This is a genomic window from Caldivirga sp. MU80 (assembly GCF_001663375.1).
GTDB lineage: Archaea > Thermoproteota > Thermoprotei > Thermoproteales > Thermocladiaceae > Caldivirga.
In genome coordinates this window covers 1-44,829 of record NZ_LCTF01000021.1, presented here as the reverse complement: position 1 = coordinate 44,829, position 44,829 = coordinate 1, and the positions used below count along the sequence as shown (strand labels likewise).

42 protein-coding genes and 1 pseudogene are annotated in these 44,829 nt (G+C 47.5%); 21 read left to right on the top strand and 22 right to left on the bottom strand.

From position 1 onward, the window contains the following. Nucleotides 1–737 (top strand): annotated as a pseudogene (locus AAX04_RS12160) (hypothetical protein); the annotation flags it as partial. 64 nt (nt 738–801) lie between these two features. On the opposite strand, the gene AAX04_RS07240 reads toward AAX04_RS12160, so the two are convergent. After that, nucleotides 802–1,086 carry a MoaD/ThiS family protein gene (locus AAX04_RS07240; protein WP_066796205.1) on the bottom strand — a complete coding sequence of 95 codons (285 nt, stop codon included), beginning with the start codon at nt 1,084–1,086 and terminating at the stop codon, nt 802–804. A gap of 130 nt (nt 1,087–1,216) precedes the next feature. On the opposite strand from AAX04_RS07240, the gene AAX04_RS07235 reads away from it, so the two are divergent. After that, entirely contained in the window at nt 1,217–2,377 is a 1,161-nt protein-coding gene (locus AAX04_RS07235; protein ID WP_066796202.1) for an alkaline phosphatase family protein, read from the top strand. A gap of 22 nt (nt 2,378–2,399) precedes the next feature. Here AAX04_RS07235 and AAX04_RS07230 read toward each other — a convergent pair whose 3' ends face one another. Continuing rightward, complete coding sequence (locus AAX04_RS07230; protein ID WP_066796213.1) at nt 2,400–2,825, bottom strand: metal-sulfur cluster assembly factor; 426 nt, start codon at nt 2,823–2,825, stop codon at nt 2,400–2,402. A 373-nt stretch (nt 2,826–3,198) separates the two neighbouring features. Between AAX04_RS07230 and AAX04_RS07225 the strand changes: the two genes are divergently transcribed. Beyond that, a complete protein-coding gene (locus AAX04_RS07225; RefSeq protein ID WP_066796199.1) occupies nt 3,199–4,656 on the top strand; it encodes a dihydrolipoyl dehydrogenase in 1,458 nt (485 codons plus the stop codon). Nucleotides 4,657–4,999: 343 nt separating this feature from the next. On the opposite strand, the gene AAX04_RS07215 is transcribed toward AAX04_RS07225, so the two are convergent. Then, nucleotides 5,000–5,848: an ARMT1-like domain-containing protein gene (locus AAX04_RS07215; RefSeq protein ID WP_066796194.1), complete on the bottom strand. Its 849-nt coding sequence runs from the start codon at nt 5,846–5,848 to the stop codon at nt 5,000–5,002. A 51-nt stretch (nt 5,849–5,899) separates the two neighbouring features. On the opposite strand from AAX04_RS07215, the gene AAX04_RS07210 reads away from it, so the two are divergent. Beyond that, complete coding sequence (locus AAX04_RS07210; RefSeq protein WP_066796188.1) at nt 5,900–7,333, top strand: cobyric acid synthase; 1,434 nt, start codon at nt 5,900–5,902, stop codon at nt 7,331–7,333. Nucleotides 7,334–7,565: 232 nt separating this feature from the next. On the opposite strand, the gene AAX04_RS07205 is transcribed toward AAX04_RS07210, so the two are convergent. Next, nucleotides 7,566–7,766, bottom strand: coding sequence for a hypothetical protein (locus tag AAX04_RS07205; RefSeq protein ID WP_084761259.1), 201 nt, complete (start codon nt 7,764–7,766; stop codon nt 7,566–7,568). A 106-nt stretch (nt 7,767–7,872) separates the two neighbouring features. Continuing rightward, nucleotides 7,873–8,055 (bottom strand): hypothetical protein, encoded by a 183-nt coding sequence (locus tag AAX04_RS07200; protein ID WP_066796185.1) that lies wholly within the window; start codon nt 8,053–8,055, stop codon nt 7,873–7,875. 147 nt (nt 8,056–8,202) lie between these two features. On the opposite strand from AAX04_RS07200, the gene AAX04_RS07195 reads away from it, so the two are divergent. From AAX04_RS07195 to acs, 4 genes are all read left to right on the top strand, one after another. Then, entirely contained in the window at nt 8,203–9,486 is a 1,284-nt protein-coding gene (locus AAX04_RS07195; RefSeq protein ID WP_066796182.1) for an amidohydrolase, read from the top strand. A 42-nt stretch (nt 9,487–9,528) separates the two neighbouring features. After that, a complete protein-coding gene (locus AAX04_RS07190) occupies nt 9,529–10,275 on the top strand; it encodes a DUF1614 domain-containing protein (RefSeq protein ID WP_066796180.1) in 747 nt (248 codons plus the stop codon). 22 nt (nt 10,276–10,297) lie between these two features. Continuing rightward, nucleotides 10,298–11,449: an N-acetylglucosamine-6-phosphate deacetylase gene (gene nagA, locus AAX04_RS07185; RefSeq protein WP_066796179.1), complete on the top strand. Its 1,152-nt coding sequence runs from the start codon at nt 10,298–10,300 to the stop codon at nt 11,447–11,449. A 129-nt stretch (nt 11,450–11,578) separates the two neighbouring features. Further along, nucleotides 11,579–13,579 carry an acetate--CoA ligase gene (gene acs / locus AAX04_RS07180; RefSeq protein ID WP_066796176.1) on the top strand — a complete coding sequence of 667 codons (2,001 nt, stop codon included), beginning with the start codon at nt 11,579–11,581 and terminating at the stop codon, nt 13,577–13,579. A gap of 1 nt (nt 13,580) precedes the next feature. Here acs and AAX04_RS07175 read toward each other — a convergent pair whose 3' ends face one another. Together AAX04_RS07175 and AAX04_RS07170 are read right to left on the bottom strand one after the other, a co-directional pair. Then, nucleotides 13,581–14,120, bottom strand: a complete 540-nt coding sequence (locus AAX04_RS07175; protein WP_066796173.1) for an inosine/xanthosine triphosphatase — start codon at nt 14,118–14,120, stop codon at nt 13,581–13,583. Between the two features lie 2 nt (nt 14,121–14,122). Next, nucleotides 14,123–14,824 (bottom strand): HAD family hydrolase, encoded by a 702-nt coding sequence (locus AAX04_RS07170; protein ID WP_066796170.1) that lies wholly within the window; start codon nt 14,822–14,824, stop codon nt 14,123–14,125. A gap of 132 nt (nt 14,825–14,956) precedes the next feature. On the opposite strand from AAX04_RS07170, the gene AAX04_RS07165 reads away from it, so the two are divergent. Further along, nucleotides 14,957–15,340 carry a PIN domain-containing protein gene (locus tag AAX04_RS07165; RefSeq protein WP_066796167.1) on the top strand — a complete coding sequence of 128 codons (384 nt, stop codon included), beginning with the start codon at nt 14,957–14,959 and terminating at the stop codon, nt 15,338–15,340. 55 nt (nt 15,341–15,395) lie between these two features. Here AAX04_RS07165 and AAX04_RS07160 read toward each other — a convergent pair whose 3' ends face one another. Then, complete coding sequence (locus AAX04_RS07160; protein WP_066796164.1) at nt 15,396–16,271, bottom strand: fumarylacetoacetate hydrolase family protein; 876 nt, start codon at nt 16,269–16,271, stop codon at nt 15,396–15,398. Between the two features lie 116 nt (nt 16,272–16,387). On the opposite strand from AAX04_RS07160, the gene AAX04_RS07155 reads away from it, so the two are divergent. Further along, on the top strand, nt 16,388–18,169 hold the full coding sequence (locus AAX04_RS07155; protein ID WP_066796162.1) for an aldehyde ferredoxin oxidoreductase family protein: 1,782 nt from the start codon (nt 16,388–16,390) through the stop codon (nt 18,167–18,169). Here AAX04_RS07155 and AAX04_RS07150 read toward each other — a convergent pair. Together AAX04_RS07150 and AAX04_RS07145 are read right to left on the bottom strand one after the other, a co-directional pair. After that, nucleotides 18,156–19,082, bottom strand: coding sequence for a homoserine kinase (locus AAX04_RS07150; protein WP_066796158.1), 927 nt, complete (start codon nt 19,080–19,082; stop codon nt 18,156–18,158). The two genes, AAX04_RS07155 and AAX04_RS07150, sit on opposite strands and share 14 nt — an antisense overlap. Continuing rightward, the gene (locus AAX04_RS07145) at nt 19,064–19,846 is read right to left on the bottom strand and encodes a thioredoxin family protein (RefSeq protein ID WP_066796156.1); all 783 of its coding nucleotides are present in this window, start codon (nt 19,844–19,846) and stop codon (nt 19,064–19,066) included. The genes AAX04_RS07150 and AAX04_RS07145 overlap by 19 nt, the downstream gene beginning before the upstream one ends. A 175-nt stretch (nt 19,847–20,021) precedes the next feature. Between AAX04_RS07145 and AAX04_RS07140 the strand changes: the two genes are divergently transcribed. Beyond that, a complete protein-coding gene (locus AAX04_RS07140; RefSeq protein ID WP_066796155.1) occupies nt 20,022–21,902 on the top strand; it encodes an aldehyde ferredoxin oxidoreductase N-terminal domain-containing protein in 1,881 nt (626 codons plus the stop codon). Nucleotides 21,903–21,937: 35 nt separating this feature from the next. On the opposite strand, the gene prf1 is transcribed toward AAX04_RS07140, so the two are convergent. Continuing rightward, entirely contained in the window at nt 21,938–23,074 is a 1,137-nt protein-coding gene (gene prf1, locus AAX04_RS07135) for a peptide chain release factor aRF-1 (RefSeq protein ID WP_066796210.1), read from the bottom strand. A gap of 152 nt (nt 23,075–23,226) precedes the next feature. Here prf1 and AAX04_RS07130 point away from each other — a divergent pair, with 152 nt between their 5' ends. Beyond that, entirely contained in the window at nt 23,227–24,399 is a 1,173-nt protein-coding gene (locus tag AAX04_RS07130; protein WP_066796153.1) for a DUF763 domain-containing protein, read from the top strand. An 8-nt stretch (nt 24,400–24,407) separates the two neighbouring features. Here the strand turns inward: AAX04_RS07130 and AAX04_RS07125 are convergent, their stop codons facing one another. The 5 genes from AAX04_RS07125 to AAX04_RS07105 all read right to left on the bottom strand — a co-directional run bounded on the left by AAX04_RS07125 (nt 24,408) and on the right by AAX04_RS07105 (nt 29,368). After that, nucleotides 24,408–24,614: a hypothetical protein gene (locus AAX04_RS07125; RefSeq protein ID WP_066796151.1), complete on the bottom strand. Its 207-nt coding sequence runs from the start codon at nt 24,612–24,614 to the stop codon at nt 24,408–24,410. Between the two features lie 140 nt (nt 24,615–24,754). Next, the gene (locus tag AAX04_RS07120) at nt 24,755–25,939 is read right to left on the bottom strand and encodes a fucose isomerase (RefSeq protein WP_066796149.1); all 1,185 of its coding nucleotides are present in this window, start codon (nt 25,937–25,939) and stop codon (nt 24,755–24,757) included. Between the two features lie 37 nt (nt 25,940–25,976). After that, nucleotides 25,977–27,113 carry a GMP synthase gene (locus tag AAX04_RS07115; protein WP_066796147.1) on the bottom strand — a complete coding sequence of 379 codons (1,137 nt, stop codon included), beginning with the start codon at nt 27,111–27,113 and terminating at the stop codon, nt 25,977–25,979. Nucleotides 27,114–27,209: 96 nt separating this feature from the next. Then, the gene (locus tag AAX04_RS07110) at nt 27,210–27,776 is read right to left on the bottom strand and encodes a GMP synthase subunit A (protein ID WP_066796144.1); all 567 of its coding nucleotides are present in this window, start codon (nt 27,774–27,776) and stop codon (nt 27,210–27,212) included. 35 nt (nt 27,777–27,811) lie between these two features. Continuing rightward, on the bottom strand, nt 27,812–29,368 hold the full coding sequence (locus tag AAX04_RS07105; protein ID WP_066796142.1) for a type II/IV secretion system ATPase subunit: 1,557 nt from the start codon (nt 29,366–29,368) through the stop codon (nt 27,812–27,814). 203 nt (nt 29,369–29,571) lie between these two features. On the opposite strand from AAX04_RS07105, the gene AAX04_RS07100 reads away from it, so the two are divergent. The 4 genes from AAX04_RS07100 (at nt 29,572) to AAX04_RS07085 (ending at nt 33,859) form a co-directional block, all read left to right on the top strand. Further along, nucleotides 29,572–31,116: a hypothetical protein gene (locus AAX04_RS07100; protein ID WP_066796140.1), complete on the top strand. Its 1,545-nt coding sequence runs from the start codon at nt 29,572–29,574 to the stop codon at nt 31,114–31,116. A gap of 176 nt (nt 31,117–31,292) precedes the next feature. After that, complete coding sequence (locus AAX04_RS07095; protein WP_066796138.1) at nt 31,293–31,877, top strand: TATA-box-binding protein; 585 nt, start codon at nt 31,293–31,295, stop codon at nt 31,875–31,877. Further along, nucleotides 31,878–32,528, top strand: coding sequence for a hypothetical protein (locus AAX04_RS07090; RefSeq protein WP_066796136.1), 651 nt, complete (start codon nt 31,878–31,880; stop codon nt 32,526–32,528). A 77-nt stretch (nt 32,529–32,605) separates the two neighbouring features. Next, nucleotides 32,606–33,859: an NRAMP family divalent metal transporter gene (locus AAX04_RS07085; protein ID WP_066796133.1), complete on the top strand. Its 1,254-nt coding sequence runs from the start codon at nt 32,606–32,608 to the stop codon at nt 33,857–33,859. Here AAX04_RS07085 and AAX04_RS07080 read toward each other — a convergent pair. Then, complete coding sequence (locus AAX04_RS07080; protein ID WP_066796130.1) at nt 33,856–34,629, bottom strand: nicotinamide mononucleotide deamidase-related protein; 774 nt, start codon at nt 34,627–34,629, stop codon at nt 33,856–33,858. The genes AAX04_RS07085 and AAX04_RS07080 overlap by 4 nt on opposite strands. 196 nt (nt 34,630–34,825) lie before the next feature. On the opposite strand from AAX04_RS07080, the gene AAX04_RS07075 reads away from it, so the two are divergent. Both AAX04_RS07075 and AAX04_RS07070 read left to right on the top strand, forming a co-directional pair. After that, nucleotides 34,826–35,683: an ABC transporter ATP-binding protein gene (locus AAX04_RS07075; protein WP_369818415.1), complete on the top strand. Its 858-nt coding sequence runs from the start codon at nt 34,826–34,828 to the stop codon at nt 35,681–35,683. Then, complete coding sequence (locus AAX04_RS07070) at nt 35,649–36,407, top strand: ABC transporter permease (RefSeq protein WP_156519742.1); 759 nt, start codon at nt 35,649–35,651, stop codon at nt 36,405–36,407. The genes AAX04_RS07075 and AAX04_RS07070 overlap by 35 nt, the downstream gene beginning before the upstream one ends. Nucleotides 36,408–36,437: 30 nt before the next feature. Here the strand turns inward: AAX04_RS07070 and AAX04_RS07065 are convergent, their stop codons facing one another. The 4 genes from AAX04_RS07065 to rpl18a all read right to left on the bottom strand — a co-directional run bounded on the left by AAX04_RS07065 (nt 36,438) and on the right by rpl18a (nt 38,541). Beyond that, on the bottom strand, nt 36,438–36,806 hold the full coding sequence (locus tag AAX04_RS07065; RefSeq protein WP_066796126.1) for a hypothetical protein: 369 nt from the start codon (nt 36,804–36,806) through the stop codon (nt 36,438–36,440). An 87-nt stretch (nt 36,807–36,893) separates the two neighbouring features. Beyond that, nucleotides 36,894–37,811, bottom strand: coding sequence for a signal recognition particle-docking protein FtsY (gene ftsY / locus AAX04_RS07060; RefSeq protein ID WP_066796124.1), 918 nt, complete (start codon nt 37,809–37,811; stop codon nt 36,894–36,896). 2 nt (nt 37,812–37,813) lie between these two features. Further along, complete coding sequence (gene pfdA / locus AAX04_RS07055) at nt 37,814–38,284, bottom strand: prefoldin subunit alpha (RefSeq protein WP_156519741.1); 471 nt, start codon at nt 38,282–38,284, stop codon at nt 37,814–37,816. Nucleotides 38,285–38,286: 2 nt separating this feature from the next. Continuing rightward, nucleotides 38,287–38,541, bottom strand: a complete 255-nt coding sequence (rpl18a, locus tag AAX04_RS07050) for a 50S ribosomal protein L18Ae (protein WP_066796119.1) — start codon at nt 38,539–38,541, stop codon at nt 38,287–38,289. A gap of 178 nt (nt 38,542–38,719) precedes the next feature. On the opposite strand from rpl18a, the gene AAX04_RS07045 reads away from it, so the two are divergent. Both AAX04_RS07045 and AAX04_RS07040 read left to right on the top strand, forming a co-directional pair. Next, the gene (locus AAX04_RS07045) at nt 38,720–40,024 is read left to right on the top strand and encodes a heat-shock protein Hsp70 (RefSeq protein WP_066796117.1); all 1,305 of its coding nucleotides are present in this window, start codon (nt 38,720–38,722) and stop codon (nt 40,022–40,024) included. Nucleotides 40,025–40,324: 300 nt separating this feature from the next. Next, nucleotides 40,325–42,715, top strand: coding sequence for an ABC transporter substrate-binding protein (locus AAX04_RS07040; RefSeq protein WP_066796105.1), 2,391 nt, complete (start codon nt 40,325–40,327; stop codon nt 42,713–42,715). Nucleotides 42,716–42,904: 189 nt separating this feature from the next. Here the strand turns inward: AAX04_RS07040 and AAX04_RS07035 are convergent, their stop codons facing one another. Then, the gene (locus AAX04_RS07035) at nt 42,905–44,272 is read right to left on the bottom strand and encodes a hypothetical protein (protein ID WP_066796103.1); all 1,368 of its coding nucleotides are present in this window, start codon (nt 44,270–44,272) and stop codon (nt 42,905–42,907) included. 301 nt (nt 44,273–44,573) lie between these two features. Between AAX04_RS07035 and AAX04_RS07030 the strand changes: the two genes are divergently transcribed. Beyond that, nucleotides 44,574–44,829: hypothetical protein (locus AAX04_RS07030; RefSeq protein WP_156519740.1), on the top strand; the 256-nt coding region annotated here is incomplete at its 3' end.

Sequence of the window (44,829 nt, the reverse complement as noted above, 5' to 3'; positions counted from 1 at the left end):
CTGTTAGGTTTAATGGGTCGATTAGTAGGGTTGTTATAAAGCCCACTGTGTCGAGGAGTTACAGGGAATTGCTCAATGCTGTTCTTTTTGAACGTGTCAAGTACATGGGTAGGGTTGTGGTTAGGGATTACGGTGTTAGGGGTAGTCAACTGTGGGTTCATGGTGAGATTCAAGTGACAGTGCCAATGGATGTTTATTATGAGCACATGACTAGGCATAAGAAAAACAGTGGCAAGCTCATTGGTGGTGTTGACGTTAACTCGGATAGAATCAACCTAGCAATCATTGATGAGGAGGGTGAGCTTAGGGACACCCACACCTTCTGGTTCAGTGAGGTGACTGCACGAGGCTTCCCCAAGCACAGTGCGTGGAGCATAATCGGCGTGAGGATTCATGAAATGCTCAACTACGCCTACCACCATGGTGTTAGGATTTTGTTCCTAGAAAACCCAGAGGTTCTCGGTAGGCTGAAGCTAATGTGGGTTTGGAATGGTGATAGGAAGCATGAGAACTACAACCACAAGGTCATGACCTTCAGAAGCACAATCATTGAGAAAATAGCCATGAAGGCACCACTATACAGCATAGAAACCAAATACGTGAACCCAAGGGGAACAACAAACTCAACAAAATACGACGAACTAATGAAGAAACACGGACTAGACAGACACACAACATCAGCCTACTTAATAGCCCTAAGAGGCTTAGGCATTAATAAATATGTACACTACAAATAATCAAGAAAACCGAAACAGCTCAGTGAGTACAGAATCCTTGCCATTCACGATGGAGACCACTAGCTTAACCACCGCCTATGGGTGGTAAGAGGACTACTTCATCACCATTATTTAGGATGGTGTCAAGGCCCTTAATGTAGTCCAGGGATTTACCATTAACCAGAATATTATATCCTTCCCTTAACCCACTATCATCATTAAGCAACGTTTTAGATATGTTTGGGTTAACCCTCTCATCGATGATCTTAAGCAATTCCCTTACCGTTATTCCATCAGGTACCTCAATCTCCATCCTAAGTGTCTTAGCCATCTCATAGAATATTGCAAGGAACTTGACCGTAACCTTCATGCATTGAGTCGCCATCAAGGGTCTAATAAATCTTTTCCTGTAGTGCAAAGAGGCAAGACCACTTAGGTTGTTCAATAGGGCTAATGCATCTAATGTAATGGTTAAAAAACGCTGAGACACGCCCTAAGACGTGGACCTGGTTAAACCTGATTATGCCGGGGGAAGTATACTTAATCTATCAGTCTCAATAGGTAGTTTCCTAGGTGTTAAAAGCCAATACGCAGGGTTAAGGGATGACCTAGATAGGATTCAGGGTAGGAGAATCCTACTAATGCTAATTGATGGCTTAGGTTACGTTCACCTTAAACAGTACTGTGGTGAATGTGAGGAGGCTAAGTGGCTTGGGGAAGTTCACGAATTAACCACAGTCTTCCCATCAGTTACTTCAACGGTATTAACAACACTATCCATGGGCGTGCCGCCTGGTGTCCATAGCGTGCTCGGTACGGTCATGTACGTTAAGGAGACCGGTGGCCTAGTCAACACGTTAACGATGGGGCCTATGCCGGAGGGTAAGAGGAATGGGTTGAAGGATGCAGGCTACGACCCAAGAGTCATATTCTATGGTGGCTCAACTATATTTGAGGAGGCTAAGGCTAACGGTTACCAATCAGTAGTCATACTGCCAAAGGGCTTAAGTGGCGGGCTATCAGACCTGATTTACAGGGGTGCTGAGATTAAGGAGTACATCAGCGTTTATGACGCCCTAGTGTTGGCTTCAAGGGCCGTTGAGGGTAATTCACTGGTCTACGTCTACATACCACTTCTGGACTCTGTTCAGCATGAATATGGGCCAGGCTCCATGGAGTACAGGGTGGCGTTGGTTGAACTACTTAACTCATTGGGCAGGTTAATTAGGCACTTACCCCAATCAACAACTGTAGTGATAACCGCTGACCATGGGCAAGTCCAAGTAATGCAGGGGGATGTGGTTAACCTAAGGATAATTACTAGGCTCATGGATTCACTATCCATAGCCCCCTACGGTGAACCCAGAGCCCTTCAGTTAAAGCTAGGTGACAGATCCCTTGAGGGTGAAGTTAGGGAAGTTTTGTCTGCAATAGGCAAGCCACTACTAATATACAATGCAAGTGAAATTAATGAACTACTGGGTGGTGTCACTGGCAATACTGCGTCAAGAATGGGCGACGTATGGGCCATACCAACTGATTCAACTGTGTTGATCTACCTCTATAAGCTTAATGATGACAAGGTGATGAAGTTTAAGGGTCATCACGCCGGCCTACTGGCCGATGAAATGAAGATCCCATTATCAATAATAAACCTGTGAAGACCGTGAAGTCAAGGGGTTGCTATTGCTGCCCAGTTTGGGTCTCCTGGGCCTGAGCCTGTTGGGCCTGCCACTGCTCCACTATGTCGTAGCCGTATATTGCCTTAAACATCTCCCTGCCTAGGTTAGTCATCCTTAACGGTGTCCATGGTGGATCGAAGACTACATCTATGTCTATGTCTGATGCTTCAGGTAAAGCCGCCTGCAATGCCTCACCAACCCTGTAGCCTAGGTCCTGTGAAAGTGGGCAACCCACTGCCGTTAGGGTCATTTTAACCTTAAGCTTTTTATCCTCAAGCCTAATATCATATATTAAGCCTAGGTCATACACGTTAATCGGTATTTCAGGGTCATAAACATCCCTAAGCGCCTCAACCACCCTCTTAACCTTATCTGGTGGTAAATTAGACGTGAAGTTAACCTCCTCATTAACCTCATTACTACTCATGACACTCACCTATCAATTACCATCAGTGTCACGTGTTTAAAAACCTTTCACACTTACACTTATAAATAACACTAACCATTTAGCATCATCCCTTAACCTTAAGCACCTGAATTTAAATGCTAGATCATGAACATTAATGCCTAGCCTAAAAACGAATTCACGCCAAGTAAACCCCTAATTCCACAGGGTATAAAGAAGTAGCAACTGTCTGCATGCATTATTGGGCAAACCCGAGTTCAATGGGTTTAAAAAGCGTCTTCGCAATGAACGTCTAATCATTGCTTAAAGTCAAAGATGAGAAAATTCATGAATTTAGGCATCAATTTTTTGACTCACCAGGCTTTATAATTTAATGCGAAATGTGGGTTTCCATATGTCGATTGGCAAATACGACGTTTACCCACCGACAGATGCATCATTTGAGGATCCACCAAGGATGGACAAGTACGATGTCATTGTAATTGGTGGTGGGGGTGGGGGTTATCACGGCGCCTTTGAGTTAAGTAAAGGTAACTACAGTGTTCTGTTAATAGACGATAAGGGTAATTTAGGTGGTAATTGCCTATATGAAGGCTGCATACCATCAAAGTCAGTATCAATAGCTCTTTACCTACTTGAGAAGTTGAGGGGTATATTAAAGTCCGTGGGTAATAATGACGTTGATAAGGTTAGGTTGCTCTGGGAAAATCTAATTGACCATAAGGATAATGTCCAATATATTAGGTATCTTCAACACATAAGGGAGATTAAGGAGCATGGTAATGTGGACTTTGTTAAGGGTATCGCAAGGGTGGTGGATAACCATAGGGTGGTGGTTGAGGCGGATGATGGATCATGGCGCAGGGAAGTTGAGGGGAAGTACCTAATTGTAGCAACAGGCTCACTGCCAATTAAAATCCCTGTACCAGGCTCTGAACTTGCCATAGGCAGCCAAGAGCTGTTTGGCTATAAGACAAAGTATAGGAAGATACCCAGTGACGTGGTCATCATAGGTGGAGGCTACATAGGCGTTGAGGTGGCCTCCGTGCTTAGTGGGCTGGGGGTTAAGGTTACCATAGTTGAGATGTTGCCTAGGATACTGAGTGGGTGGGATTCATCAATAGTCTCCATGATTGAGGATAAGCTTAGGAATAGGGAAGTTACCATATTGACGAACTCTAGGGTAACCGGGATTAGGGAAGAGGGTGGGCAGAAGATAGTCGAGTATGCTAAACCGGACGGGAGTAAAGGCTACGTGGCCGGCTCGGAGGTCATAATGGCAGTGGGTAGAAGGGCTAATGTTGAGGGCCTTAACCAATTGGGCATTGTAGATAAGAACCACGTTGACGTTAATGACGCCATGGCTACAAAGGTACCCAACGTTTATGCCGCTGGCGATGTAATAGGTAGGTATATGCTTTACCACGCGGCTGTGAAGGAGTCCGTTGTAGCCTCCTGGAACATAATGATGGGTAGGCCCATCTTTGAGGTTAACTTCAACGCGGTACCCATGACCATATTCACCGAGCCCGAGGCCGCCATGGTTGGGTTAAGTGAGGATGCAGCTAAGGCTAAGGGCATAGGCTACGAGGTTGTGCAATATCCACTGGAGGATGATTCATACGCCCAAATAATCGGGGTTAGGGATGGCTGGGTTAAGCTAATTATTGAAAAGGGTACGCAGAGAATCATAGGTGGGGTTATTTACGGCGAGGCGGCGTCAATGATAATAAACGAGGTGGCCCTAGCCATAGCCGTCAACGCTAGGGTCAAGGACCTGGCGCTACTAGCCCACGCACACCCGACGATATTTGAATCAATAGATAGGGCTGCAATTAGATACAGCGTTTAATAAAAAGAGTCATCACCAATGACCCCCTTCCCGCTCTTTTGGGTGGGTTTTTCGTTGTTGGGGTTTTGTGTGTTGTTGGTTTTGTTCTTGGGTTGGTGGTGAATGGTGGGGTGTTGCCCCATCGGCTCATCTGACGGAGGGAAGCAAACCCCCTTCCCGGAGGCACCAACCCAAGCACCAAACACCCATGCAAAAACTAAGTTTCACAAACCCACCGCTATAATCTCCACGTAGTAGCGCAACCCCACCCTAAAGAGCAAGACTTGACCATTATGTCAAGGGTTGTGGTTATGCGGCATTTTCCATGGTGGTTACCCACACGGCAAATTAAAAACCAAGCGACCTACAACTGGTTTAAGTAGCTTGAATGCAGTATCACAGGTTTATTAAACTCCACGTTAAGCATCCTCCTAAGTGGGTTACACTTAACCCTAAATAGGAATAGGGCGTTGGGGTGTCTTCTGCCTGTTTCGAGGTAAGCCTCGAAGTTACCCACACCCTTGGATATTACTAGGTCTGAGCCGTTAATGTACTTGTCGTAAACCTCATTGCTTAGGAAGGCTGGGTAACGGTTGCCTGTAGTGACTACGTTAACCCCATTAACCTTAAGCACATCCCTAACGTAACCATATGTCACATCTGTCTCATAGGGCTTAAGCCTAGCCACCACGGTAACCCTTGAGTGCGTGGCTAGCTTACCTATTAGCAAGCTGTCTATGGCGAACTCGCCGGCGTTATCAACTATGTAGGTCACGTTACTAGCACTATTAATTACATCAGCTAACCTGGGTTCATCAATACCCAGCCACACGGGCTCCTCATTAATGCCGTGTATCAGCATCTCCTCGTTAAAGACGTAGTTAAACATAGCCACGTCAACGGAGTTCGCGGCAGCCGCAACCTTAACCAACTCAACCTCACTCATGCCGATGAGTCTCGGAACCAGCATGCCTCTAGCAATCCCCTCATAACGAGCCTTCTCGTCGGAGTATGGGTCCTCGGAACCCACTATGCTTGCAAGCTCCTCAAAGGAGTTAACGAACATGATGGACCTACCCTTAGGTAGGTCACTGGTTACCCTAACAAGGATCCTCCTGACCGATTCCTCACTATCCCTATTAAACTTCTTAAGCTCACTAAGCCTTGACGTTAAGGCGCATAGGGTGCACTCCGCGTAGTCTATATACCGCACGCGGGGGTTAATGGGTAACCCAAATAAAGCTTACCGCCACCCTCATGGCTAGTGAAGCGTAGTATATATGTGCTGGCCACCCAGTCCAACAGTGGGAAGACCATATTAGTCACGGCCCTACTTAGGCTAGTAAATAGGAAAAATAGGGTAGCCGTACCCTTCAAGGCCCAGAACATGAGTCTAAATAGTTACCCAGCCTTCAACGGAGGTGAGGTAGCCCTAGCCCAGGCGATGCAGGCCTACGCCGCAGGTGTTAAGCCAATTGTGGAGATGAATCCAATACTGCTAAAGCCAGTTAATGAAGCAGCGAGCGAAGTAATCGTGCTAGGCAAGCCCATAGGGCTGATGGAGTACCGTGAGTATAGTAGGAACCCCATAGATAAGTGGAGGATTGTTAGGGACTCGTTGCTTAAACTAAGATCCCTCGGGTTAATAATCGGCGAGGGAGCTGGGAGCGCCTACGAACCAAACATAACAAGCGACGTAGCTAACTTTAGGCCCGCCGACTACCTTAACGCGGATGTCTACATTGTACTGGATATAAGTAGGGGTGGAGCCTTCACAAGTGCCTTAGGCCTATACAACGCTATACCAAGTAGGTGGAGGGATTTGATTAAGGGCTTCATAATAAACAGGTTTAGGGGTGATCCAAGGATACTTGACGACGCAGTAAAGTGGCTTGAGGAGAAGACCGGTAGGAGGGTTTACGGGATCATACCTGAGGTTAACGAGGCACGCTACCTATGGCCAGAGGACTCCGAGGCCATGGTGGACTTCGGTAATGGATCAGTGGACGTGGCAGTAATCTCCTACCCAGGTATATCGAACTTCCATGAGTTCAGCGTTTTAACCATGGAGGATGTCCACGTTAGGTTTGTTAAGTGGCCGGACTCCCTCGGGGAACCAGACCTACTGATCCTACCTGGCGCCAAGAACACTGCACTGGCCATGGAGTGGCTCAGGAGGAGTGGCTTAGATGAGAAGGTGAGGAGGATGGCAGGTTCAACGCCGATACTAGCCATATGCGGGGGCTTCCAACTCATAACGGAGATTATGAGTGACCCAACTGGTATCGAGTTCGGCAACCCAGGTCACATTAAAGGGCTGGGGCTCGTGAAGGCTCAGGTGACGTACCATAGTGATAAGATTGTTGCACATAGTAGAGCCATCATGAATGATAAGTTGGTTACCGGCTACGAGATACGTAGGGGTAGGGTAAGGTATACTGGTGATGAACCGGGCATGGTGATTGTGGAGAGGAATGGAAACCCAGTTAATGAACCAGACGGCTATTTCAATGAGGATAGGAAAATCTTCGCAACGAGCCTACATGACATACTAAGTAACCCACACATTAGGGAGCTAGTGCTTAGGATGGCTAAGGGCAGTGTTAAGGTTAACTCATACTCATCCATAGAAGTCCTCATGCATTGGATCGACGAAGTAGCCCGCGTCGTTAACAACAACATAACCATGGACCTTTAGTGATGGGGCATGGATTACCTAATTAGCAAGTTATCTCAGTATTTCACTAAGCATGGCCCACGCCTACGTGATAATTCACCATACATTTCAAACTTAACCACCCTGAGATGCGCAGCCGCCAACTACTAACCCATGGCTGTTAATGCTAGTAGTGATTCTGACTTCTTCAGTTGTTTGGTTATTGGATCCACTTCCAGTGCCAGTGATTCAAGTGCAACAACACCCATTACCTTCACATCATCCTTTTCAGCAAAACAACAATACTGGTTGCCCTTTCCCCTAGGCATTCGATTACTGCCTCACCTACCTCCCTCCCCACTGTCTTACCCCCAATAGTCCTAAACCTCCTAACCCCACTAGGCTTCACGCCAATAGCCTCCAACCTCTCCCTCCTTATCCACGTATACGTACTCCCAGTATGACCCCTCCCCACCTTTTGGGTGGGTTTTCGTTGTGGGGGTCTCGTCCGTTACTCCCTCTACGGGGTTAATGGTTTCGTTCTTGGGGTGGTGGAAACAGTGGGGTATCGCCCCACCGGCTCATCTAACGTAGGGAAACCCCCTCTCGGGGGCACCACCCCAAGCACCAAACACCCATGCAAAGCTAGTCTTTAATAAAACTATCTCCATGAATCCCCATGTATCAACAATCAACTCAGCCTCAAAACACTTAGATCCATCCCACGGATTACAAACCCTAACCACAGCAACCGTATGCCTCATTGCAGCCACCTCTTAGCTTTAAAACTTAACAGGCGGGAGGTTAATAAACCCTGTAACAATGAAGTTGAACTTAGCCTTTAGGGTAAGGTTGCTGTTGATGAGGGAAATAGCTTTAGCTTGGTTAAGGGATCGCATAGGTGGGTTTAGATGCTGCTACTTAGGGATTGCAGGTACGTGGTGACGCCCACTGAGGATGGTGACGTTAAGGTTCTTGAGGGGGTTAGCATACTGATCAGTGATGACGGTGTCATTCAGCAGGTGGGTGATGTTGACGTTAATGGGGCTGAGGTCGTTAAATGTGACGGTGTAGCTATACCGGGCCTATTTAATGCACATACCCATCTGGCAATGACCATGTTTAGGGGGCTTGTTAGTGACCATGAACTTGAGGATTGGTTAAACGTCATATGGGGGATGGAGAAAAGGCTCACAAGTGACGTGATACTTAAGGGCTTTGAGCTTGGGTTAATAGAATCAATCATGAATGGCACATCCGCGGTGCTAGACATGTACTTCAACCCCGATGTTGTTGACCTGGTTGAGAGGTACGGTATAAGGGTCTTCGAGGGGCCGACCTTCATCGACAATTTAAGAGACCCTAAGTTAACAGAGAACGAGCTAAGGAACCTAGTGTCTAGGGTCAGGGATTCTAAGCTCATTAAACCCATCCTAAACCTTCACAGCGTCTACGCCAACAGCGAGGACACCTTAATGAGGGTTCGTGAACTTAAGGAGGAGCTTAACCTAAGGCTACATACGCATGTAAGCGAAACCAGGCGGGAGGTTTACACGGTTAGGGGTAGGTATGGCCTATACCCGGTGGAGGTTTTAAGCAAATTTGGGTTACTGGACTCATCAACAATACTAGTCCACCTTGGCTGGGTGACTAACTGGGAGCTGGAGCTTATAGTGAGGACCCAGGCCACAGCGGTGCATTGCCCATCATCAAACATGAAGCTGGCCACGGCGGGCTTCTTCCCAATTAAGGAACTGCTTAAGGGGACTAACGTCGCCCTCGGCACTGATGGACCGGGCACTGGGGATTCGCTGGATATGTTTAAGGAGATGAGGATGGCTGTACTGCTCCAGAGGAATAACTATTGGGACGCCAAGGCACTTACGGCTAAGGAGGCTTTGCTAATGGCCACGGTTAATGGTTACAGGTCGGTTGGGTTAAGGGGTGGTTTGATAGCGCCAGGTTACCTAGGTGACGTAACTGTGCTTGACGTTAAGGACCCAAGGATCAACCCCCTGAATAAATTAAACGTAGCCAATAACATAGTTTACTCATCTAACGGTGGCATGGTTAAGTACCTCGTGGTTAATGGTAAGGTTGTGTATGGGTCGCATAATAGGGAGGAGCTTATCGAGAGGGCACTGGTCATCAGCAGAGAGCTTAACGAGTACCTACGGGGCATGTTGAACGGCTAATTAAAGCTTAAATCCCCATTACAGGTTGATTAGTTGAGTAGTGTGAGGATACTGGTTTACTGGCCCTTCACTAGGACTAGGGGCATTGTGTACCTGCTATTATCAATCATAGTGCTGCCGGCCTACATGCTAAACCTAGCCACTGCCCTATCACTGATAGGCCTATCCTCATACTACTCAGCCCTAGTGGGGTTCCTGATAACCATCATTAGCCTAGTCATGAGTTCAATTCACGTGGTGATTTACGAAGTCAACACAACGGTCTATACCCCGGCGGTAACATCAATAACACTCTTCGGCATGACATTTAAAATACCCACTTTCCTGACCCAAGCCAGGAGGACAGCAATATCAATTAACGCCGGGGGAGCATTAATACCCGTAGCCGTCTCGGCGTTTTTAACATACATGCTTTACGTAAGGTACCCAGGCCTAGCGGTGCCAATAGTGGTGTCAGTGCTGGTTACCGCGCTCATAGTTAATAGAATCTCTAGGGTTGTGCCGGCTGTGGGGGTTGTGACACCAGCCATAGTACCACCCATATTGGCAGCTCTCATGTCATACATGGCAATAGCCTTAACCTCAAATGTATACATATTCGTAACCCCGGTGGTAGCCTACGTAACGGGTGTGCTGGGTACCCTAATAGGGGCTGATTTACTCAACATAAGCAAGGTCATAGAGGCGGCACCGATTATCGCAGATATTGGAGGCGCCGGTACCTTCGATGGCATATTCTTCACCGGTATACTGGCCGTCTTCTACGCATCCTTAATATCAACACTTTAAAGCAGCCTTCTAAAACCCACGTATGGTTCAGCGTAGGTTTAGGTTTGACGAAGTGTATACGCCAATCCACACAATTCACGACGCCACCCTGGTCATCGACAACGGCAGGATAATAGATATTGAGGAGGGTGGGCCCTTCGACGTGGATTACAGGGGTTACTTAGCGGCGCCGGGTCTCATAGATACGCATACACATGGTTGCGGTGGTATTGAGGTTACATCTATGAAGTCGATTAGTGAGCTCAGCAACCTAGCTAGGTGCTACGCCAGCTTCGGCGTGACCGCATTCCTACCAACCACCGTATCCGCACCGCACGAAGCATTAATGAGGGTGGCCGGCATTGTTAGGCAATACGTTAAGCAGGGCGATGGGACTGTGGGTAATGGGGCTAGGGTGCTTGGACTTAACCTGGAGGGGCCCTATATAAACATCAGGAGGAAGGGTGCCCAAAACCCCTCAGCAATAAGGCCACCTAGGATTGAGGAGTTTGATCAATACTACGAGGAGTCTGGTGGTTTAGTGAGGGTAATGACGATTGCGCCTGAGGTTGAGGGGGCCATGAGTCTCATTAAACACATGTCCAGCATAGGCGTAATACCAAGCATAGGGCATACCGATGCCGACTATGGGACAGTCATGAGGGCAATAGCCATGGGTGCCTCAAGGGCAACCCACCTTTTCGACGCCATGACTGGGATTCACCATAGGGAACTGGGTGCCGCCATGGCCCTCCTTGACTCTGAAGACGTATACCTAGAGCTCATAACAGACCTAGTTCACCTAAGGCCTGAGACTATACTATTCACCATAAGGCAAGCTGGGTTACACAGGGTGCTGGCAGTAACGGACTCCATGCCAGCCGCTGGCCTTGGGGAGGGTGAGTATGAGCTGGGTAGTTTAAGGGTCATTGTTAAGAATGGTAGAGCAACATTACCTGACGGAACACTAGCTGGGAGCGTGTTAACCATGGATAATGCCCTAAGGAACTTGGTTAAGTTGGGGTTAAGGTTAAGTGATGCCCTAAGGCTCACCTCAATGAACCCAGCCCTATCGATAGGTGAACACAGCATGGGTTGTCTTAAGCCAGGTTGCCTAGCCGACTTCATAGTCATTGATGACAAGTTAAGGCTGATGGCAACCTACGTTGGCGGCACCATGGTTTATGGTAAGTAAAGCGAGTGATTAATGATTAATGTATGGCCATATTACTTTTATAAAAATTGCATCATTAATCTATAGGTTAATATACAATTAATCGCATCGAGGAAATATTTAAAAGCAAATTGTGAAATACTCTGCTTCATGTCAATTAGTGAGGAGAATCTACCCTACAAAGAGAGAATAGTGTTGAATTCCTGGCCAAACACCACTAGTATAGATTCCTACAAGGCCATGCATAGCAAGAGCATAAGCAATATTGAGGACTTCTGGGCTAACGTGGCTAAAGAGCTTGAATGGTTTAAGCCCTGGGACAAGGTGCTGGTCGCGGACCCACAGCCCCCATTCTATAAGTGGTTTGTGGGTGGTAGGCTGAATGCCTCATACCTAGCTGTTGATAGGCATATTAACACGTGGCGTAAGAATAAACTAGCCATAATATGGGAGGGGGAGCCGGTTGACCCATCAGGCAACCCAATTGAGGTGAGGAAGCTAACCTACTATGACCTGTATAGGGAGGTTAATAGGCTAGCCTTCGCAATTAGGGATAAGTTGGGTTTAAGGAAGGGGGACACGGTGACCATATACCTACCAATGATCCCTGAATTACCCATACTAATGCTGGCCCTGGCTAGGTTAGGTGTAATATTCTCAGTGGTCTTCTCAGGGTTCAGCGCCCAAGCCCTAGCTGATAGGGTAATTGACGCCAAGTCTAGGGTTGTGTTCACGGCTGATGCCTTCTGGAGGAGGGGGAGGGTTATTAGGCTTAAGGATGTTGTTGATGAGGCGTTGAGGAATGCACAATTCGTCGAGAGGGTTGTGGTGTACAGGAGGATGAACCTCAAGGACACTCCAATGAAGCCTGGTAGGGATATTTGGTGGGATGAGCTATTAAGCGGTGTACCAGCCAACGCATACGTGAAACCTGAGGAGGTGGAGAGCGAACACCCACTGTACATACTATACACCTCTGGGACTACGGGTAAGCCTAAGGGCATTGTGCACGATACAGGGGGCTACATGACACTCCTCCACGCAACCATGAAGTGGGTCTTTGATGTTAAGGACACTGACGTGTACTGGTGCACAGCCGACATAGGCTGGGTGACTGGGCACAGTTACATAGTGTTTGGCCCACTCATGGAGGGCGTCACCGAGGTTATGTATGAGGGTGCTCCAGACTACCCAGCACCGGATAGGTGGTGGAGGATTGTGGAGAGGTATGGTGTGACAATACTCTACACATCACCAACAGCCATAAGGACCTTCATGAGGTATGGCGATGATTGGGTTAAGGGGCATGACTTCTCCACAATAAGGATAATTAACAGTGTCGGCGAGCCGATAAACCCTGAAGCTTGGAGATGGGCTTGGAGATGGCTAGGTAGGGAGAGTGTGCCCTTCGGTTCAACGTGGTGGATGACGGAGACTGGTGGCATATTAATAAGCCATGCACCTGGGCTAGCCCTAATACCAATGAAACCAGGCACCAATGGCCTCCCACTACTTGGAGTGGATGCAGACGTGGTTGATGATGAGGGTAGGCCTGTCCAGGGTAAGAGGGGCTACTTGGTGATTAAGAAGCCATGGCCAGGCATGATGCTTACCATTTGGGGTGACCCTAATAGGTATATTCAGGTTTACTGGAGCAGGTTCCCTGACATGTTCTATGCAGGTGATTGGGCTATTAAGGATGAGGATGGGTACATATGGGTCCTAGGGAGGGCTGACGAGGTCATAAAGGTGTCTGGCCATAGGTTAGGCACCTATGAGATAGAATCAGCCCTAGTATCCCATAAGGCAGTTGCCGAATCAGCAGTGGTGGGCATGCCAGACCTGGTTAAGGGTGAGGTCCCGGTGGCCTTCGTCGTGCTTAGGGCTGGTTTCTCACCAAGCAAGGAGTTGAAGGCTGAGTTAAGGAATTGGGTTAGGGAGGTAATAGGCCCCATAGCTGAGCCAGCGGAGATACTATTCGTAACCAAGCTACCAAAGACCAGGAGCGGTAAGATAATGAGGAGATTGCTTAAGCAGGTCTTAATAGGTCAACCACTAGGCGACACCACCGCACTTGAAGATGAGACTAGTATTGATGAGGCTAGGAAGGCCTACGAGGAGTTAAGTAGGGAATTAATGGGCCAGCGTTAAGCTAGCCGCCGTAAAGCCCTCTATTCCAGGGTAACCTGGGTATTAATGCCATTAAAACCGACCAAGTGTTGGCATCAAGCCGGGTAACCAGGCCCCTGGTTAAAATACCCACAAGCCCCATTGACTCACCGGCATTAGCATAGCCATACCGCATTTCCACTGCCTTCTCAAGCTCCATACCCAACTCCACGTTTCTAATTAAACTGGTGGGTATTGCAAAACCAGGCCCAATACCTATGGTCAGGTAACCGTCCCTACTCATGATTGCAGCCACAGGTATGTTTAGGTAAGTTAAATCACCTACCTTTACCAACCCAGTCTCAATACCAACAGCCTCTTCGGCTTCATTAACGGCTTCTAATGCCAGCCTAGCCCTCAACACTGCCCCATTGGTGGTTTCACTAAGGCCCAGCGGCTGCTGTGTCGGTGTCTGAACCTTAACGGGCCTTACATCCACGGTTATGCCGAACATTGAGTATGCCTTAGCTACGGCGTTAATCTTAGTTGAGTTGAGTGAACCAACGGCTATTACCCTACCCATGCCTAGGGACCCCTGGCCTCATCTATACACCTAGCCACGTCACCCCGGCAGTTGAGTATGATGTTTATTAGCTCCACTACCCCTTGGCCATCCTCACCCCTGGTTACGTACCTTGCAATACCCTTAACCTCAGGTAGCGCATTCCCCACGGCCACAGGTATGTCAGCTGCCCTAAGCATTGGTATGTCATTCTCGGCATCGCCGATTGATATAACTAGGCTTGGTTTAATTAGCCTCCTCAAAACGTTAATGGCATACCCCTTATCCACACCCTTAGGCATTATTGAAAGCATGTTTCTGTTAACCTCAAGCTTAACGTCAAATGAACTCAAAGCATCAATAACAGCCTTACTGTTCTCAGTGAACAAAGATACCTCACCCTCACTGAACCTAACGCCTAACACCGATAAATGAGCCTTAACCTCATCCCTAAGCCGCCACCATTGGGCTGGTGCATTAATAATCCTCTCACCACTAGGCTTAACCACTATTAATCCATTCTCAAGGGCCAGGTAGACCTTACCCATTAACGCACTAAGCCCCTTAACATGACGGGTTGCCCCGCTGGTTACCACTGCAAATGAATTGCCCAGGTTAATGAAGTTCGTTATGGCGTTTAAAACGTCCGCATTAACCGTGAACTCGCCATTCCTTTCATTCGCTAATGTCCAGTGGTAGTCGGCGGCAAGTAGTAGTCCACCCATAGTTACCTACATGTTGCGTTGATTTTAAAATATTCTTTCACGGCGATAGTAATCATGGATGAGTTAATTAGGCTAATCATTGAATTTACCACGTTACACATTGTTAATAAGCCCTGAGACAGAGGGGTAAGTGTGGATATTAAGGTTGTGGTGTTCGACACGAGCGCACTGCTATTAGCCATTGATGAGAGGATTGATGTGATTAGTAATGTTAAGGAGGCCGTGGAGGGCTTAATACTGCCTGTCGTGACGGCTAGCGTTGTTAGGGAATTGTGGCTCCTATCTAAGAAGGGTGGGAGGAGGGGTAAGGCAGCTGCGCTGGTGCTCAACAGGTTAATACCAGTGTACTTCTCAATAGCGTCATTGGATGGTAAGGCTGATGATGATGTGCTAAAATTGGCTAAGGAAACAGGTGGATTCCTAGTGACCTGTGACTCGGAACTTAGGAGGAGGGCTGAGAAGAGTGGTGTAACTGTCATATATTATAGGAGGGCCCTAAGGAGATTCACCACTTAGCTTGTTTTAACCTTCAACTCCTTTAAGGGGCGCCCTTTATTAGATGATTTAACATTCACTTAAGCTTAATAACCGGGGTAATTAATGTCCCTATTTCGCTTATGCTTATCTCGACTACATCACCCTCCCTGAGGGCTGAATCCTTACCTGGCAGTATACCTGTCCCAGTCATCAGTATTGTACCGTCAGGTACGGTATTATTCCTTATCAAGTACTTTACCTGCTCATCAATTCTCCTCCTCATTTGCCTAGTACTCACCTCACCCTCATAAATAACCTCACCACCCCTAATTATCCTAAGCCTTATTTGGAGTGAATAGGGGTCCTTAATCTCATCCGGGGTCACTATGAATGGTCCGAAGGCGCAGCAGCCATCGTATATCTTGGATTGGGGTAGGTACAGTGGATTCTCAGCCTCAATATCCCTAGCCGAGACGTCATCTATTATTGTGTAACCGAGCACCTTACCATCCCTAGATATTACAACACCCAATTCAGGCTCCGGTAAGGTCCAATTTGAGTCACCTCTAATGGCTATTGGCTCCCCATGCCCAACGCACCTATTCGCCGTGGCCTTGAAGAATATTTCAGGTCTCTCCGCGTCATAAACCCTCTCATATATGGTTTTACCACCTATCTTAGCCACATCACCCTCCTCAGAGTACCTCCTCCTAGAAACCTCATAACTTATCCCACTCCCCCAGACCTCAGGTGGGTCGTAGGGTTTAGTGAACCTTAAACCACTAACCCTATAATCCCTCTTAAAAACCTCGTCAATGTTAATCAACACCTCGCTACCTAGACTTACACTTAAACCCTTTGCATGGTTAATCAGGGCTAGGACTGGATCCATACCTAGTTCAAAGACCTTACCGTTGATCATGACGTACGTGAAGTTGCTGATACCGTTAGTTAACCTGAAAATTCTCATGAATGTAACCACGTAATTCCACTTTATAAGTATTATCAATCATAACGATGAGTTAAGGGCGAGAGTTATTGATTTTACTTAGGAAAAATATTTAAGCATTAAGGAGGGGGCCATTTATGCATGGCTACGCCAATAGGATAATATTCTTCGATTTAAGTAAGGGTACGCTTAGGGTTAATGGGGTTAAGGAGCAGTGGGCTAGGATGTTCATAGGTGGTAGGGGCCTTGGATTAAGGCTAATAATGGATATGAACCTTAAACTTCAGGATGTAAACCCATACGGCCCAGAGAACCCCCTCATAATAGCCACGGGGCCATTGGGTGGTACCCGGATCCCCCTAGCCACTAGGGCCATTGCGCTATTCAAGTCCCCACTTAACGATAGGTGGAACTACTCAACAGTTGGGGGGACGCTTGGGGCTTACTTGAAGTACGCAGGCCTCGATGCCATGGTCATCACGGGCAGTTCGCAAAAGCCTGTATACCTAGTGGTTTCTGACGGCAAAGTGGAGGTTAGGGATGCCAGGGACTTATGGGGGCTTGATACCGTTGAGACAGAGAGAGCCCTTAAACGTGAGTTCAAAAACTCAGCAGTATTAACCATAGGTCCAGCCGGCGAGAATAAGGTGCCGTTCGCCGCGATTAACCATGAGGAGTGGAGGCAGTTTGGTAGAACAGGTGGTGGGGCTGTCATGGGCTCTAAGATGATTAAGGCGATTGTTTTCATACCAACCTCAAGGGATGTTGATGTGGCCGACGCAAAGACATACAATGACTTGGTTAAGAACCTTGGAAAATTATCTGTGACTAACCCAGGCGAGGCGGCTTTAAGGGCCGGTGGTACCGTTAGGCTCATTGATGTTGGTAACAACATGGGCTTCTTCCCAAGCATATACTGGACCAAGGTAGTTATGCCTGGTTGGGAGAGGATATCCTGGGAGAAGGTACTTAAGGTTGATTACTTCATTAAGAATGGTGCATGCCTATACTGCCCTGTTGCATGCCATAAGGTTGTTAAGTCGAGTAGAGGTGAGTACGATTTGGAGTATGAGACATCCATGGCGTTAGGGGGGTTAACAGGCGTTAACGATCCAGAGAATCTAATTGAACTAAGTGAATTAGCCGATAGGCTTGGCTTTGACTCAATAAGCCTAGGTAACACCATAGCATTCCTAATTTACCTAGGTGAGAAGGGGCTTATCAGTAATGCACCTAAGTGGGGTGACTATGAGGGCATCAAGAAGCTGATATACGACACAGCCTACAGGAGGGGGTTAGGTGAATTGACTGCACTTGGCGTTAGGGGATTAGCCAAGAGACTTAACGCTGAGGACTTGGCTATTCACGTTAAGGGGCTTGAACCAGCTGGCTACGATCCAAGGACCCTTAAGGGCATGGCATTAAACTACTCCGTATCGGAGAGGGGGGCTGACCACCTGTGGACGATGGCATACGCGCTTGATATTGCTGGGCAGGGTGGTGGTAGGTTCGCCACAGGTGATGAGAAGGTCATGGCCGTTATGGATTATGAGGAGAGAAGCACCCTCTATGATTCAATGCTCCTCTGCAAATTCGGTAGGTACATCTACGACTGGGAGACCATGAAGAACACCCTTAATGCGGTGACCGGCTTTAACTACACCGTTAGTGAGCTCAAGGAGACTGCCCAGAGGATTATAGTCATGCACAGGTTCCTTAATGGCACAACCATTGAGCAGGATAGGCTACCACCAAGGTGGCTTAGGGAGCCCGTGGAGTATGAGGGTAAGAAGTATGTGGTTACTGAGGAGGAATGGCAGGGCATGGTTAAGAGGTACTACCAGTTGAGGGGTTATGATGAAAATGGTGTGCCTAAGCAGGAGACACTGGTTAAGCTAGGCATAATCAATAGTAATTAACCTCACGGACACCCTCATTAGAGGGCCTAGTTAACATTACCCTAGGCCTTAAACCTAATTTACGAAGCTCCCCCTCAATCTCCACCACATTGGGTTCATCCTTAAAGAAACCGACAATTGAAGGCCCAGCCCCACTTAGTATCACGCCAAGGGCACCATGCCTAATGAGCGTATCCTTAACGATCCCCCAATGGCCATACGCCTTAATCCTGTACGGCATGGCAACTCTATCATTCTCAATAACCCTTGAGAACAGTGATAAATCACCTTTAAACACTGAGGCAACCAGCTGGGCCACGCTAGCTATATTGGTAACTACGTCATCCAGCGTATAACTCTTGGGGAGTATACTCCTCATGTAGCCCGTGTTAGGCTTAGAACCCTCAATGACTATTAGCACGTATATGCCTGGGAAGTCGAGCCTAGTCACCTGCCTCACAGTTGAGTTAACTATCACCAATCCCCCAAATAGTGAAGCCGCCACGTTATCCATGTGCCTAACCCCAGCTGAAGCCAACTCACCATAGGAGGCAAGCTCCACTAACCCCCATTGGTCAAGGTCAAGGTTAAGTAACTTGTTCATCGCATAAGCCACAGCTGCAGACGTGGCGCCACTACTACCTAGCCCGCTAGCTGGCTTAATACCTTTGATCACCGTCACCTCAATCCTAGCCTTAACGCCGGCTAGCTCAAGTGCCCTATTAGCGACCAGGTAGGCTGAGTTATCGCTGGGCTCGTTAGGTAGCTCTGAGGCGTACTCACCATCATTCCTAATTACGACCCCCTCACCACCACTAACCCTAACCCTGACCACATCCTGTGGTGGTTTTATGGCTAGGGCCAGTGAGTCAAAACCTGGCCCGAGGTTTGCTATTGATGCTGGTGAGGAGACTATTAACTCCTCAGTACCCAATCTACATCACCCTTAAGCTCCTCCTGCTCAGTAGACACCTTCACTATTAACTCATCAAAATGCTCACTTAGATACCTCCACAGCTTCTCAATCTTACCCCTGAAAACTGGGTCACTTAGGCTATGTGGTATTAAGCCAACCCTACTAACACTCCCCCTAACCATAGCCCAGTGGGCCAATGACTGAATACTATAGCCATCCTTAACGTCACTCCACGTGACCTTCCCACTAAGCCAGTAAACTTCCCTGGCAAAGTTAGTAGCTATAACCCTTAGGAACCTCTCCTCATTACCCCGAATAATACTCATACATCTATCCCTATTGTTAAGTATATTCACCAGCCTAGCTAAGTTAACCCTGCTGAACAGTGTTAGGTTTGTTATTGCACCTAGGTACCTCTCATCCGATGCAAAAGCCTCACACCTCTCATTAATGTACAGCCACAGTGCCGTGGCTATTGAATCAAGAACCCCCCTCAGGAATCTCTCAACCAACTCCTCATCGCTTAATTCCCCATCCCCCATATTTACTAACCCAGCACTTAACATTTCCTTAAGCTTACCGTAATCCACAATACCTGCAAATACTAACTCGCCATTAATGAATATGCTTGGTACAGACCTAACACCCCTTTCAAGGGCTAAGTGAGGGTCAATTGACGTGTCGTAAACCTTAACGTGCTGTAAGTAACCCCACTGCTTCAGTAGCCTAATCAACGTGTGGCATGTTGAGCATGTTGGATGCACAAACACCTCAACGTCCATGGCTGGGATTGATTAAACTCTATATGGTTAATAAGTTTTACTCCAGTTTTACCAGGGCTATACTACATTGAGTATTTTGTGGTAAATAATTTATATAGATAAATGTATTAAGTGAAATTGAGTGTACAGGTAATAATATAAAGATTTATAGGGTATGTGATAGTTAATTAGATTCATGAAGGTACTTAGCGTTAACCTGAATACTGGGGATGTGAAGGTTGATACTGTTGAGGCGCAGGGCCCAATAACACTAGGTGTTAGGGTGCTTAGTGATCAGAGAACCTGGGATAAGGATCCACTTGACCCAAGTGTACCATTCATAGTGGGCATAGGGCCCTTTGTTGGTGGTAAATTACCGGGTGTCCATAGGGTTATAGCAGTCTTTAAGAGCCCAATGACTAGGACTATTCATGTTGCTGCAATTGGTGGTGTTGCCTATAAGTTCATGGGGTCAGGCATAGATGCCGTGGTGGTGACCGGCCGTGCCAGGGAGCCAACGGCACTATTCATATCAAGTGATGGCGTTAAGCTGGAGAATGTTAACCCAGTGTACTCCTACGGTGGTTATAGTGGAGTCTACGCCTTCACCAAGTACCTCATGGACAAGTACAACGATTTCTTCGTTAAGTACAACGCGAGGGCTATAGTTGTCGGTGAGGCTGCCTTAAGGACATACAATGGCGCGTTGTTCTCAATAGATGTTGACCCAAGGAAGTCCGCCTTCAAACCCGGTGCCGAGGATACAGCAGCTAGGGGTGGCCCAGGTACCGTGATGGCTAGGGGGCATAACTTGGTCGCCATAGTGGCTGGTGGATCAGTTAAGGCTAGGTATGTTAAAGTCACAGACATGAACCTAATAAACAAGCTAAGTATGGATGCCTTCAAGAAGCCGTTTATCCAGGTTATGAATGAGAAGACCGTTAAGTACAGGTTCGACCCAACCATGGGGACGGGCGGCACCTTCGGCGTGAATTACCCCCACTACAGGGAGCTTTTGCCACTCTTCGGCTATAAGTCAATATACATGCCTAGGGAGCTTAGGGCCAGGCACGTTGAGGAGATAATTAGGCTATTCTGGAAGCCCTTCAACGATGAGGTGTTCGTCAAGAGTAAGTCCTGGTACAACTGCGGCGACTTCGGGTGTTCGGTAGTTTGTAAGAAGGTTTGGAGGGGCAAGAAGGTTGACTATGAGCCATTCCACGCCGCAGGTCCATTCATAGGCAACTACATATTTGAGGAAGCCGTTAAGCTAGTCGACCTAATAGACCAATACGGCTTCGATGCCATTGAGATGGGGCACGTGGTGGCATGGGTCTTCGACTCAATTGAGAATAGACTACTCAAGCCTGAGGAGGTTGGGTTAAGCGACGAACCGGTCTTTGACCCACTCGAATTCAACCCTGAAAAGGACTCGCCTAAGAACGCTAAGCTGGCCAGTGAATTAATCAATAACCTGATTAACAAGTCAACGCAAGTCCTATCGATAATAGCTGATAACGGCATTAGGGTTGCTGCTAAGAGACTCAACGAGATGTTCAGGGATAGGGTCAACTCAACCGGTAAGTCGTTCAACGACCTAGTGGTTTACGTCGCATACGGTGAATCAGGCTACATAACCCCGAACTTCTACTGGACGCCCGGCATGGTTGCGCCAATGTATGTCCTTGGTAGGTATTGGACTAACTACGCCAACACATTCATGAAGCCCGAGGACTATGCCAAGTCAGCCCTGGAGAGAGCCATCAACGAGGCCTTAATCGACGACGCAGGTATATGCAGATTCCACAGGGGGTGGGCTGAACCAATACTGGATAAGATGTACGGCGAATTCACGGGCATGAAGCCCAACAGGGATATTTACAGGCAGATAGCCGAGTACTCCATTAAGGCGAATGCCCAACCGGTGCTTTGGGAGAGCAGGAGGGCTGCCGACGTGGTGTCTGCATTAGCAAGGGAGATTGGATCCAAGGAGTGGGAGTTTAAGGGGTGGAATGATTACGTTGAGTGGTGGAATAGGTATAAGGCCACCTTAGATAGGATGCTTAACGTTGCGTGACGCTGTGTTTAAAATTATGAAAGTCAATCATCGGGTTATTGATTATTGAACTCGGAATTAGCCTCCTCCCACTCATTAATTATCCATGATGGTGTAGCCAAGATGGCTACGTAGCCACCGAAGGTCTTACTTAACGTTAGGCTTTCCTCAACACTACTCGGTATCACAACTAGCTCTATCTTCCTGCCCCTCAACATTGTGGTTAATTTAAATATCTCATCCTCCCCTACATCCTCGCTTATCAGCACCACCTTAGCTATACCCTTCTCGATGGCGCTCATCACGTTATCTCTACCGTAAACTATGTAGTCAGGTTTCTTAACGGCTATATACATCACCTCCTCCATAAGCTTCTTAGCCCTAACGTACTCCGTCTCCTTGAGCTTATCCTCAGCACCCCTAATGGCCTCAAGGACACCACTGATGTCGGCGCAGCATGCAGGTACTATGGCTATTACCTTATCCATGAGCCTACTGTCTAACCCACCCTCCTTAAGGAAATCCTCCTTTGTCGGACCTGGACCAGCTACAACTATCCCCTTGAGGTTCGGTATCTGTAGGAGTATCTTGTTGGCATCCTCGGCCACGAGCTTATAGAATGTCTCAGCCAAGTGCTCGGTTTGCCTCTTAAACCTCAGTGCTGATTGGCCACCTGCATGATGCTTGTTGGGTACAAAGAACTCAACCTTATCGACAATCTCCCAGTAACTACCCTTAAGCAGGGCGATAACAGCCTCACCCCTCTCAATAACTATTATGCCGAAGGTTGAGGATGATGCAGATATCATGTCCTCCAGTAGCTCAGTGTGGAAGTGAGTGTCGCACACGTACTTGTAGGTGTTGATTTTATATGGGGGAATTACAGCATACATAACCCACTTGTAGCTGCCAGGCTTCTCCATGTGGAAGCCCCCAAACACCGCAAGGCCGTTGGGAGGGGCCTTAGCGGTGCCCTTCAGTGCATTTATTATCCTCTCCAACGCGTCTTGAACATGAGTCCTCGTGGTCTTATCCTTAATGTTACTTGCGACAGACCACTCACTCCTAAGCATGTTGAGTACATCGGGTATTGGCCTATCGCCATTAATGTAAAGTGAGATCAACGTTGTTGCGTATCCCCTATACCTCTTCAGCAACTGGATTATCACCTTTAACTCTTCTCCATCGGTTATTCCAGCGCGTCCACCTAAGACACCATCACCACCATCATTAATGGGTTTATAAACCTTTCCCAGCACGATCTCCACGTTTTAGGCTATAGGCCACGCAGATTTGAGGTAATTAAAGAAATGGTTTATTAAGGTAAGAAACCCTTAACAACAGTATGGGGTTAACCGGGGTAGCTGACTTACCACTACACGAGGGGCATGTACCACCCTGGCTATTCAGCAGAATGACTAAGTTATCTTCATTAATAATTAACCTAATGATTGATGAATATGGGGTTAGAGGGACGATTAAAATGTTCAGCAATCCCATATTCTTCCAGTCATTTAACAATATAATAGGCATGGATTGGGATTCATCAGGGAGCACGACCATAACCACCGCAGCCCTTAAGGTGGCCTTAAAATCGGTTGACGTTGGGATCAAGGTTGTTGGGGGTAAGGGGGAGCATGCGTTAAAGGTTCCTGATGAGATAAGGAGCCTTGAGGGTAAGTTCAATATAAACCCGGATGAATTAATAACGGCGTCAAGGCTTGTGGCTAAGGTTGATAACGTCGCCCTACAGGATGGGCATAGGCTGTACCACCATGCCATGATCATTGGTGAGGATGGTACATGGGCGATTGTTCAGCAGGGGTTAAACCCAGAAACCAAGTATGCTAGGAGGTATCATTGGTGGATGGAGACGAACTTCATCAACAACCCACATGAGGGTATTGTGGGGGTGAAGGGCGACGGCGCCCTTAATATGGTGAGTAGCGTTAGTGAAAAGGCACGTTCAACAATCATCGACATCGTTAGCCAAGATTTAAACAAGGTGAGTAGGGATCTAGCTACGGTTAAAGCCATCATCAAGAGTCGTGGTAATAGATCGATACTAAGCTACATAAATGACGAGGGTAAAGACTGGGAACAGACTTACTATAATCCAAGGCTAAACGTAATCATTAACAGAGAGTTAAACATTAATGAAGATGCCCTAAGGAGGGCTAGGGGAACCTACAACTTCAGGGACCTACTGCTCACCAATGGCCTAGGCCCAAGTACAATGCTGGCCCTAGCCCTAATAGCACAGTTAATCTATGAAGCCCCAGTTGACTGGAACGATCCAGCTAACCTTGATCCGAGGAGGTTCACCTTCGCCCTGGGTGGTAAGGATGGGTCACCATACCCGATTAACAGGGAAGTTTACGACGCAGTCATAGATATATTAAGTAGGCTGGTAGATAGCATTAAGAGGGATGGGGGCCTAAAGCCATACCTAAGGCACCTAGCTAGGGTTGCTAAAAAGCTTAACCTACCTGTTGACCTGGTTAAACCAACTTATTAGTTTTTAAATCACGCAACCTTATACGTCCTATCCTTCTCATCGTAAAATAGCACTATTGGAGATGGGTTAAACAGCGGTATTACTATGGTTTCCCTCGTTTCGCTTAGTGCCGATGCTTCATCTACCTTAGTGCTGATGCTGCTTCCGCCATTTAACTGACTCCCCATGGCCCCTAGTTTACCACTTATGGTTTTTATTGACCCCCTTATGCTCATTCTTCTCACCTCAGGTGCATCATCCAGGTTAGGATTTATATAGCTTACTGGTTTATTAGGTGGATCCTATAAATACACCCCAATAATGAATATATACTATATAGATTTAGGCCATGTTCCTCAGCGTCATGTTGAGCTTGTTAAAGCTTCTCGTACCTAATCACGTCAACCCCCAGTAGCCTTGAGAACACCGACACCTCATTAACGTGGTTACCGGGGACGATGACATGGTGGTTAGCCGGCGCATGGTTAAGTATGGTTGAGGCATCGAAGTTAACCTTAACCTCGGCTTGCGTCCTGCAAGCATTCATACCAAGGCTACCCGACCTCACTAATTCACCTGTAAACACGAATACCCTGCTGAAGTCCTGCGAAACAGAAACCGCTGTTACCATGTTTGCGTCTATTTTGGCTGATACTGAGTATGGGTTACCGGATTCGAAGTGCGTAACCACCCTAGCCGACTTAACCATGTTTAACGCTATTGTGCAGTGCGACATGCGCACTAAATTCCCCTCAATATCATTAATGTTGGCTATCCACCCACTATACCCGGTTAATGGGTGAAGCAGCATCATTAGGAACAGTGACCTTAAGTCGTATTCACACGCCGTGAGCTTACCCTCCTCGTTAAGCTTAGCCAACGCTAGGCATGGGGTCACCCCATGCTTTATTAGGTATGGGAAGCAGTTTAACGCTAAGGCATCATAGACCTTAAACATGTTGAGCAATGCAACGTAAACCTTACCCACGTTAATCAACTTATCTAAGGGGACCTCGAAGACGAGTCTATCAAGTATGTCGTCTATGAATGCCTTAGCCTCATCAACCTTAACTTTATTCACAAGGTCCTCAAAGGTATTCATTGGTATGGTGTCGACCCTTGCGTTAAACCTATCCTCAAAGGATTTCCCAATAGGACCCTTGTCACCTACGCCCACTAACGCTACCCTTGAGCCATTAATCCTCAACACAGCCTCAATGGCATTAACAATTTTCTGCAATTCACTTAAACTACTTAAGTGATACACCAATGCATTAACCCCCTCGCCCTCAAGCATTGACCTGGCTGATAAGGCTGAGGCTAGGCTATTGTTAGATGGGTAAGATAGCAACACCGCATTTTTGATTTTATTAGCAGCAGCAAAGTGTTTAATCATTCTGCTAACACCTCCAGAAAGGATCAGTAGGACTGGTGTCGAGTCACCTACATTAATACCGCTGGCTTCATCCTCACTGTAAACCACTGCATCCACACCACTAGGTACACTAACCCTACCTCTATGTAGCGGTGAGGCAAAGGCTACTACCTTAACCTTACCCATGGTTTTATCAGTTCAGCTCAGCTTAATTAAACTAACCTTACTCGAACTCTATAGTTGCCGGTGGCTTAGGCGTCACGTCAAACCCAATTGAACTCACTGAGTCGTTTTTAGCTAACTCCTCAGCCACCTTAATTAAAATATCCCTACCGAGCTTAGGTACATCAGCGGTCATGTAGTCTGATGTCGTGACGGCCCTAATGGTAACAAAGAATTTGCCTCCCTTAACCCCTCCATTGCTTACCTCATATATGACGTGTGTTATATCCGTACCGTAGGTTAACCTGGGGTACAGGTTGAAGACGACACCCCACCTATTTAACTCACCACTAACAACGGCGATGCGGCCATATTCCCTTGAATCACCCTTAACCCCAGTACCCTTAACCTTAAAGGTCTCCACGGTTAAGCCGCGTCCAAGGTCCTTAACCCTCCTACTCAACTCCTCATCGTAAACCCTCTCATCCTCCCAGGCCGCGGCGAACCATTGGCTTAAACCAAGGTTGGCAAGACCATTCTCAACAATTTTAGTTGACCATTTAACAACATTAAGCTTCTCCATTGTTAACAAGCCCACTGCCCTTATGCTTAAACCTGGGCCTGGAAATGGCTGCCTATCAACTATGCTAACCGGCACACCGAGGAACCTGGCTAAGGCCCTAACCTGGTCCTTATAAAGCTCCCTGAGGGGTTCAAGTAGCTTAAAGCCGTAAACCCTATCCGTTTCAATACCTATCTGCGCTAACACGTTGTGCTGGGTTTTTATTCCACCAACAGTCTCTATCCAATCTGGGGCTATGGTTCCTTGAACAAGCCAATCACAGCCATTATCCCTAACTAACTTAGATAAGGCGCTGTAGAAAGTATCCCTAAACCTCACCCTCTTCTCCTCAGCATCTGATAAACCCATCATTGCTCTGTAGAACTCCTCCCTAACGTCAATTAGCCTTATGGGCAGTAATCCCCTTAAACTTTCAATAACCTCAACGGGTTCATTAATCCTCATGAAGCCTGTGTCGAATAAAACAGGTATTAGCTTATCATTAATCGCAAGCCTGGTTATCACAGCGCTGGTGGTGCTGTCCACGCCACCACTAACGGCGGCCACAGCGCACCTTATCTCCAGCCCCCTAATCTCGTTAATGATTGCCTTGGTGAATTCCTCGGGAGTGAACATGAGTCTATCTTGCAGGTTTTTATTTAAACTTTACGTTGACTTAGAGGTGAATATTTTAACTTTTTGCATTAAATAATCTCATAAATAATGCTGGAATTAACGACACAGTTCAACGAAGTTCCTCAATATGACGTCACCAAATTGAGTATGCTTAACCTCAGGGTGAAACTGAACGCCATACCTCCTAATCCTCTCATTAGCCATCGCCTGAACCCTAACGGTACCACTGTGGGCTAGTACAGTGAATCCCGCCGGCTCTCTCTCCACACTCACATTGTGGCTTTCCCACGCTGTGAACTCTTTATCAACACCCCTAAGTATAGTATCCTCATCATCAATGGTTACCCTAACACCACCAAATTCTGGCCTGTTACTAGTCAACACTCCTCCATACTCATACGCCATCAATTGATGGCCAAGGCATATGCCTAATACCGGCCCTGGGAACTCAAGCACATACCTCGGTGCATTACCTAGCCTTGGTAAATCACCAGGTATATTCCATGAACCACCGCTTATTATTAGACAGTCTAGTTCCCTTGTAATAACGTTTAGTGGCTCAATGCTGTTAATTAGCCTAGCCGTGAAGCCCATGTCCTCGAGTCTACGTTTAATCAGATGATTATACTGTCCACCGAAGTTGACTACACCTATAATCGCCATATACCATATATGATTAGACGATTTATTATTTAAGCTTAACGCACCAGGGCGGTTAACTGCTGAGTTGGGCGCCCCGTAACCATTGATAGTACCTGGTCCGGCTTATTGTAGAATAGTTCAACTATCTTAGCTACCCTATCCAACTCCCTAATATTGTTATCAACCATCCACCTGACTATGGCAGCCCTAGTCTTAATGTCATCAATGACGTCGCTCGGCTTGACCCCCCTCTCCTCTGCAATATCCTTAACCAAGACGCTTCTCTCCAGGTAAGCCTCATGCTTATCCACTGTGGGGTTCCATTTAAACACGGTTACGAATTCAACATCACCATTGTTAAGCACAGGTTCACTAACCTCAATGACCCTCCTCGCAACCCTCTCACGGCCATCCTTCATAATCCTAACCCTCCTAATCATGATGAAGATGTTCATTGATGGTATGTAGGCTAAGGGTATGTTCATGGGTGGGCTTAGCAGCCTATTCTTAGCTGCCTCAAAGCTCTCGGCATGCATGGTAGATATACCCCCATGGCCTGTTGCAACTGCTTGGAAGAGGACATAAGCCTCCTCACCCCTAACCTCACCGACTATTAGGTAATCTGGCCTCATCCTTAGCGTCGCCTTAACCAGGTCGAACATTGTTATCTCAGCTGTTTTCTGCGGCCCAAAGGATAACCTGGGCACCAGCCTAATCCAGTTTTGATGCGGTAGCTTAACCTCCGGAACCTCCTCAACGGTTATGATCTTCATGTTCGGCCTGATGAACGTAGCCATGGCGTTTAGGAAGGTCGTCTTCCCCGCACCAGTAACCCCTAGAACCATGAACGACTTGTGGTAGTCCATCATCGTCCAGAAGTAGCCCGCTATCTCAGGGCTGATCATACCATTGATGACCAGTTCGGTGAAGGTGAATGGATTCGACCTAAACTTCCTTATGGTGAAGGTTGATCCACCTGGCGAAACTTCACGCCTATAGGTTACCGCTATCCTTGACCCATCCGGCAATTGGGCATCCACGATGGGTGTTGCCACGGATACATGCCTATCTGCCATGTGTATCATTTTAACGACCAAGTCATCTATAGCCTCATCGCTAAGCGGTATGATGTTCGTGGGTATGCTCTCATACTCCTTGTGGTAAACGTAGATAGGTTTCCCAACGCCATCAGCCGAAATATCCTCAATGTTCTCATCCCTCATTAATGGGTCAATTGGGCCAAAGCCCAGTAGGTCACGCTCAAGGTAATAGGCCAGTGTGGACTGCTCGCTGGGTGATAACCTAAGGTACCTCCTGTACCTACGCACCACCTCCCTAACCTTATTGGCTAAGAACTGCCTAACCATGCCTGTGTTCGTTATGTTTTCAGGTGGGGGCAATTCATCCATTACGAATCTCAGCAATTCACCGTAAATCCTCCTTTCGCTGGGTGTTAGGGAGATCTCATCGACGTAGTACATTATTGAACCCGTCTCCGTGTTCTCCATTATGTTAGCGTATGCATAGGGTTCATTCAACGGGTACCTCTCAATCAACCTATACTGTCCCTTAACGTCAATTATCCTCTCGAAACCAAGGCTAACGCTAGACATATTACACTAATGTATAGAGCTAGAGTATTAATACTTTACTGTCCTACTTAGAGGACACTAAGAATACATGAGGCATCTCCCGAACTAAACCAGTGAACCACTAATCATGTAGAGGGTTTCGCCTAAGGGATCGAGATCACGCAAAATGCATACTGCTGAAATAACTTAATTAACTGAGGGGTGGTTAGGTTATTAGAACTTGAATGAGCAGGGAGGGTGTTAAGGTTAGGGTACTTGCATTATTGACAACGGCGGTGTCGCTACTGGCCAATTTAACATTCTCCCTACTCGTAACCAGGAAGCTTGAGACCTCCTCGCTGGGGGTCCTTAATATAGTCAATGGCGCCGTGATAACGGGCTTGATAATACAAACCATAGTGTCCTTCATGGCCTCCAGGGTTACTGCTAGGGATGGTAAGCCAAGCATCCACATGCTAACTCTATACCTATTATCAGGCCTATTGGGGTCCCTTATAGCGTTACTCTACGTTACTGGGGTTTCGTGGAGGTTTAGGCAAATTTACCTTGAGGTGGCTTACCTAACAGTGGCCTCAACCTTCGCCAGTTACCTGCAGGGTTACGTAAGCAGCATCCTCACGGTTATTGATAGGGTTAGGCTTCAGTGGATGGGTCTTGTGACAGCGGTTGTTAAGTTAGTATCCATAGTTTACATAATGTACAGTGGGTGGAGCTTGTTCTCAGTCCTAGTCTCATCAGTGGCTATAACCCTCTCTGCAGCCGCCTACGGCCTCACGTTCATCATAGGTAAACTAAGCAACATAGGCACGCTGGGTAAGTACCTTAGGGAGACCTTGGCGGCTTCATGGGTGCCGTTGATTGGGTATGGTGCGGGTAACCTAAGGAGTATGGACTCCATAATAATAGGTTACGTTGGTGGAGTATTTGATAACGCCATGTGGCAGGTTCTAACAGTTCAAGGTAAGGCGTTGGGTTTAGCCTCAGGTATTATCAACGTAACCTATGGTGAATTGTTAAGCGGTAAGGAACTTGAGAGGAGGTTTTACGTAGACTTCCTGATTCTAACGAACGTAACCATAATGCTCTCCCTATTCATAATACTCTACGAACCGTACATCGTCTACTTCCTTAGGCCACAGGATTACTCATTTATACAGTACCTGAGGGTACCAGTGATCCTACTGGCGGTGTCAACGCTGATCTCAATTATTAACCAGTATTATTCATGGGTTATGCAGGGTGTGGATAGGGTTGACTTCAACGGTGAGGTGACGTTTAGGACGTACGTGGGTAGCCTGGTCTTCCATGCCCACTTCGCCGAGTTCATACTAACGGTAGTGTATGTGGCGTCAATATACCCACTGATAGAGTTATCCAGCGCCATCAAGTTACCATCCCCAGTAATCACTGGTGTATTACTAGCCTCAATATTATCCACAGTGGTCAGCCTAATATACAGGTTTACGCGCTTGAGGACTAGGCACCCATTAAACATTAGGGCCAGGTTAATTATTACTGACGTGGCGGCGCCGGCCATAGCTGCATCCGTGTTAACCTACGTTGAATCCGCACTAATGTTATCAGCATACCCACCCGTCAGAGGAGCTATTGCCGAGTTAATTAGAGTTACCGCCGGGGCAGTGTTAACATCAGTAACGTACCTAGCAGTGGCTTTGATCTGCTCCAGCAACTTGAGGTCATTATTAGTTACGTTAATTAGGTATATTTCAGGCGCTAATTCGAGGGCTATGACCTCTCCCCACCCTTAGGGGTGGGGGGTCACCGGTGTGCCCGTGGAGCCACACACCCAGCATGGAGGCGAGGAGGGGCAAAAGCGAAAAACCCACCCCTCTAGGACAGGGCAGTTGATACACAGCGCGCCAGGGGTATGGTTGTTTTGGGGGAAAGGTTTTTAAGAGGTTTAAAAAACATTTATAAGATTAAAATGCCGAAGGAGCCAGTGTACAGGATAGAGAACATAGTGGCGACCGTAAACCTAGGGGTTGACCTAGACCTTGAGAAGCTTGCCGAAGTTTTACCCGCTGCCGAGTATAACCCTGATCAATTCCCAGGTTTAATATTAAGGTTCCAGAGACCTAAGATTTCAGCATTAATATTTAGGACTGGTAAGATGGTTTGTACGGGTGCTAAGAGCGAGGAGGAGTTGAAGAGGGCGGTTAAATACCTCGTTAAGACCCTTAACCAGCGTGGGGCCCAGATTCAGAATGACCCTGAGATACAGGTCCAAAATATAGTTGCCTCAGGTAACCTACACGCCGATGTAAATATTGAGAAGGCGGCGTTACTGCTGGAGAACTCCATGTACGAGCCTGAGCAGTTCCCAGGCTTAATATACAGGATGAGTGACCCTAAGGTGGTTATCCTCGTGTTCAGTTCAGGCAAGATAGTGTGCACTGGGGCTAAGAAAGAGGCTGATGTGTCGGTGGCTGTGCATAAATTATACGACAAGTTAAAGGAAGTGGAGGCACTGTATGTTGTTGAGGAGGAGCAGCAGTATGAGGAGGCGTAGATGACGTGCATAAGGGGTAATGTATACGTTGCATTAAATTGGAGGAAGGCGCTCGGTAGCCTATTTAGCCATAACTTAATCTATGAAGTAGAGGACTCCGAGTTAGAGGAGGCTTACCCTGTAATTAAGGGTGGGAGAATAATGCTAAGGGCCAGTGGTAGGTTCATAGTGAATCAGTGGAGGTTAATAAATAATGTTATTCATAATGCTGAATGGGTCCTAATCAAGTCCATGGATCAGTCACCAAGTCTCCTTAAGGCTTTAAGCAACTCCCTGAGACCCGCCAATGTGTCGTATGTAGTTAGACCCAGCACATATTTAATTGCACACGACTACATTAACGGTGACCTCTACCTGGAGCCCACCAGGGATGAAGCCTCGTCGACGGTTCACGTGGTTTTAAGGGGCATTAAGTCGATAAATCTATACATACCCGAGCACGGCAACCTAGACGAATACTTAATATACAACATACCCATGGACAACGTGAGGAACGTGATATTCAGTAACGTTGAGCTTGTATCAAGGTTTATTGCTGTTAATGCTGTGTTTTGCCGTGGTGGTAAGGTTAACTGCGAGTGTTCAGACCCAGTGGACTGTGCCTTAAACTGCCCAAGCATGGACTTATCAATCTACACCCCGATTAGGTAAGTTACCTCGCACGTTGATTCACCGATCCTGGTTTTATGGGGTTAGGTTTATTTAGGACTAAATCCTCAGTCTAAATTATGTTAGCCACATCTAATAAAATAGCTGCAATAATTGATAAATCTAGGAGATTAATTTGGAGTATTCTTGGGCCAGGCTGGCTTGTTATGCTGGCTGATGTTGATGCACCAAGCATATTAACGGCAATGCAGAGTGGTTACTCCCTAGGCTACCTAATGGTACCATGGCTAATTCTACTAACCATACCGCTTTACCTAGTCCAAGAATTAACAATAAGGTTAGCCATCGGTAGTGGTAAGGGGTTAGGTGAGGTTATTAAGGATGTTTACGGTAAGTGGATTGCGTTAGCATCACTGGTGCTGATGATGGCAATAGATGGGGCTGCGTACATTGGTGAATACGCATCAATAGCAGCAGTGGGCAGGTTATTCGGCATACCAGTTGCCGTATCAATATTAGCCGTCCTAGTCTTCCACACAGTAGTCATAATGCTTGGTGGGTCATATAAGAGGGTTGAGAATATCCTTCTGGCCACATCAGCCTTCATACTGGTTTACCTGGCTGCATTCATCATAATAGGTATTAATCCCCATGCTCTATATCAATCGCTAACCCGGATTATTAACCCCAGGTTGTATGGTGATGAGGACTATGTACTACTTCTATCAGCCAACGTAGGTGCCGTAATAATGCCGTGGATGCTTTACTACCAGGGCTCAGCCATAGTGGACAAGGGCTTGAAACCACAGCACTACACCCATGAGAGATTTGAAACCGCCGTTGGCTCTGTGGTTAGTGAAGCTTTAATGGTTGCAGGGGTCGTGGTGGGCTTTGCACTCAGGATCAATAACGGTGACTTGTACGGCTTTCAATCGGCATTAATGTCAATAAAAATGATTATGGGAGCTGCCTGGCTATACGTAGCCTCAGTGGGTATGGTAGCCGCAGCCCTATTGGCAATATTCGTGATAAGCATGGGGTTCTCCTATGGGTTGAGCGAGTACCTGGGTTCAAAGGCCGGCTTTAGGTATAGGCTTAGGGATGCTAAGTTATTTTACGCTTTCTTCGCAGTTGAGGTTATTCCAGCAGCCCTAACAGTGCTCGTAACCCCAAACCTAGCCCAGGTAATACTCGACGTAATGGTGTTCAACTCCATAGCCTTAGCCATGCCGCTGGTGCTGCTTATAGACTTAACGAGACGTAGGGATGTTGTGGGTAGGTATGCGATAGGTGGGTTGAGGGCCGTTGTGCTTTACATTTTAACGGCCCTAATACTGGGCCTTGGGGCATACGCCATTATTGGCGCCCTTTAGCAGCATTCATTGTTAATCCTCCTAGCCTCCTCCATAATCCTCCTAATAACCTCCTTAACCCTAGCCTTAACCTCATCCTCACTACTGCCTGATGCAGAAACCTCGATCTCAAGGGTTGGTTTACTTATTTCTATGCCCCTTGGGTGGCTCTTAATGTAGACTGAACCAGCATTAGCCCTCATTAATTCGCTGACTATGGGCGCAAACGTGCTCTCCATGATGCCCCTTATGGTCACCGACTCCTCGTAGTAGTACCTACCTGGCACCCTTATCTGCGGGAGCACCTCGTCTAGGATGGCCTCCATTTCAGCTGGGACACCTGGGAGGGCTATAATCCTCTTACCACTGTATTCAAGGTAAACCCCCGGCGCTGTACCCACGGGGTTTGGTAATGGCCTTGCGCCTCTGGGCATGTAGGCCATTTTAACCCTCTCTCTAGTTAACTCAACGCCAAGCCTATCATACTTACCCTTAACCATGCTGTACGCCTCCTGGTTAAGTTCAAGCTCAAGATTAAGGGCCTTAGCCAACCCCTCAACGGTCTTATCATCAAAGGTTGGGCCGAGGCCGCCTGTGGATACCACAAGGTCAGCTCTGCTTATGCCATCCCTGAAGGCCCACACAATCTCATCTATATCATCGGGAACAACAACCATCCTAATAACGTCGTAGCCAGCGTAGGTCAACACCCTACCAATGTGGGCGGCGTTGGTGTTAATCGTCCTACCCTTAAGTATCTCGTTACCAACCGTGATTACGTAGGCTTTCATGGTCTAGAAGAGGCCTAAGAGGGTATTAAGGGTTTCTCAAGGCACTTCACATAGCCGTGAACACTCTTTAACGCTATAATGCCGCGAAACCCTTATTAACGCTGGCTTAATTGTTTTTGTTGATTCTAATGGAATAGTAGTTGAAGCGGAGGGCCTAGGCAAGACATACGATGGCGTTAAGTGGGCATTGAGGGATGTGGACTTAGATGTTGATCGAGGTAGGTTAGTTACGTTATTGGGGCCTAATGGCGCTGGTAAGACCACCCTGGTTAGGATATTGACCACTGAGCTTAAGCCAAGTAGGGGTAGGTTAACTATACTTGGTGAGGATGCCCTAAGGAACCCTGAGAGGGTTAGGCACAGGATAGCTTCAATACCCCAGGAGGCTAAGCCCATATACTTCGTGACGCCCTACGAACTCGTCTTCTCATACCTAGTCTTCAGGGGGTTCTCAATAGGTGACGCCAGGTTTGAGGCTAGGAGAGCGCTTGAGGAGCTTGGATTATGGGAAGTTAGGAATAGGGTAATGAATAACTTGTCTGGTGGGTACAAGCGAAGGGCACTGGTCGCCATGGTCCTGGCCAGTGGTGCCGAGTTGATATTCTTAGACGAACCAACGACTGGCCTCGACGTCTTCAGTAGGAGGAGTGTGTGGGATGCGTTGGCTAGGCTTAAGAGCGAGTCAACGGTGGTGCTGACCACGCATTACATTGAGGAGGCCGAGTTCCTAAGCGATGAAGTTGTGGTGATGGATAATGGATCCGTGGTAACCAGGGGGACCGTTGATGAACTTCTCAGTAAGGTTGAGGGTGAGTACGTCGTCGAGGCCTATGGCCTGGATAAACCGGTCTTTGAGGGCTACAGTTACGTCAAGTTGAACAACAGGTACCTCGTTTACGTTAATTCAAGTGAGGAGTCCTCGCTGGTGGCTAGGGAGTACGCTAAAATGGGTGGTAAGGCGCTTGTGAGGAGGAAGACCCTTGAGGATGTGGTTATTAGGCTTGTGGGTGGGTGGTCCAATGATGAGGCTTCAGGCGATTTGGACTCAGATTAAGCTGGTAGTTGTCTTTGCCTGGCTATATGGATGGCTGGCTGTGGTTAGGGAGCCGTTTTGGCTTGTCTCCTCCCTCCTAACCCCAATATCCATAGTGGTGATTATGACGGTATTCGGTGGATTACATTACATGTACTTTGGCCTACTCGGCGGCTTGGCAATGGCGGTTAGCTCAAGTGGCGGCTTCACGATAATTGGCGATGCAACTTACCTGAGGCTTGAATTGAAGTTCCAGTCAATGCTGCTGAACACCAGGCTTAACCCAGTATCATACACGCTCGGCCTGGCCCTATCCGAACTGACGTATGCCCTGCCGGGTTTAGCAGTGTTCATACTGCTTATACAGGCTATGCTACGTGAACCCGCATCAATTTACCTACTCGCTATATCGGTACTAGCCCTTGAGTGGATTGCCGCAAGCATGCTTGGCTTCACACTATCAACACTTCTGAATGATGTCAGGTATGGCTGGTCCCTGTCTGGGATACTGGGCTTCCTGCTGGGTACCTTACCTCCGGTATTCTACCCAGCTTACCTACTACCCACACCATACATAGCCCTAGTATCACCAGTCAGCATAGCATCCACAGTACTACAGTACCTAATGCTGAAGGTTAATTACCCATCTACATTAATTAGACTAGGTGTACTAATTCTACTGGCCGAGGCGCTGGTGTTTACGATGATCGCATTTCGTAAGTCAAGGTGGAGGAGCGTTAAGTAACATTACCTTAACCAACACTTAACAGTGGCTTCACTGTAACTTGGCGTAGAGGGCTATTAGGACTAGGGTTATTGATACATTTATGAAGAACATCATGTACAGCGTCATTATGTAGACTAGGCTAAGTGTAACCATGCTTAGGTAAACCAAGTAAAGGTTAACCAATAGGTCGATAACCAACACAACAAGCATTAGTCTTTGGGCCGTCGTAGGCTCCATGCCTATCATAACTTGAACAAGCTTAACCAGGAGAAATATTATGGCTAGTAGTAACGTCAGCATTGGTATTATAATGTATGGGAAGGCTAAGGCGTTGATGCCGTAGAGGTACATAATGGCGATGACCATTATTGTCTCAATCACCCTAACCACGGCTAGTAGTACACCTGGTTTAAGCATCAATGGTCATGCAAGTGACCCTTTTTAAACATGAAGTCTAGGCGCATCGTGAATTGGCTGATTGTAAGCTGATTGTAATTAGGGCTGTTAATCCGCCTCGAGCAGGGCATTTATGAAGTTAACCTTGCTGAACTTGCTTAGGTCGTCGTAACCCTGCCCAGTGCCCAGGAATATTATAGGCTTCTTAAGTTCGTAAAGCAAGGTCAATATGACGCCGCCCTTGGCGTATGCATCAACCTTAGTGACTATGATGAAGTCAATCGGGATGTACCTGCTGTATGTCCTGGCCACCTCAACGGCGTCGTTACCCATCAAGGCATCCACTATTAGTATTGACGCATCGGGCGACGAAACCCTGTGAACCTTCCTCAACTCCTCCATTAGGTTCCTATCCGTGTGCATCCTACCTGCCGTATCAACCATGACAACGTCTATACCCCTAGCCTTAGCATGCTCAATTGCATCATAGGCCACTGAGGCTGGGTCAGACCCGTAGGGGTGCTTAATGACCCTAACCCCAAGCCTAGCCGCATGCCCCTCCAACTGCTCCACAGCCCCAGCCCTATAGGTATCCGCAGCAGCCCAAACAACCCTCATACCCCTCTTGAGGAGTAGGTTCGTTAACTTTGCTATGGTAGTTGTCTTACCGTACCCATTGGGACCCAGGAAGAGGAGCACTATGGGCCTCTTACTAACCTTACCTATGAAGTCCATGAAGTCAACGTCAGGTATGTTGGATAGTAGGTTCATTAACGAATCCCTTATGAGAACCTTAACGTGGCTTCCCACGTCCCCGAACCTAGGCACCTTAACCCCAATTAACCTACCCCTCAACTCGTTGATAAGGGCCTCAGTGGTGTCAAGGGCTACATCGTACTCAATTAACTGGTTCTCGAATTCACTGAGTATTTCCTCCACGTCAGACTCATTAAGTTCCCTTTGGGTTACGGCATCCTCAATTGCCTTGGCTAAGCTTGAGAAGGCTGACTTAAGCTTATTGAACATGGCTATGGACCAGCCTTAGGCCCTACTGTACCCTGCCGGCGGGCAAGTGAAGCGTATATGGCCGTTAACAGGTCCCTTAACTCATTACTGCTCCTAATGGCCTGAGCAAGCTGCTCCTCAAGTCTCTCCCTGGTTGCGTTAAGTTCATTAAGCCTATTATTTATCAACTCAATGGCCTGCTGTATGGGCATCTCCGCTACGTAATCCTCCCCAATATCCACAAGTACCCTGGTGTTGTCCTTAGCGTCAGCCTTAATATACACGCCGCTGCCTATCGTGACGTAGGAGTCACTCACAGCCCCCTTGCCCAATTGCTCAAGAACTGCCTTGGCATTGTTAAGCTCATTAATAGTCATGTTAACCACGGTTAAGTTCTGCGACAATGTGTTAACCAGACTCACCAATTCATTATACCTCTCAGCCAACTCCTCAAGTTGATCCTGGGTTATCACTAACCTGCCCCCCTGGCTCATGATCACCACACCACTAGCCTATCCATACTCAGCAGTTGCCTAATGTACCTATCCTTAACTTCATCAGGCTTAACCTCGGCAACGGACTCAATCTTAATCAAACCCCTCGGCACCTTATGATTCCCACCAATCCTACTGTAAACCTTCTCCCTAGCCTCAGCCTCACTGATGGCAGTAACCTCAATTCTAAATTTCCTCCAGGTGTTGGTGCTGTCCTTAAATCGTCCTGAGACCGCGTAAACCTTAACCGTAGCCATAATCAACTCAGCATCAATACCGGACTTTTATAAGTTTTCCAGCTCAATCCACCTCCCCTAAGGGGACTTAGACTCAAACCTAGCATTAAGCAGCTTAGCTGCTGACCGATAGGTTACCTTAGGTAAAAGGATCTGAATGAGGCATAATCGTTTTTAAGGAGGGGCCCCTATCACTTCTGTGGAGGATGTTAAGTATAAGGCTAGGTTCGTGTACGCTGAGGACTACGGCACGGGTTACTTCAAATACGGCCCAATAACCCTGGGTGAGGTACCTAGGATAATGCCAAGCAGGGGTCTCCTACTGAGGGATCTGCCCGAGAGCATGAAGCTGCTGGTGCCTAGGGACGTGTTAAGTAGAGGTGTTGTGGTGGGTGACGAGGTTTCGAAGTACCTCAGCTCACTTAGGGACGCAATAAGGAACCTGAAGTACCCACTGCACGACGGCATAGTTAGGAGGGAGGATGAGGATGCCTGGAGGGTTGTCAAGGAGATGACCAGGTTCACGTTATCCCAATTCCACACGGAGGCCTCAAGGCAGGGTGACTATAAGGGGTTCCTAGTGGTGGCGGCCCTATCAGCCCTGGCGCCAGACTACATGAAGGAGAGGTTCATCGAGGTGCACAGTGAGGTTAATAGGGAACTTGGGGGTGGGGCCGTGAGGGCCGTCACGATAATTGACCAACCCTTCGCGGTGGCCATAGCCGAGAAGGCCGTCACGTGCATAGTCATCGAAGCTGGCCACGGCAATACCCAGGTGGTCCCCATAAGCTACGGCCCAATTAGGGATGGAATAGTGGCCCTGAATAGGGGTGGGGCTGAGGCCAACGCCATAACAAGGGAGATTCTTAAGGACGCCGGCTACAGTGACCTAGCTAAGGATGATTACGTGGTTGAGGTTGTTAAAAGGGAGATTGGCCTAATACCCAGGGACCTTGATGAGGCCATTAAGAAGGCTAAGGAGGAGCCCAGCAAATTCGCGGCCTCGGTTAAGGTCAACCCACTCGTCACCATTGAGCTTAAGGAGTACTCGTGGATGAGGTTCCTGATAGGTGAAATACTCTTCAACCCAACCCACGAAATATTCAGGAGCTACACTCAGCAGGGTAGGTTAAGTATAGAGGACGTTACGGTTGGTGACATGGTGTTCCACGGGGAGATGAGCCTATCAGACGCCATAATAAACAGCGTCAGGAGGACGCCAGTTGAGATTCAGGATAAGGTCCTTGAGAACGTGATACTCAGTGGTGGTTCATTCAACTGGAAGACACCACCTGAGGGGCTTAGGGATGTTGCAGTTACAAGTCCCGAGAAGGTTAAAATAATGATTAGTAAAATATCACCAGAACTAGCCGAGAGGGTTAACGTTAAGTTGGTTAACGACCCACAGTTCAGCGTCTGGAAGGGTGCGATAGTGTACGGTTACGCATTACCGCTGAGCGTCAAGTGGAATGAGAGAACAAAGGAAGGGTGGTACTTCCTTTAACCGTCTAGGCACGGTAATTAATCATAATAAGCTAGTCCACCAGGTTAATAACCAAGCCTTCAACCTAGCCTACACTATAAATCCTCTCCCATACCTCTACTTTTCAGGACGCTCAACTACACACGGCATAAAGTTGCATCACTAATACCAAGGTACCCAAGAAAGCTGACTCCCTAAATGATGATCAAATATTTAACTTATAGCACATGGACAAGTATTATGTAGATAACTGAGTTATTACTTTTTAAATATTACTACTCTTTGAATAAAACTTAAAAACCCTAAGCGATTAATGGTACTATGTCTGGTAGTAAAATACTCTACCTGCTACTCACCACGGCCATGGTAGTAGTCTCAGTGGCTATGTTAAGCATTAACGTTGCCAATGCCCAACAATCATACCCAACATACACCCTTGAGGTCACTGCACCCTGGTACTACTACCTGGTCACCCCCTGGCCGGCTCCATGGTGGAATCCGTGGGCTCCAGGTAACCTACTGTACCCAGCTGGTACATGGTCCCCATTAGCCGCCTTTAACCCAACCACCAACGAGTTCCTGCCTATACTGGCCAAGTCCTGGGAGGTGATTCCGCAGAATAGGACGATTATAGTTTACCTTAGGCATAACCTCTACTGGTTCAATGGCTCAGCGGTGATACCGTTCACCGCATGGGATGTGTATGCCCAGTTCTACATAAGCGCCAAGGCCTTCAGCGGCTGGGCTCCCTGGATCAGCCCCCAGAACGCCGACAAGGACATCATAGTCCTCAACAACTACACCATAGAGTTCCACCTTGACTACTGGTCACCAACGGAGTGGATATGGATGTTGATAACCTGGATTGAGACCCCATGGCCAGTTTGGAGGCCCATTGTTGAGAAGCTTCAGACCATGAACGCCAGTGAGGCCTTGGCGTACAGCAAAAACATCACAGAGTTCGTCGCGCCTTACTGGGGCCTTGCCCCATACTACGTTACGAGCGTTACCTCAAACTACATAACTGTTAAGCTTGAGCCGGAGTACTTTGATGGTAAGCCGCTCCTGGCCTCATGGAATGATGTGTATCCGTACCACACCTGGCAGTACTACCCTGAACTGGAGAATTTCATAACCTTCTCAAGCTACTCGCAATTAGCAGGCCTAATGATAGCACATAAGGACTTCTACGTGTTCGGTTGGGCTGCACCATACTCAATACTCCAGACCGTGAACAAGACCGGCCTATACGGCTTCGTTATAATGCCTGACATATCAGCCATTGGCCCCTCTCTCCCACTCTACTACCCGTGGAATATTCCTCAGGTTAGGCAGGCCATCGCATACGTCATAAACAGAACCGCTGTAATATTAACATGGGGCCCAGTGGGGGTGGTTTACCTACCCTACTGGATCCTAGCCCCAATGCCAGCTCCTAATGTTGCCCCTGGTTTGTACTTAACCTTCCCTGAGAGTATTAGGAGCATTGTGATTAATTATACTGTTAATTGGACCTATGCAGCCCAACTGCTTGAGTCAGCTGGCTTATATTATAAGAATGGGCAGTGGTATCTGCCTAATGGGACGCCACTAACGTTAACACTATACACAGATGGGCGTCTCGACTGGTTAACCATGAGCTCTGAGATCGCCGCTGAGCTATCTAAATTCGGTATACCAACTAAGATAGTTCAAATAGAAACGGCCACATACTACACTGAGGAGTCATCATGCCAGCTACCGGACTCCGTGGACTTCGTCTTCGCTGGTGGTAATAAGGGTGGTGTGGATACGCTTTGGATATACTACACGATAGCCCAGTGGACTGCCTACACACTATTCACTGGGGCGTGGTGTGCGCCAGGTACTACTGTGCCTTTTGCATTCCCGAACGTTGTTGATAATCACATTACTGGTTGGTATTGCCAGCCGGTTACGACTAATCTACCCATACCTAACAATACCATAGTCTGGTGCGTGAACTCAACATTCGGCTACATAAACCTAACAAACTGGGAGAACGCAATAACAGCCGCTACCCCAGGTACTGACACGTATTACAATTTAATTAAGGTGTTTTACTCATGGTTCGAATTCTGGGTACCTGCAATACAAATCGGTGAGGCGCAGATAGGCACCGCCGTGTATCCTAAGGATGCCGTTGACCCATCATGGGCGTTAACCTGCATGCCTGTGTCAAACCCCAAGTACACAATGGCAGCGTACTCCACGGAGTACGAATTCGGCATCGGCTGGGGTGGCATAAAGGATGCCTACAGCTTACTTTCATACATGGGTGCCTTCGCTCCTCCAGGTCAGATACCACCATTAGCCCAAGCGATTATTAATGGTAGTCTTTGGACTAAGACGCCTCAATTCGCAGCTTTCATTGGTTTGCCAACGCCGGATCCTGAGTTGCAGGCTTGTGTGGCTTCATACTTCCACACAACGTACACGCCAGTAACAACATCAACAATCACCACGTCCACGACAACGACAACCACTACCACGACGACTACTGCTGTTAGCACTGTTACATCAACGGCGACTGTAACAAGCACAGTAACCACCACTGCAGTATCAACAACCACAACAGCAACAACAGTAACCGTAACAAAGCCAATAATAAGCACAGCCTTAATAGCAGGAATAGTGGTTATTGTGATTGTTGTTGCGGCGGTGGCTGCTTTGATAGCATTAAGAAGAAGGTGAACATAGGTTAAACCCAACACTCAAAATCAAAATTTCCCTCATCTCTTCTCCTTCTTCCCTTCTAACCTGGCAGGGGAGGTTGAATGGCTTGGTGTCTTGAAATGGGTATTTTCTTTTCTTCAAGGCTTTGCTGCAATAATCGAGTATGATGCTTAGTTTTAAGGTTGATTCCATAACGTTATTCGAGCGTTATTCAATTACTACTGGTTCTACGCCCCTCCTCCTTAATGCGTACTCCACCTCCCTGACGTAGTCTCCGTAGGCCATTACCCAGTGGAATCCCCTTAACTCCCTGGTTAGCCTCCTCCAGTCACCCTCAATTTGAAGTTCAACCTGTGTCCTGCATGCTGGGTATGTTGGTGTGTCCACTATCTTACCTCTGAAAATTACCCACACCCTGCCGTTGAAGGCTGGGTTAACCACCGTGACTAACTGGCCTTTCCTCATTAAAACCCTTATAGCAGCGCCCTCATCGGACTCGTAGTGCGTCACAACCTCAGCTGGCTCGGGCTCAACACCACTCATCCTCCTTGGTGCTGTGCAGTGCGCCATTAGGACTACGCCGTTGTGTGGGTATGTTGGGTTACCGAAGAATACTGGCTTACTTGTTATTAGCCTTAGCAGTAGGTATGCTGGGATTGCGACGAAGTCACCCTCACAAATACCAGCATAACCCTCATCATTAAGCACACTGTAGCTTAGGCATGGTGGAGTCTTAGCTATCTTAATAATCGTGTTCATGCAGCCTGGTGACGTGACCACATCGGCATTATACCTCCTCATAATCCTCAGTAAAGCCTCCCTAAGTATGAAGGCCCTCTCAACGTTAACAATAGGTACCTTAACCGTTAAGCCACTTGAGGATAGGTAATGACCCATAGACCTCTTAACGGACTCCATGGCCTCACCACTCGCCTCAACAGCCTTAACCTCACCCTCAAGCTCACTGTAGGGCACAGTCACTATGTCTAAACCCCACACCTCCCTAGCCAATTCAGCAGCCCTAGCCCCAACCTCCCAACCACCAACACCACCAATACTCACAACCCTCAAACCACTCATATTCCTGAGGGCGTAGAGGGCCCTAAGCCTAACAGCCAACTCACCGTAGTCATCAACAACAACGTCATCGTAACCCAACCAGGGTTGGGCAGGCTCATCACTAACATTCATCCTTATGAAGCGTGCGTGTATGATCTCATGCCAAAGGTAGTAATGACCACTCCTATGCCTAAGGAAGACGAGTGTAGGCCTCCTTGAGGCCAAGGCCCTAATGTGCTCAACCCAACCACCGGCTGCGTAAAGCAGTACAACGTCACTTGAATCCACCTCACCCAAGACACCCTCAATATCACTTAAACTACTAACTGCTGAAACACCCCTAAACTCAACAGGGACACCCACGGAGGATTTGAGTGAGGCCAATTCACCGTTAATCCTAGAAACCTCACCATCAACATCAAGCCCATCACCCCAATTCCTCCAACTACTCAACCCAACCCTAACATACCTGGAGTACAGTAGCACAGGCTTAACAACAAGGGGCGAAACACGCATAACACCAAACCCCCAAAGCCCTAATAAGCATCACCCTCTTCCATGGCTTCAATATTAACCTCTAATTGGCAGTTGGCCTTTAATGCAACTGGCTTAGTGAATCCAGGCGCCTAGGCAACATTAATGCTCAACACTCCGAGGATCAATGGGCTTCAGATGTCCTTGAATGCAACCCAGCAGTGTTGAGACTTGAGTGTTATTATGGTTTTGTGCTGTGATTCGATGTATCGAGTGTTATTGCCAAATTACCGTAAGTAGTAGCCGTAGCTAATGCTTAAAAATGCTTAAGGGGCCTTGAGTTATGGTTCGCCTGCCTGTTGTTTTCCTGGAGCCTCCGCTTGGTGCTGTTGGCTTCCCGGGTGGGCCCAGTTTCAAGTATCTTCAGGGTAATGTGCCTAAGGATGTTGAATCCATGTTTGAGGCCTCCTTTAAGTGGTTTGAGGGTTTTGAGTCTAGGGTTTTGGGGAGGCTTAAGGCTCTTTACCCGGACGCGGAGTTCACCCCATACTACGCTAGGAGTATTGATGACTTGGAGGACTTTCTAGCCAAGGAGGGTG

Bases quoted from the DNA above. Each gene is read 5' to 3' on its own strand.
- AAX04_RS07240 (WP_066796205.1), bottom strand. From the start codon at position 1,086: ATGAAGGTTACGGTCAAGTTCCTTGCAATATTCTATGAGATGGCTAAG.
- AAX04_RS07230 (WP_066796213.1), bottom strand. From the start codon at position 2,825: ATGAGTAGTAATGAGGTTAATGAGGAGGTTAACTTCACGTCTAATTTA.
- AAX04_RS07225 (WP_066796199.1), top strand. From the start codon at position 3,199: ATGTCGATTGGCAAATACGACGTTTACCCACCGACAGATGCATCATTT.
- AAX04_RS07200 (WP_066796185.1), bottom strand. From the start codon at position 8,055: ATGAGGCATACGGTTGCTGTGGTTAGGGTTTGTAATCCGTGGGATGGA.
- AAX04_RS07195 (WP_066796182.1), top strand. From the start codon at position 8,203: ATGCTGCTACTTAGGGATTGCAGGTACGTGGTGACGCCCACTGAGGAT.
- nagA (WP_066796179.1), top strand. From the start codon at position 10,298: ATGGTTCAGCGTAGGTTTAGGTTTGACGAAGTGTATACGCCAATCCAC.
- acs (WP_066796176.1), top strand. From the start codon at position 11,579: ATGTCAATTAGTGAGGAGAATCTACCCTACAAAGAGAGAATAGTGTTG.
- AAX04_RS07175 (WP_066796173.1), bottom strand. From the start codon at position 14,120: ATGGGTAGGGTAATAGCCGTTGGTTCACTCAACTCAACTAAGATTAAC.
- AAX04_RS07170 (WP_066796170.1), bottom strand. From the start codon at position 14,824: ATGGGTGGACTACTACTTGCCGCCGACTACCACTGGACATTAGCGAAT.
- AAX04_RS07160 (WP_066796164.1), bottom strand. From the start codon at position 16,271: ATGAGAATTTTCAGGTTAACTAACGGTATCAGCAACTTCACGTACGTC.
- AAX04_RS07155 (WP_066796162.1), top strand. From the start codon at position 16,388: ATGCATGGCTACGCCAATAGGATAATATTCTTCGATTTAAGTAAGGGT.
- AAX04_RS07145 (WP_066796156.1), bottom strand. From the start codon at position 19,846: ATGGACGTTGAGGTGTTTGTGCATCCAACATGCTCAACATGCCACACG.
- AAX04_RS07140 (WP_066796155.1), top strand. From the start codon at position 20,022: ATGAAGGTACTTAGCGTTAACCTGAATACTGGGGATGTGAAGGTTGAT.
- AAX04_RS07130 (WP_066796153.1), top strand. From the start codon at position 23,227: ATGGGGTTAACCGGGGTAGCTGACTTACCACTACACGAGGGGCATGTA.
- AAX04_RS07125 (WP_066796151.1), bottom strand. From the start codon at position 24,614: ATGAGCATAAGGGGGTCAATAAAAACCATAAGTGGTAAACTAGGGGCC.
- AAX04_RS07120 (WP_066796149.1), bottom strand. From the start codon at position 25,939: ATGGGTAAGGTTAAGGTAGTAGCCTTTGCCTCACCGCTACATAGAGGT.
- AAX04_RS07115 (WP_066796147.1), bottom strand. From the start codon at position 27,113: ATGTTCACTCCCGAGGAATTCACCAAGGCAATCATTAACGAGATTAGG.
- AAX04_RS07110 (WP_066796144.1), bottom strand. From the start codon at position 27,776: ATGGCGATTATAGGTGTAGTCAACTTCGGTGGACAGTATAATCATCTG.
- AAX04_RS07105 (WP_066796142.1), bottom strand. From the start codon at position 29,368: ATGTCTAGCGTTAGCCTTGGTTTCGAGAGGATAATTGACGTTAAGGGA.
- AAX04_RS07100 (WP_066796140.1), top strand. From the start codon at position 29,572: ATGAGCAGGGAGGGTGTTAAGGTTAGGGTACTTGCATTATTGACAACG.
- AAX04_RS07095 (WP_066796138.1), top strand. From the start codon at position 31,293: ATGCCGAAGGAGCCAGTGTACAGGATAGAGAACATAGTGGCGACCGTA.
- AAX04_RS07090 (WP_066796136.1), top strand. From the start codon at position 31,878: ATGACGTGCATAAGGGGTAATGTATACGTTGCATTAAATTGGAGGAAG.
- AAX04_RS07085 (WP_066796133.1), top strand. From the start codon at position 32,606: ATGTTAGCCACATCTAATAAAATAGCTGCAATAATTGATAAATCTAGG.
- AAX04_RS07080 (WP_066796130.1), bottom strand. From the start codon at position 34,629: ATGAAAGCCTACGTAATCACGGTTGGTAACGAGATACTTAAGGGTAGG.
- AAX04_RS07070 (WP_156519742.1), top strand. From the start codon at position 35,649: ATGATGAGGCTTCAGGCGATTTGGACTCAGATTAAGCTGGTAGTTGTC.
- AAX04_RS07065 (WP_066796126.1), bottom strand. From the start codon at position 36,806: ATGCTTAAACCAGGTGTACTACTAGCCGTGGTTAGGGTGATTGAGACA.
- ftsY (WP_066796124.1), bottom strand. From the start codon at position 37,811: ATGTTCAATAAGCTTAAGTCAGCCTTCTCAAGCTTAGCCAAGGCAATT.
- pfdA (WP_156519741.1), bottom strand. From the start codon at position 38,284: ATGAGCCAGGGGGGCAGGTTAGTGATAACCCAGGATCAACTTGAGGAG.
- rpl18a (WP_066796119.1), bottom strand. From the start codon at position 38,541: ATGGCTACGGTTAAGGTTTACGCGGTCTCAGGACGATTTAAGGACAGC.
- AAX04_RS07040 (WP_066796105.1), top strand. From the start codon at position 40,325: ATGTCTGGTAGTAAAATACTCTACCTGCTACTCACCACGGCCATGGTA.
- AAX04_RS07035 (WP_066796103.1), bottom strand. From the start codon at position 44,272: ATGCGTGTTTCGCCCCTTGTTGTTAAGCCTGTGCTACTGTACTCCAGG.